Raw genomic sequence first — 57671 nt, forward strand, 5'->3', positions numbered from 1 at the left:
TATTGAACAACCTAAAGCTGAACTTGCTGATATTTTGGATATAGTTCAGGGACCTGATTACCCAACTGACGCTGAAATTATAACGCCAAAAGCGGATATTGAAAAAATTTATCAAACCGGTAAAGGCAGCATAAAAATGCGTGCGGTTTACGAAATATTGCATGGCGAAGTCGTAATCACCTCCTTACCACATCAAGCGTCCGGTGGCAAAATACTAGAACAAATTGCCAATCAAATGCAGGCGAAAAAGCTGCCTATGGTGGTCGATTTACGCGATGAGTCTGATCATGAAAACCCTATTCGTTTAGTCGTAGTGCCGCGTTCGAATCGTGTTGATATTGACCAGCTGATGCAGCATTTATTTGCCACCACAGACTTAGAAAAAAACTTCCGTGTTAACTTAAACATGATTGGTTTAGACAATAAGCCAGCAGTTAAAGACATTAAAACCATCTTAAGCGAATGGTTAGAATACCGACGCGAAACAGTCCGCCGTCGCTTACAGTATCGTTTGGATAAGGTTTTAGCGCGCCTACATATTTTAGATGGCTTATTGGTTGCCTATTTAAATATTGATGAAGTTATTGAAATTATTAGGACATTTGATAATCCGAAAGCGGAATTAATGTCACGTTTTGAGTTATCAGAGCGTCAAGCGGAATCAATACTTGAAATTAAACTTCGCCAACTTGCTAAGCTTGAAGAAATTAAAATTCGCGCCGAACAAGATGAGCTAAACAAAGAGCGTGAATATTTAGAAAAAACTCTTGGCTCTAAAGCGCGGATGAACACCTTATTGAAAAAAGAAATCCTCGAAGCAGCTGAAAAGTACGGTGATGAGCGCCGTTCAGTTTTAGTTGAGCGCAGTGAAGCGAAGGCGTTATCGGAAAAAGATTTAATGCCAAGTGAAGCTGTTACTGTGGTGGTTTCGGAAAAAGGTTGGGCTCGTTGTGCCAAGGGACATGATATTGACGCGAAAGCATTAAGTTATAAATCTGGCGATGAGTATTTATGCGCGGCTAAAGGACGAAGTAATCGCCCTGTGGTCTTTATTGATTCGGCGGGTAGGGCATATGCTACTGACGCCCACAGTTTGCCAACAGCACGTAGCCAAGGAGAGCCGTTAACCGGACGTTTTAATTTGGCCAGTGGCGAAAATTTTGAAAAAGTACTGATGGCGGAAGACAATCAACGATATTTACTGAGCAGTGATGCCGGTTATGGTTTTGTTGGTAGTTTTGCTGATATGGTCAGTCGCAATAAAAATGGTAAGGCGCTGTTGAGCCTATCGGTAGCAGCGAAAGTGATGACGCCAAAAGTGATTAGCGATTTGGATAATGAGTTAGTGCTTTCAGTGACGTCTGAAGGGCGGATGTTAGTATTTCCAATCAAAGACTTACCTATTTTGAGTAAAGGTAAAGGTAATAAGATTATTAATATTCCGTCTGCACGGGCTAAGGCACGAGAGGAATATGTTACCTTGCTGGAAGTGTTGTCGCCTGATAGCGCGGTTACCCTGCATGCAGGTAAGCGAAAGTTAACCCTTAAAGCTAGCGATATAGAACATTATCGTGGTGAACGTGGTCGTCGTGGTAACAAGCTACCAAGAGGCCTGCAACGTGTTGACCGAATTGTTGTCGAGCATGTTACTCCTATAGAATCTGATAGTAGCGAATCCTAACGTTATTTTTCGCCTTAATATGTTATTCATATTAAGGCGAGCTTTGCTTCTTTTAGTCCTCTAGTACTCTGTTTTTTATAATGAATTTAATGTTTTAAAATACACTTAATGTCATAAAACTGTCATAAAACTTGCCTAGAATCGTTCTTAATTAGGAGAGTTATGTGATAGCAAATATAAAACAAATTATTCAAGAAAAAGCGGTTAATACGGTATTTCAACCGATATTTAATATTGAACAACAAAGTATTACCGGTTATGAGGCGTTAACCCGCGGCCCTAAAAATAGCCCTTTGTACACTCCTGATAAATTATTTCAGCAGGCAACACAGGCTGATTTATTGTCAGAGCTTGAAATCCTTTGTCGAGATAAAGCGATAAAACGTTTTGCTGAACTTAAGTTAACCGGGAAGTTATTCCTTAATATTAGCCCGCTTGTGCTGCTTAATAAAAACCACCCGCAAGGTGAAACGATAAAGTTTGTTGAGCAAGCAGGGTTAAACTGTCAGCAAATTGTCATTGAGTTGAGTGAAAAATACCCTTTACCCAATAACGAAATGTTAAGTCATGCCTTAGCCAAGTATCGCCAATTTGGCTTTAATGTTGCCATTGACGATTTAGGGGCCGGTTATTCAGGTTTAAAGCTTTGGAGTCAATTGCTGCCGAATATTGTTAAAGTCGATCGTTACTTCGTTGAGAACTGCCATCGCGATTGTTTTAAACAAAAATTTCTCCAAGCCATTTTTGACCTTGCCACCGCAGCTGAAGCTGAGGTCGTGGTTGAGGGCATTGAGTGTCAGCAGGAGTTTGAATTACTTCAAAGCCTAGGCATGGTTCATGCGCAAGGATTTTACCTTGCCAAGCCTAAAATTGAGCCGATAAGGGCTTATCCAGAGCACTTAATCACTCAACGTCAGCATCAGATGGCTGTTCGTTAGATAACCCTCTATCGTGACTTACACGAAGAATAAGAGCAGCAAGCTGAGTGATTTTTATATTCGATAGTTGCCGATAATCAAAATAGGGACAGATGATTAGCTTTTCTTTAAAATTCACTGCAAAGTCATTATTTAGCCAGCTACATTGTTCTAATAAGTTAAGTTGTTGTGCATAGCCTTTACCCAGCACGATATGTATTTTATTTTTTTCTTGACTTGTTATGACCGGCTCACTGAATAACAGGCAATGTTGGTTGGCTTGGAGCAGCTGCCCATCTCGCAAAGTTTGCCAGCTCAAAAAATTCTCAGGGCGTAATTCAAACATTAGTTTTGCGTAAACATTAAATATTTTTCGCCAATGGTTCCCTGTCTCATTAGCAATATAAGCAATCTCACCTGATGTCAGTGTTTTTAGCGTAGATAGATTTTGATAGGTATTAATAGGTGGTCGATTTTTAATATAAAAATATAAGCTTGCTTGTTTATTGCCTAAGCCTACTAGCTTTTCATTCATGATCTTTTTCCAATAAAAAACCCGGTAATTCCGGGTTTCTAGTCGTTTTGCTTAGCGCTAAGCTAGTTAAAACTCTTCCAACATATATTCTAAAGAATCATCGAATGCTTTGAGATCTTTTTCTAGTTGGAATTTTTCTTTCAGTTGTTCAATTTCACGCCATTTTCTTTTTTTATTATTACTAGAACTTGATTTAGGTTGTCCTGTTAAAGAGTCCAACACTTTTTGAAGTTTTGCCATGGTATGCTCCTTTTTTCTACAACTGCAGCTTTTTAATACCATAATTATTCGAAAAATAGAAACATTATTTTGCATTTTTGTTACAAAACTATAAATTTTAGCAAGTTCAATTTTAATAAAATGTTAACTGGGCCTTAAAGCATGGCAAGTAATTGTTGCTCTAATTTTGCTTGGTCGATGGCAAAGTTACGAATACCTTCAGCAAGCTTTTCTGTCGCCATAGCGTCTTGGTTCATTTGCCATCTAAACTGAGTTTCTGTTAATGGCGCTTCATCGGCGATAGCGGGTTGTTCAGCAAATAGTTTTTGTTTTACCACTTGGTTTGAATTAGCTAATTCATCCATTAGGTTAGGGCTAATGGTTAGTCGGTCACAGCCGGCCAATTCTAGTATTTCGCCAGTGTTACGGAAACTTGCCCCCATAACCACGGTTTTATAACCTTTCGCTTTGTAATAATTATAAATGCTAGATACCGAAATTACGCCAGGATCTTCTGCCGCTAAATATTCGCTTTTACCACTGTCTTTTTTGTGCCAGTCAAGGATACGGCCAACAAATGGTGAAATAAGGTAAATATTTGCTTCAGCACAAGCTTGTGCTTGAGCAAAGTTAAATAACAAGGTTAAGTTACAGTTGATGCCTTCTTGCTCTAGTTGCTCAGCAGCTTTAATACCTTCCCAAGTAGACGCCACTTTAATTAGAATACGGTCATTACTAATACCGGCTTCATTGTACATAGCGATCAATTTTTTACCTTTGGCAATCGAGGCTTGGCTATCAAAAGATAAACGTGCATCAACTTCGGTGGAAATTCTACCCGGGACTATTTTTAATATTTCTAGGCCAATCAATACCGAGAGTTTATCGGCAGCGTCAATCACTTGTTGCTCTGTATTGTTTGATTGCGATTTTGCCCACTCGACAGCAGCCGCTAGTAAATGCTGGTAATTTGATAACGAGGCGGCTTTTAATAATAATGATGGGTTCGTTGTCGCATCTTGTGGTTGAAACTTGGCAATGGCTTCAATATCGCCGGTATCGGCAACAACAGTGGTCATTGCTTTTAATTGAGAAAGTTGATCTGTCATAACATGTCCCTTGAATTTAATAATGGAATCAAATGAGTTATTGAGTACGTTTTGGTGAAATATTACAACGTTTTTCGAGCAAAATAGATGAAATTGCTAGGTATCTGTCTTATTCATCTATATTTGTATCAAATTTTCATAAATTAGCAAGTGAGTTTATGGAATAACTTAGAGGAAATCAGATATATTTTTCTTAGTTATGCTTTCTTGTATTAATAAACTCCTGTTAAGGCGATTATATTCATTTTTGCTTATGTTATAGTGGCAAAAAATCATTTTAATTTAGAGAGTAGATCAGCCATGTTACTTGTTGTTTCTCCCGCGAAAAACCTTGATTATGATTCCCCGTTAGTGACTAAGCAGTTTTCTCAACCAGAGTTGCTTGAGCATAGTAAAGTGCTGATAAAGCAATGCAAAAAGCTAACCCCCGCTGATATTAGTTCATTAATGGGCATAAGTGATAAGTTAGCAGGCCTTAATGCCGCGCGTTTTGGCCAATGGTCAACTCCTTTTACTGTTGATAATGCCCGACAAGCAATTTTAGCTTTTAATGGTGATGTTTATACCGGCTTAGATGCGAAAACTTTTAATGAAGATAATTTTGCCTTTGCACAGCAACATATGCGAATTTTATCCGGTTTGTACGGATTGCTAAAACCTTTAGATTTGATGCAAGCCTATCGTTTAGAAATGGGCAAAAAGCTGGAAAATGAACGTGGCAGCAATTTATATCAATTTTGGGGCGATATCATTACTGAGCACTTAAATACCGCAATTGCTGCGCAAGGTGATGACATATTAATTAACTTAGCGTCAAATGAATACTTTAAATCGGTGAAGAAAAAATCATTACAAGCTCAGGTGATCACTCCGGCGTTTAAAGATTGGAAAAATGGTCAATATAAAATGATCAGTTTCTTTGCTAAAAAAGCCCGTGGCTTAATGGCACGTTATATTATTGAAAATGAAATTACTGAACTTGAGCAATTAAAAGCGTTCGATCTTGCTGGCTATCAATATTCAAGTGAATTTAGTCAAGGCAATGATTGGGTATTTACCCGCAAAAAAATGTAAATTAAGCGGTTGTTTTATCAATAAGCAAACTAACCTATTAGGCCTTATAAGACCTAATGTTATCTAGTTAGGTAACATTAGGTCAACACCATAGTTATTACTCTTCAGTTACCATTAGCCCTTGAAGTAAAAGTACTGCCCGCGTAAATACTGTGAACTAAACCAATATTGGGATTTGGGAGGTTTGGGGATATATATATCCTCTGCTAAGCTTCAACTAATTGATGTCGCAATAGGTTTTACCATTATGTCTAAAATGTCACTGTTTCCCGCTATTTTCTTGTTAGTTATCTCCCTGGCTATCTCTGCTTGTGCAACGATGGGAAATGGTACTAAAGCTGAAAAACAGGCCAATATTTTGCAAATGAAAGAGGCGGTGCTAACTCAGCTTTTTACCGAAAAGCCTGATACACGGCAACAATTAAATTCAGCACCCGGTTATGCGGTGTTTTCAAATGCTAATATTAATTTGATTTTTATGGCAGCCGGCACTGGTTATGGCGTGGTAAAAGATATGCGCAGCAAAAGGCATACCTACATGAATATGGCGGAAGGAGGTGTAGGGCTTGGTTTAGGCGTTAAAGATTATCGAATTGTCATGGTATTTCATACTCGAAAAGCAATGACGAATTTTATTAACAGTGGTTGGACGTTTGGCGGTAATGCCGATGCTTCAGCAAAAGCAGGCAATAAAGGTGGCTCAGTAGAAGGTGAAGCATATTATGGTGATGTTACTGTTTATACCTTTACTGAAAGTGGTTTAGCACTGCAAGCTACGATTAAAGGCACAAAGTTTTGGCGTGCCGATGGCTTAAATTAACCGGAGCTCGGGATAAGCAAAATGCTACAGTAGCGTTATTAAAGCCTATTTTTACGTTGTTCAAGTTGCCGATAACCGGTTATTGGCCACACTTAAACGCCTTGAACTAGACATAAATACCACTATTTTAGATTGAGTGTTGATAATGTTTTGAAATAGCTATGTTTTTCATTCTCATTATCCCAAGTTCAGGGTAAATTAATAACATAATTTATGGTTAAAAGTTGATCGCTACACCAGTATAAAAATAGGTGCCGTTGTAACCAAAAGGTGCTGAGCGACGTGAATATTGGAATACACCGTCGCTATCGACAATGCTATTTCCAGCATCATCAATAATACTTCCTGCTCTTGAATTACCTATGGTATTTTTATCAGGGTAAACGTTAAATAGGTTATTGCTACCAAAGTAAAGTTCAATGCTATCGGTGATTTGATGTTCAATACGAAGGTCGGTTAGTAATTTTGCACCGTAAGTTTGCTGCTCTCCATCGATAACACTGTACTTGCCAAAATGGTTTAAGGTGAGATTAAAGCGCCATTGTTGCAGCTGATAATTAATATTAAAATTAATTCTGCTTTCGGGTTGCCAATCTTCAATAATGGCAATGTCGTGCTGCGAGAATACATTGTCAACAGGTAAGCTATTTAAGGTACTGGTTGATGGTGTAAATAATCGCTGTACCTCTGTTTTAGTGTAATTTACTGCCAGTGTTAAATCGAGTTGCCCTTGAGCAAATGGTGTTTGCCATGTGGCAATAATATCAATGCCTTGAGTTTTGCTGTCGACACCATTTAAAAATACTTGTGCTTTGTCAACGTTTTCAGCCAAAAGTAATTGGTCTAAAGTCTCATTAAGGCCAGTACATATGCCGCTACTTAGCACTATTCGATCTTTTATCGATATATGATAATAATCAAAAGTCAGCGTTAGGTCATTGTCAAAACTTGCAATAGCACCCAAGCTTAAGTTTGTTGAAGTTTCTTCTTTTAATTCAGGAATTCCTATCGCGCTCGCTAACTGACTGTCATTACGAAATGTGGCGACTTTTTGGCTGATAAGTTGCTCGTTATCGTTAACTAAAAATTGCGTGCTGGTATTGTTGAAGTAAAGCTGTTGCATAGACGGAGCGCGAAAGCCGGTGTTAATAGCTGCTCGATAGGTTAGCCAGTCACGGCTTTGCCAATGGCCAGCAAGCTTTATATTTGATGAAGAGCCAAATCCGTCGTAGTGATCAAACCTTGCCGCCGTATTGACAAAGAGATCTGATAACAGTTGTTGTTCAACTTCCAAATATAATGAGCGAACGTGGCGCTTTTCATCAACGGCAGAGCTAGGAGCAATGCCCGGAAAGCCTTGAATACCCGCGATCGCATCATTGGCGAATAATGAGTTATTCGCCAGGGTGTCATAGTCGAAGTAGCTATATTTTTCTCCGGCTTTAACTTGATAATGATCCTGCCTAAGTTCTAATCCTAAGGCGAGTGTCGCCCAATCAAGATCTTTTCTAATATCTACATTCAACGTTTGTAGCGATAAGGCAAGGTCGTAGGCATGAGCACTTTGTGGAATGTTTTCTCGAATTTGTTGCGCTGACCAGTTTTCTTGAAAGCGTAGAAAATTTGCATAGGAAGCATTAATAGCATGCTCCGTCTGGTAGCTTATTTTATTTTTGCCATAAGTGTATGAGGTGTCAACGGAAACACCATTATCGAACTCGAGGTTATAGCCAAAATTAAAAGAATGATCGGCAATATTTGAAGCTATTCTCGGCAAGTATCCATCGGTTAATGTTGCTTGATTATCTTGCAATATTGGGTTTGTTTGTTGGTCTTTTGCGGTTCTAAAAAATGCCGCCGAGCTATTGTCTCTTGTTGAATAGGTCGCAAAACCATATAGTTCGCCAATATTCGTGCTATAGCCAGCATTGAGCGCCCATGCTTGTTGTAGATATTCCGGCTTACCAATTTCAAAGTTTGTTCGAGCAGCATTTATTTCATTTGGGTTGGAAGTTTGATATTGATCCGGCCCCAGTTGTACACAGCCTCTATAGATACATGAGCCGTGTTGGCCAGCCCGATTTGTTGCCTGGTGATCTGCTAGGCTAGCTGAAACGTTAGCGTAGCCTTGTTCAAAGAGTGGCATACTGCTCGAAAATTCAATTTGTTGGCTTATGCCATCCCCTTGCGCATGTTTGCCATAAGAAGCTTCAGCATAATTAGCTGAGGTGTCATCTTTAAGGACAATATTGATAACGCCAGCAATAGCATCTGAGCCATACTGTGCCGCTGCGCCGTCTCGTAATATCTCTATACGCTTTATCGCGGCAATGGGGAGCGCATTTAAGTCGGTGCCTGCGGTGCCACGTCCTACGGAGTTGTTGATGTGTATTAAGCTTGCTTGGTGCCGGCGTTTACCATTAATTAATACTAAGGTTTGGTCTGGACCTAGTCCTCTCAACGTAGCCGGTTGCAAAACATCGCTGCCGTCACTAATCGCAGATTTTGAAAAGTTAAATGACGGGGCAATCGCTTGCAACATATCGCCAACATTGGTTTGTCCAGACTGTTTTAATCGACTAAAAGGGAGAATATCTACCGGAACCGGTAAATCAGTTATAGAGCGACGGGCCGTGCGACTACCAACAATGGCGATTTTCTCAATGGCGACAGCATCAGGTGTTTTATTTTCTTGCGCAGGTATAGCGCTAGCTGCTGATACTGCATTTTTTTCAACGTCAATAGCGGCAATTGCGATAACTTGCTCGTCATTCTTAACAACTTTCAGTCCAGAATCGCGAAGTAATTTATTAATGGCAAAATCAACGGTGTAATAACCCTTAATCTTTTTAGTTTGTAGGCTTTTTGTTAATTCAAATGAAAATAAAATGGTTTGTTGGCTTTGTTGTCCAAACAAAATTAGTGCTTGGTTAGCGTTTTGTTGTTCAATATCGAAGTAAATGAGTTCGGCAGATTTAGCAATATACGGGTATAGCAAACATAAAAATGTTGCACAGATTAACAACTTTTTGCGTCTTTGGTGGCTACGTTTTACTGTATTTAGCCAAGCGAATTGAAAAATAGATGCTATCAATGCTTAATTTCCGTTAAAGCTTGTTATTATTTTTTCTACCAAGGCAAATTCAAAGGAATTTACTTCGTAATAGTTTTACTCATTTTACACTATCTTTCGATTTAGCTAAGCTCGATTTAGTGAAATAGTATTGTTATTAAGCTTTTGATGGTTTATGGCAAAGTTATAGTTTAATGACTGTAATAAGCCATTAATATCGTTAGTTTTAAAATAACCGGAGACTTTAAGTTTTGCAATGTCATCAGTGATAGGCATAAATTTAACCGCATTGTATCTTTGAACTTCAGACAACACTTGCGCCAATGACTCGCCATCAAAAATTAACATATCTTGCTGCCACGCTAATTCTTTTTCAATGTCAGGTATCGACAGTGCTTGTTTAGTGGTTGTTCTATCGTCAACAATGGCCAGTTTTTCACCGGCACTCACCATATTATTCGAATTTACTGTTGCCGCTGTTTGAGAGTTTCTAATTGCTGCTAGTAGTGCTGTTCTGGGAGTATTTGCTTTACTGACTAAAACCCTTCCTTCTTTTACCAGTAACTCCATGTTAAGGCTGTTATCACGCTGAACGTTATAAATTGTTCCTAATGCGGTGAAGGAGTTTTGGCCTGATATCACGGTAAACGGGCGATTTCTATCTTTGGCAACATCGAATTTTGCTTCGCCACGCAGTAAGGTAATTTTTCGTTGTAGATCACTATAAGCAACTTCAATAACGGTATTGGTATTTAGTATTACCGAACTTCCATCTGTTAGGGTGATTTGCTTTTGTTGGCCAAATTGAGTGCTAAATGTTTGATACGCCAATTGCTGTGCACTGGAAGGAGTTGGCGTTTGCCACAATTTATTGACGTCATTGAATAAGTTGGCTGTTAGCAAGGCAACGGAAAAAATACTGGCGGCTAAACAGCTTTTCATCAGGTAATCAGTTGTCGGTTTTTTATCTTGTTTGGTATCAAACAAGCCATTTAATTCATGTTGGGTGCTAATATTTCCCCACAATGACGACATTCTACGCAAGGCAGAATAATGACTTTTATCTTGATTAATCCAAGCAACTAATTGTTGCTTTTCAACGCTAGACAATCCTTTATCAAGGCGTGTTATCCAAAGATTTGCTTGTTCTTGGACCGATTTATTATCGTTTGACGTCTTGGTTTTCATGTGTTTTATTTTCTACTGCACTGATTACATAATGAAACAATTTCTTGCCCTACTGTAAACGAATTTTTAAAAGTGTGCTATGTAAATTTATTTAAAAATTAAGCAGGGGGGTAGTTAGTGCAGCAATCTTAATTTACCGTAAAGTGATAAAGGAAATTCATTACAATTTTTATACATTAGTGAACACTTAAACAACGGTTAAAAAATATCTTCCAAGTACAATATCTCCATCAATTATAGGAGATATTTAACATGCTAAATGGCAATAAAATAAAATCGATTACGCTAACTAGCTCATTTTTTGCTTTGCTAAGTTTACCACAGTTAGCGCAGGCTGATGAGTGGAAAATTACCACTGGGGTTGGTGTTAATACCAAGCATGAAGCGTGGAAAGGTACTGATGCCAAACAAGGTTTAGTGCCGCTAATTTCAGCGGAATATGGCCATTGGTTAATTGGTAAAGATGGCATAGTTTCATATAGCTTGCTAAGTGAGGAAGATTTTGGCTTAAGTATGGGGGTAAATTATCGTAATGACGGTTACGATACGGACAAGTTGATGAGTTCAGAGAAGTCAACCGATGTAGTTTTTAATGGCTATGACTCGCCGGAGGGGGATTTCACTTTCAAGGTGGATAGTTATTGGAAATTCGTTAACTTAAGCGTAGAGCAAGATATTTCTGGCCATTCAAAGGGCTTAACTGCTGATTTAGGGATTGAAGTCCCAATTTTTAATATCGGTAGAGAATTTATGGTGCAGGCTCATGCGACAATGCATTGGCAAAGTAGTGATTATGCAAATTATATTTATGGTGTGTCAGCTAAACAGGTTGATGAAACTGTAGGTAGAACCGCCTACACGGTGGGCTCTGTAACCAACTATAGCTTTGGTTTATCTGCTTTTTATCAAATCAACAATAACTGGAATTTGATTGCTTCAGCGCAGTATACCAAACTTGATGATGCGATAACGGATAGTCCATTGATTGGCGACGATAAAGTAACTGGTGCATTTATTGGCGCAAGCTACACTTTTTAGAGTGAAATATTCTAGAATACTGGTATTTGTAATAGCGTTAAAATGAAAAACCTAAACCTTTGAGTTGCTTCTTGGTTTAGGTTTTATTCGTAATGACTATTTAATTATTTCAATAAAGAAATGAATAGCTATTTTTTATTACGCTTGGCTTGTTTCTTCGCTTTTGCCTTTTTCTGAGCGACGGTTTTTTTCACTTTTGCTTTTTTAATTGCAACGCGCGCTTCTTTATTTTTCGGTCTTAATTCTTCAATAACACGACGAGGTAAACGTTCGTCAACATAACGTTCTATCTTGCCGATAACCGCCATATCATGTGCTTCAACTAACGAAATTGCCGTGCCTTTGTTGCCAGCACGCCCTGTACGACCAATGCGATGCAAGTAAATATCAGCGGTGCGCGGCATATCAAAATTAATCACATGAGTAATGTCATCGATATCTAAACCACGAGCAGCAACGTCGGTAGCCACTAATACATTTACCGTACCATTGCGTAAGCGTTCAACCGAGGTGTTGCGTTTGTCTTGTAGCATTTTACCTTCGAGCCAAACACACGGAATATCGTCGCCATAAAGCTTGCCAGAGAGATATTGTACAGTTTCTCGTTTATTAGCAAAAACCACAACGCGAGCTAACTCTTCTTGTTTCAATAAGTTAATTAATAGCGCAACTTTATGCTCTTTATTATCTGCAAGGTGCAACCATTGATGAATTTTTGCTTTTTCTTTGCGTGAAGGATTAGACTCTAAAAATACCGGTTCATTAAGCAGTTCACGTGAAAACCTTACCACTGCGGAACCTTCTAATGTTGCTGAAAACAACATGGTTTGCTTGCGCCAGCGGGCTTCCGCAACGATACGATTAATAATTTCAGCAAAACCCATATCGAGCATGCGATCAGCTTCGTCTAAAATTAAAATCTCTACTTCGCGAGTATCAAATTGCTCGGTCTCAATGTATTCCATTAAGCGACCCGGTGTTGCGACTAAGATATCGGTATTAGTCGTAAGGATCTCTTTATGGCTGCCGTAATTTACGCCGCCAGTAATAACACCTGATTTAATTTTGGTTAGTGCCGTTAGCTTTTCACATTGTTCGTGAGTCTGTAATGCCAACTCACGTGTTGGCGAAAGTATTAATACTCGAGGAAATCCTGGCTTACTACGTGGGTAATCTAATAAATGTTGCGCTGCGGGCAAAATAAATGCGGCGGTTTTTCCTGTTCCCGTTGGGGCAGAGGCGAGTACGTCTTTACCTGTCATTGCGACGGGTAAAACTAATTCTTGAATCGACGTAGGCTTTTTAAAACCGGCATTTTCAATACCGCCCAATAACGCGGAATCTAGGTCAAACTGATTAAACATGTAATAATTTTCTTCAAAGGTTTATAGCTGCGGATTATAATGGCAAAATCAGATTTATCCTAAAGATCTTGCCAAAATTGTCTATTTATTATGATATTTAACTTAATCAGTTAAGATATCATTAATTTCTTGCTTGATTTGTTGGCACCAGGTCGTAATACGTTCGTCACTCAAGTTGTATTGATTGTCTTCATCAAGCGCTAAACCAACAAATTGTTGCTGATCAGCTGTTAATGCTTTAGAGGCCGCAAACTCATAGCCTTGGTTAGGCCAATAACCGATAACATAGCCGCCTTGTGCAATAACTTGTTCGTGCAACATGCCTAGTGCGTCTTGAAACCATTCGGTATAGCCAATTTGGTCGCCCATGCCGTACAGTGCAACTATTTTGCCCTCTAAGTCGATGTTGTTGATTTCAGGCCAATGTCCTTCCCAATCTTCTTGAATTTCACCATAGTCCCATGTGGAGATGCCTAAGATAAGAATATCGTGCGCAGCCATTTCAGCTAGTGCGGTATCTTTAATATTGAATAAGGTAACGATTTCCGCCCCTAGTTCTGCTTGAATCTTCTCTGCTGCCATTTCGGTGTAGCAAGTGGTTGAGCCGTAAAATAATGCTATATTCATTGATAATGATTACCGAGGTTTGTGTAGCCTAAACATAAGGTGACGGGAACTAATTTGCGCGATTTTAGCAAATAAGCCAGCATTAATGCCAGTCTAAATGATGATATGAGAAAATAAATGGCACTTGACGCCGCTGGCTGTTATTGCAATTAGCACATTTTCACTGTAATTTTAGCCCACTATAAGCGGTCTTTGTCATTAATGTTAAATTTACACGCTATTATCCGCTATCAAATTAATGGAAATTTTTATGTCTAAGAAGTATTTATTCGCGGCACTATTCAGTGTTTTTAGTTATTCAAATGTGGTTTTAGCTGATCCCGCAACACCTGCTAATAATAGCGTTATGCTACCAAGTCCTCAGTCAGCTGAATTAAACGGTGTCAAGGCTAAATTGAGTAATATGTTGGGCTTCAATATTGCCAGTATTAAACCGTCGCCTATGGCTGGTGTTGTTGAGGTGATCACCGACCAAGGGTTATTTTATGCCAGTGCCGATGGCAATTTCTTATTGCATGGCAAAATGTATGGTTTAGGTGAAAACGTAAGTAATTTAACGGAAGAGAGTTTAGCGCAAGTTCGTGTTGATGGTATGGCAAAATTCTCTGATGCCATGATCGTGTTTCCAGCGAAAAATGAGAAACACGTTGTGACTGTATTTACCGACATTACTTGTGGCTATTGCCGTAAAATGCACGAGCAAATTGAAGATTATAACGATAAAGGTATTACGATACGCTATTTAGCATATCCTCGTTCTGGTGTGAAAGATCGTGCGGGAAGATACTCTCAGGGCTTTAAAGACTTACGTTCAATCTGGTGTCATGAAGATCCACAAGATGCATTAACCAAAGCGAAAAGTGGCTCAAATGTCGCCGCGCGTATTTGTGATAAACCGATCGAAGGTGAGTTTAACTTTGGTCGCCAAGTAGGTGTAACTGGTACTCCTGCTATTATGTTAGCTAATGGTATGATGGTGCCAGGCTATCAAGACCCAAGTAAATTATTTACTTTATTGGAAACAGCCCAATAAAACGGTTGATATATACCTAACCTGAGCTCGGGATAAGCAAAATGCTACAGCAGCGCTATTAAAGCCTATTTCTAGGTTGTTCAAGTTGCCAATAACTCGTTATTGGGCACACTTAAACGCCTTGAACTAGAGATAAATACCACGACTGTAGATTGAGTGTTGATAATGCTTTGAAATAGTTATGTTTTTCATTCTCATTATCCCAAGTTCAGGTTATCTAGTTTATTTAAACAAATGGCAAGTGGTTTACTTGCCATTTTTGTATCTATTGTTAAACGATTTAGTACAACTTAAAAAGACCTTATTCAATGCATAAAGAGATAATTCGCCGACATCAAGTTAATGATGAGCACCTGCCTAAAACACTACACCCGATTATTCGACAAATTTATGCTCGCCGTTGTGTGACGAGTGAGCAGCAGCTTGAGCTAACCGTGGCAAATTTGTGTGCGGTTGACTCATTAAAAGGCCTGCCAGAAGCATGTGCATTGCTACACACCGCATTACAAGAAAAGAAAAATATTACCATCATCGGGGATTTTGACGCCGATGGCGCTACTAGCACCGCGTTAATGATGGAAGCATTAGCCATGCTCGGCTCGAATAATCACCATTTTTTAGTGCCTAATCGCTTTAAATATGGCTATGGTTTAACGCCAGAAATTGTTGAAATTGCTGCCTCACAAGGTGCGCAAGTATTAGTGACTGTTGATAATGGTATTAGCTGTATCGCCGGTGTTAATCGAGCGAAAGCATTGGGCTTACAAGTTGTGGTAACTGATCATCACTTGCCGGGAGCTCAATTACCGCCAGCCGATGCCATCGTTAATCCAAATCAAGTCGGTTGTGGCTTTGCTAGTAAGTCGTTAGCGGGTGTTGGTGTCGCGTTTTATTTTATGTTGGCGCTAAGAAAGTATTTACGAGAACAGCACTGGTTTGAACAACAAAACATCAGCGAACCTAATATTGCGCAACTACTTGATTTAGTTGCTTTAGGCACAGTGGCTGACGTGGTTTCCCTTGATGCTAACAATCGTATCTTAGTCGAACAAGGTTTGAAAAGAATTCGAGCTGGGGCTACGCGCCCAGGCATTCAAGCACTCATTGAAATCGCAGGAAAAAACCAACAAAAGCTGGTGGCGAGCGACTTTGGTTTTGCGCTTGGCCCTCGTATTAATGCTGCTGGTCGCTTGGATGATATGGCCTTTGGCATTAATTGTTTATTGGCAAAAGACTTATCAACCGCAAGAGTGATGGCAGCCGATTTAGATGATTTAAATAAAGCCCGCCGTGAAATCGAACAAGGCATGCAAGTTGAAGCGGAGCAAGTGTTAGCAAGCTTAAAGTTTAGTGAAGAAAACCTTCCCCATGGCATTAGCTTATTTCATGGTGATTGGCATCAAGGGGTTATTGGTATCGTTGCTGGGCGATTAAAAGAAAAATACCATCGACCCAGTATTGTTTTTGCTAAAGCGAGTGATGATGTTGAAATTGATAGCGATGAAAATAGCCTTGATGAAATTAAAGGTTCGGCACGCTCGATCCCAGGATTACATATTCGCGATTTGCTTGAACACATTGACAGCCAACATCCTGATATTATTCTAAAGTTTGGCGGTCATGCCATGGCGGCAGGTTTATCAATTCATGCCGATAAATTTCAACAATTTTCTGATTTATTCGAACAATATGCTCAGCAATGGTTAAGCACAGAAGCATTAACCGGTGTGTTAGCTTCAGATGGTCAGCTAGCGTCAGAAGATATGACGCTTAATTTTGCCGAGCTTTTACGAGCTGCTGGGCCATGGGGGCAAAATTTTCCAGAGCCTTTATTTGATGACACTTTCACGCTTGTCCAACAACGTATTGTTGGTGAAAAACATTTAAAATTAGTGGTTGAGAAAGATCAACAAGTTTATGATGCCATTGCATTTAATGTTGATATCAAGCGTTGGCCAGATCATCAAGCAAAACAAGTACATTTAGCTTATCGCCTCGACATCAACGAATTTCGCGGTAAGCAATCGTTGCAATTAATGGTGGAACAATTAGGCTAAAGTTTCATAATCTTGTTACCTGAGAATTTGCTTAGATAATTAATAGCGTAAATGAGCGAGAAAAATATAATAAAATGATATTTCTCTCGCCGTACAAGCATTTATTTAACCGTATAATTAGGCTACAATGCGCGACTGTTTTTTGGTTATTTTTCCCTTTATTCTCCAATTTATTTATCAATGATGGCGTAACAGTTAAAAAAGTATGTTAGAAGTTAATCCAGTACTGAATAAAATTAAAGAAATCCGCGAACGTACTAATATGCTTCGGGGGTACCTTTGACTACGATCAAAAGTCAGAACGTTTGGTTGAAGTGGTTCGTGAATTAGAGTCCCCAGACGTTTGGAATGAACCTGAGCGCGCACAAGCGTTAGGTCGAGAGCGTTCGGCATTAGAAGCTGTGGTTGAAACCATAGATCAAATGGACTCGGGTTGTGAAGACATTGAAGGCTTAGTCGAACTTGCCGTTGAAGAAGACGATGAAGAAACTTTTAACGATGCTGGTGTTGAAACGCAAGCGTTAGAAGCTAGCTTGGAAAAATTAGAGTTTCGTCGGATGTTCTCCGGCGAACAAGACGCCAACAACTGCTATTTAGATATTCAATCAGGCTCAGGTGGCACAGAAGCGCAAGATTGGGCTGAAATGTTGATGCGCATGTATTTACGCTGGGGCGAAGCTAATGGCTATAAAACCGAAGCCATTGAAGTTACTGATGGCGATGTCGCAGGCATAAAAGGCTGTACCATTAAATATACCGGTGAATATGCTTTTGGTTGGTTACGCACAGAAACCGGTGTGCACCGCTTAGTGCGTAAGTCACCATTTGACTCAAGTGGCCGTCGTCACACCTCGTTTGCGTCAGCATTTATTTATCCTGAAATTGACGACAACATTGAAATTGATATTAACCCGGCTGATTTACGTATCGATACCTTTCGCGCCTCGGGTGCCGGTGGTCAGCATGTTAACAAAACTGATTCTGCTATTCGTATTACCCATGAGCCAACGGGCGCTGTAGTGGCTTGTCAGGCCGATCGTTCACAGCATAAAAACCGCGCGACGGCGATGAAATTGCTGAAAGCTAAATTGTATGAAATGGAAATGCAAAAGCAAAATGAAGGCAAGCAAGAATTAGAAGATGGTAAATCAGATATTGGTTGGGGCAGTCAAATACGCTCTTACGTATTAGACGACAGCCGCATCAAAGATTTGCGCACCGGAGTAGAAAATCGCAATACCCAAGCGGTATTAGACGGCGACTTAAACAAATTTTTAGAAGCTAGTTTAAAATCTGGCCTATAGACTCATTAATTTAAATAGCATATTACGTTAAACACGAGAAATAAAATGACTGATCAAGCAAACCAAGACGAAAATAAATTGATTGCCGAGCGTCGTGGCAAATTAGTAAAAATTCGAGAAAACTGTCCGGCCAACGGCCACCCAAATAAGTTTGACCGAAAACACTATGCTGCTGATTTACAAGCTGAACACGGTGAGAAAGATAAAGAAACGCTTGAAGCTGAAACAGGCATTTACAGCATTGCTGGTCGTGTTATGGCGAAACGTGGTCCATTCTTAGTATTACAAGATATGACGGGGCGCATTCAGGCTTACGCACACAAAACTGTGCAAAAAGACATTAAAGAGCGTTGGGGCACGTTAGACATTGGCGATATTATCGGTGTAACCGGTACTATGCATATGTCGGGCAAAGGTGACTTATACGTTAACATGGATAAGTACGAGCTATTAACTAAGTCGCTGCGTCCATTACCAGAAAAATTCCACGGCTTATCAGATGTTGAAACGAAATATCGCCAACGTTACGTTGATTTAATTATCAACGAAGACACCCGTAATACTTTTAAAGTTCGCTCAAAAATTGTTGACGGTATTCGCAAGTTTTTAACTGACCGTGATTTCATGGAAGTTGAAACACCAATGCTTCAAACTATTCCTGGTGGCGCAACAGCTAAGCCTTTTGAAACTTTCCATAATGCCTTAGATATTCAAATGTACATGCGTATCGCGCCTGAGCTTTACTTAAAGCGTTTGGTTGTCGGTGGTTTTGAAAAGGTTTTCGAAATTAACCGTAACTTCCGTAATGAAGGTTTATCAACGCGTCATAACCCAGAATTCACTATGATTGAGTTCTACCAGGCCTATGCTGATTACAACGACCTAATGAACTTAACCGAAGATATGTTACGTACTTTAGCTGAAGATGTGATGGGTACATCTGTGATTCGCAATACTGTGAAAAATGCTGAAGGCGAAGTTGTTGAAGAGAAGTTCTATGACTTTGGCCAGCCGTTTGTTCGTTTATCTATGGTTGATGCAATCTTGAAATATGGCAACGATCTTGATGAAGCAGTATTACGCAATCCAGAAGAAAACTTTGATGCACTAAAAGCAATGGCAAAAGCGGTTGGCGTAAAAGAAACTGATGCCTCTAAAGTTTGGGGCGCAGGTAAGTATATTTGTGAAATTTTTGAAGAAGTTGCTGAGCATATGCTTGACCAACCGACTTTTATCACAGAATACCCGTGGGAAGTTTCACCATTAGCTCGTCGTAATGATGAAAACCCATTTATTACTGACCGTTTTGAATTCTTTGTTGGTGGTCGTGAGCTAGCGAATGGTTTCTCTGAGCTAAATGATGCAGAAGACCAAGCCGCACGTTTCCAAAACCAAGTAGAAGGTAAAGATGCAGGTGATGATGAAGCCATGCACTTTGATGCGGACTACATTCAAGCACTTGAGTACGGTTTACCGCCAACAGCGGGTGAAGGTATTGGTATTGATCGATTAGTGATGTTATTCACTGATTCACCAACTATTAAAGACGTTATTTTATTCCCTCATATGCGTCCATTAGCTGAATAACATTTGTTAGGTTAGTGAAACATAGATGAAAAATAAGCACCTTAGGGTGCTTTTTTTATGTTCACGAAGAATGGTATATCGCGATCACATGGATGTGAAAGAGCGATGATGTTCAGGCATCTAACAAATATCCCATCTATGCAGTTTCAAACGGGTTAAGGGCTTTTGCTAGTTTCTTTGAGATAATTGGTAGCCGCTAAATTTCTGCTAAGCCCCAAATGAAGGCAGCAGCGGCGGTTACGGCAATTAAATTCATATAAATCATGCCAATAACTGAAAACTTTATAAAGCTAAGTATATAACCCTGTTTATACACTCGTTTTTGCATTAAGAACAAATAGCATGGCATCCATGTAAGAAGTATGGTTGCGGCATAGCCAAACCAATTGGCTAACGTTGGCATTGTTGCGGCTAAATGCTCTTGGCTGTTATCGAGTATGTTGACTAGTAGAATAATTAAGAAAATGAAACTGTGGCTGTGCAGTGCTACGGTTAGGTGCTCAAGATATAAACGTTTTGAAAATACATAAAATATCTTCAGAATGAGGGCAAATAACGGCAAAAGTATAAACATTAATTGCGGTAATTTGCTAATTGATTGCTGAATTAATGGCCGAGCGTCAGAATTAAAAGCTTGTTGCCCTTTTTTCTCTAGCGCTTTTATCTTAGTACTTAAACGTTTATTGTTCTCATCAGATAAAAAATCGAAGGTTAGGGTACCGTCCTCATTATTGGCAATCGTGAAAACATCGGTGTTAGCCGATGTTACTTTACCTGATTTTATTGCTGCCAGTTGCTCTTTCAGCTTTGTTAATTTTTCGCTATCTTTTTCTGACAGCGACTCAGAACTATTAGCTAGGCTTAATTCATACTCAACAATTTTCTGCGTCAACTCTGATGCTTTTGATGCGGTAATCGCAGATAAATCTACTTGATACTGCTTAAATTGACGAATTTTTTCTAATTGCTTATTTTGTTGCGCACTGGGTAAATCACCGACTGTGCTTTCTAGTTGTTTAATATGTTGGCTTATTTGCTTTATCGGCTCAGCCATTCGTTGTTCATGAGTAAGCAAGTCAGTGCCATCAAAGGCGAAAAACTTAAGCGAAATAAAAAAGATAATACTAACAAATAGGTAAAGTCTTAATGGCGGCACGTAGTGTATTCGTCGGCCTTGAATATACTCATTGGTTAAGAATGCGGGTTTAAATAGCAAAGGCCATAAGGTTCTAGATGCGCGCGAATCGAAACTAAAAATATCATCGAGCAAATGCAGAACGACATTCCAGAAGTATTTCAGTGTGGATTCAACTGATTGCCCACATTGACCACAGAACGAGCCACTAACGTTTGCATGACAGTTTTCACAAATGACATTATCAGTTTTGTTATCTGTTGTTGCCATTTCTGAGTCGATGATTTTGCTATTGTCAGACATAATATTTGCAGTAAATAAAACAGTTACTTAGCATATTAACATTGAATTTTTCTCAAGCAAATGTGATTGCAAATACTATTTTTACGAAGGATTTCGTTTCACAAAGCGGCGAGCTGGGCGAAGAATCACTAAAAACGGTATTTATTTACAATAAATGGTTAAAATTTTGTAGTTCTTTAGTGCTGTATTGTCAATGTTCTGTTAAATTTAAGGGGTTACTGTTCAAAGCAAGCCAAATAGTAGGAGAATTATAATGGCATTTGAAGTTACCTTCGAGTTGAAAGAGTCAGATTTAGACCATTTTCGTGATGTGATGAGACAAGCTAAATCAGGTGCAAAAAGTTTAAGCGAAGTAGAAATTTTAGAGAATGCAAAAAACTTAAGCCAAGATGTCAAAGGCGATGTTCCGGCATTTGTTAGCGAAAGAATTCAAAAGCTAGAAACTTTAGTCGCTATGATTGAAGACTCTGAATGGAAAATACCAGAAGAAGAGCGCGCTGACGTATTAAGTGCTTTAGCTTACTTTAGTGATCCAGAAGATCTCGTTCCTGATCATATTCCGGTATTAGGCTTTTTAGATGATGCTATTATGATTGAGCTTGTTGCAGAAGAACTTAAAGATGATATTGAAGCATTTTTAGAGTTTTGTAATTACCGTACTCGCGAAGAAGGCCGTAGTGGCGATGCTACCATCACTCGCGATGAATGGTTAGACTCTAAACGAAGAGAACTACACAGCCGCATGAGAAATCGTCGCTCAAGCCGCCGCAGTGGCCGTTCAGGTTTTCGTTCAATTTTTTAGTTGAGTAAGATGTTAGTTAGCAATGCTAATTATTAAAATTTAAAAAGCCGCATTAAGCGGCTTTTTTGCTATTTATGTCACTGAAATGATCAATTGGTAATAAATAGCATCAAAACAAAAAAGGCGATAATAATACCGTTAAAGGCAAAAATATAAGCAAAACCTTTCAAGCCTTGCTTAATGGTGTAGTTGTTGTGCTGTAAATACCAATACCAAATAGCGCACATCAATAACGGTATTAAAAAAAAGAGTCGGATCATATTTACACTATCTCCTGTTGTTTTTGTTGGATTGGCTGTTCTCGCCACGGAGCGACTTTAAATAGCATTAACATTCCAGGTATCGCCAGTGCCGTGCACATAAAGTAAAAATTTGTCCAACCTATTTGTTCGACAATAACCCCTGTAGTGGCATTAGCAAATGTTCTTGGAAGAGCCGTCAATGCGGTAAATAGAGCAAATTGAGTTGCAGCAAATGCTGGATTAGTTGTCCTAGCAATGAATGCCGTAAAAGCTGCAGTACCTAAACCAACACCAAGATATTCAAAACCCATTGCCATAGCTAAAGCGTAGGTATTATGGCCAATTTCTGCAAGTGCCGCAAAGCCTAATATACTGATTATCTGAACAAAACCAAATAACCATAAGGCGCGATTAATACTAAGTTTAATCATCACGATACCACCAACAGCTAAGCCAATCGTCATTGCAATCAAAGATGCCGTTTTTGCGACAACACCAATCTCTGTTTTACTAAAGCCTAGGTCGATAAAAAATGGAGTTTGTAGGGCTGTGGCCATACTATCTCCCAGTTTGTATAGGAATAAAAATACTAAAATTTGTAGCGCAGACTTAATACCTTTTCGATTGATGAAGTCTTTGAAGGGCAATACGACCGCTTGTTGCAATGTTCTTGGCGCTTGCTCTGCGTTGTTCAGCTCTTTTATTGAAATACTTAAAACAATGCCAATTAACATAAAGGCCGCAACAATAATAAAAACCGCTTGCCAACTTATATGATCAGCCAATATAAAGGCTAATGAACCAGGTACTAGTCCTGAAAGTCGATAGGCTTGCACATGAATTGAATTACCTAAGCCGAGTTCATGTTCGGGTAGTAATTCTCGACGATAAGCATCGAGAACAATGTCTTGGCTAGCACTAAAAAAGGCCACGGCGGCTGCTAAATAAGCAACACTCCAAATATTCATTACCGGGTCAACAAAGCCAAATGCGGCAATTGAGAACAGTAACAATATTTGAGTAAGCAACATCCAGCTGCGTCTTCGTCCTAAAACAGGTAAAGAGTATCTGTCCATTAATGGCGACCAGATAAATTTCCATACATAAGGGATACCGATCAAGGAGAATAAGCCGATTTCTGTCAGGCTTACTCCTTCTGAGCGTAACCAGCCAGGCACAAGTTGATAGAGGATAAATAATGGTAAGCCAGAGCTAAAACCAGTGAAAATACAAATCAGCATACGCCGATTAAAGATGGCCTGTTTAAAGGTAGGAGATTGCATTGCTGATAATGCCTAATGAATGCTATAAAACGATGCAACTAGGCTATCAAAATGTATTAGCAAACAGAAGTTTAATCTTATCGAGTGGAAAAATAGATTGTAAGATTCTTAGTCGTTGGCAATAAATTACTTTGTTTTAACTTCTAAGTTATGTGTTTTACGGAATTGGTCGCCAACCAACGCAGTCAATCGGGTAGCTGCCAGTGCCTGAAAAAAAATCTATGCAGGTCGATATTTCACTTTTAAAATAAAGATTACTCTCAAGTGTATTGGCGCTATGTAAACTTAATTCATGCATAATATGCCAAAATACCCGTTCTCTGGCATTACTTGGTGTTTCATCAATTACATCTAATAGCGTCCACTCAGCCATAGTGTTTTCTACAAATCGATCTAACTCGGTATAGTGGAGAGAATGATTTAAGACTGCGGTTATATAAACCCCAATTTGTGTGATTTTTTCATTGATAAACTGCTCAATTATCATGACTTTCCTTGCTCATTTTTACATGATTCTGATTTGATTTTTTTATTTAATAACTTATCGCGTAACGCCTGTAGCTACTGGTCGGCTTTCCTTAGTTATCGTTGATAATAGTTAAATTGTCAAAATTAAACTTGTGCAAAATTGTAATCAAATTGTAACTTGCGCTGCTATTAATGTTGGTCGATAACTGAAAATGATATTTTATTTTATCGATTGGTGTGGATTGCGATTTACATTATTAGATTGGTGTTTTTGTAACAAGATAATCAATGTTTTTTCGGTGAGATGCCTCTAAGTTGTTATTCAAATCAAAGCATAAAGGCATGGTTGAGAAATTAAAGGGCTAGGGTGGTTAAATGGAGTTTATTTAGTTATTGAGAGTTTGCGTGTATTTCATTTAACATGAAAATGGTGTGCATAAGCAATAACCGATAGTGATCTGTGTTATTTTATATCGCTGGTAATAAACTTGCTTTGATCAACATGACAGGCTCAACAGGCACATCTTCCCATGACATTTCATCATTGTAATCGGTTTTGACAAGCGCCATGGCATCAACCACTTCTTGTCCTTCAATGACGGCACCGAAAACCGCATAACCCCAACGGCGGCCAGGATCTAAGCTGCTATTGTCAGCAACATTAAAAAAGAATTGTCGGTTGGCGGTATGAGGGCGATTTTCTTTTGCCATCGCGATAGTGCCTATTTCGTTTTTTAAGCCATTACCTGATTCATTAATAATGTTGCCGTTGACTTTTTTTAGTTCGAAATCTTTGTTATAGCCGCCACCTTGCACGATAAACTCCGGCATGACGCGATGAAAAATTGTTTTGTCATACTCGCCAGAGACTACATAAGTTAAAAAATTATCGACGGTAATAGGCGCTCGTACACGATCCAATTCAACAATGATGACTCCCATTGACGTTTCCAATTTTACTTGTGGAAACAAATTATCAGGATCTATCGTTAAGTCTTTTGCATAACTGCCAAGTGATAGTACGAGTAATAAAACTGAAAAAATTCTCATATTCTTTATCCAATAAAATAATAATTAACCAAAAGTTAAGCAACTAGTTGAGAAACGCTTGTAACTCTTTGTTATTGGTAATTTGGGTTAAAAGCTTAGCAAGTTGCTGATTAAAGTCTCGCTCTAAAACTGCAATGTCAGCGCTAAAAGGTCCATTACTATTCCCTGAAATTTTAAAAGTTTTGGTTAGGGTTTTTTGACCGTTGTTGGCTATAACACGCACACTAATGGCGTTGTGGGCTTGGTATTTAACTAACTCTTGTTGCACACTTATTAAGGCATTATCAACAATAACTTCGATTTGATTTGCTGCCAATGGTTGCAGTTGTAAACCATTTTTCTTAAGACCTGCAGATAAGGATGTTTTGATGATGTCTATTAGCGGCTGTTGCGGTGAATATAACTCAGCAGCGGCATTGGCTCGTAATATTTGCACAATATGATTAGCGCGGCGCAAATCAGTAAAGCTAATTTGCGCTTGTTTTTGCTGGTAGGCATTACTGCTACCCGTCAATAATTCTGGGTTAACGATTACGTGTTTTACGCCGGAGCTACAGGCGAATAATAACGCTGTTAACGTTATGATAAATCCTTTCAATATTAGTGATTGCATTGTTATACCTATAAAAGCCAAGTGAAAATGTTAACGTTTTATCGCTGAAATAGTAACGAATTTCTCATTACTGGCAATAAGCTTTTCATTACCGAAAATTCTTTTTAATTTAATATGATAAGCTAACTGTCGATTACCAATTATGCGTAGCTCGCCGCCTTTTTTTAGCACGCGATGGCTATCTTTAAACATTTGCCAAGCTATGTGATCGGTAGTTGCTGTTTGTTGATGGAAAGGCGGGTTACACAAAATTAAATCAACACTGCCACCTTCTACGCTGGTCAGGCAATCATTTACTTGGAATTGACATTGTTCGATAACCGCAGGTAAATTTGCCCTGATATTGCTTTTTGCCGAAGCTATGGCCATAAAAGACTCGTCAATAAAGTGCACATTAGCTTCGGGCTGCTCTGCTAAAACGCTTAGCCCGATGACACCGTTACCACAGCCTAAGTCAATGACTTTGCTCTTCACGACAACCTTAGGTAAGTTTTGCATAAAGTAACGCGCACCAATATCGAGCTTTTCTCTTGCATAAACATTGGCATGGTTGCTAATAGTGAACTCGGTATTCTCCAATGGCCAGCTCGTCGGGAATGTTGCGGTACTGGCATTGTTATTATCAAGTTGGCTAAACACTAAACGAGCTTTTTTTACTGCTAAAGAGGTTTTAGTGGTGCCTAAGTAATTTTCAAATACTTTTAATGTTGAACTATGAATTTCTTTGGCACGATCTGCGGCAATAAAAATAACGTCATTAGCTAACTGCTGTTTAATTTGGCTTAACTGGTAACTCAGTAAACCTTTGCTTTTAGGTATCTTAAATAACACGATATCTATATCTGTCGGTAGTTCATCTAAGCTAGTTAACAAGGTTAAATTGTCATTTGATAGGCCATTTTGCTCTAAATTAAGAGCTATACCTTGCTGACTTAAATAGGAGTCATTAACGCAATACACTTGGTGTTGCGACAAGTTGCAGCTTAAAGCACCAAAGTTGTCATTAAAAATAAGTATGTTTTTTTTAGTCGTGCTTAACTGCTCTTGTTGCAGGTAGTTGATAAGATATTCGTCAGCGGCATCCCAAGCTTGCAAACTTCGGTTAACTTGGCCGGTTGGAAACCTATCGAGAAAAAGATTTTTGTCGTTGACAATAAAAGGGCTGATCATGGCAGTTTAAATCTGGTTGGCGTGGCTGATATTGTGACAAAGTTTAGCGTTGTGAGCTAGTTTAAAGGTGAATTTAAAGTAATAATAATGTCTAACAATGCATTAATGCTCGTTAAGAGACTTTACTAAGTGAAAGTTAAACTACCAGATGCTGATATTGACTATATCGAAAACTTTTATTCGCCAGCCGAATCTGAGATGCTTTTTCATGAATTAACGCAGAACATAGCATGGCGTCATGATGATATAACTATGTTTGGTAAAACCATGAAAATACCGCGATTACAAGCTTGGTATAGTGACGATGACTTAAGTTATCGATACTCTGATATGACACTAACTTCAAAACCTTTTACGTCACCCTTGGCAAAAATTAAAGAACAGGTTAGTGATTATTGCCAAGATGAATTTAACGCGGTTTTAGCTAACTTGTACCGCAATCAAAGAGATAGTGTTGGTTGGCATAGTGATGATGAAACTGAATTAGGCACTAATCCTGTGATTGCTTCATTGTCCTTTGGTGCTGCGCGTGATTTTCAACTTAAACATATTAATACTAATGAAAAACTTTCCCTGCGTCTGGCATCAGGGAGTTTACTTATTATGCGTGGTAAAACTCAGCACTTTTGGCAACATTGCATTCCAAAAAGAAGTAAAGAAATTACAGCTAGAGTTAACCTGACCTTTCGGAAAATTCTCTTTTAATATTTAGTTGCTTGCAGAGATTAAAAAAATAAATATCTAAAATTTATGCAGTCAGCCTTCTAGATAGATGGCATAATTGCCGACAATGACTAAAATTAAAAGTGATCTATCAAGCGATCAAACTCAGGGAAAATAATATGACAATAGAAGCTGTAATCGAAGAAAAATTACTTTCTGCTTTTTCACCCATTCACCTAGATGTCATTAATGAAAGCCATCAGCATAATGTTGCGCCGGGCAGTGAATCTCACTTTAAAGTGATTATTGTCTCAGAAGATTTTGAAGGTGAGCGCTTAATTAAACGCCACCGTGCGATAAACTCAATACTTGCTGCAGAATTGGCTGAAAAAATTCATGCCTTGGCATTACATACTTATACCGAAAAAGAATGGCAAAATTATTACGCAGACAATACGCCTTTATCTCCAAACTGCTTAGGAGGCAGTAAACAAACGGGATAATTCTTTCATGTCACTCTCATAAAGTTATCGTTATTTTACTTAAACACCGTTAATGTTATGTTAGCGGTGTAATTTTATGTACAGGAAGTACGGTATATCGCGGGTGCATGGATGCACAGAAGCGAGTATGTACAGGAAGTATGGTCAGTTTTTATGTTCCAGACAAAAACTAAGTACCTACATCCGTGTAGGCAATATCGCGGGGCATGGATGCACAGGAGCGAGTATGTACAGGAAGTATGGTCAGTTTTTATGTTCCTGACAAAAACTAAGTACCTACATCCGTGTAGGCAATATCGCGGGGGCATGGATGCAAAGGAGCGTGTATTTACGCTACAATTTTCGACGATATAACGTTAATAAACTCAAATAATAATAAAAATAGATGGAATAGCTATGTTGTTAACTATGGCAAGTAAATTTGTGCATACCATAGATTCAGTTACTGAAAAGCTGGGTAAAGTGATCTCTTGGTTAACCTTGTTGATGGTTTTGCTGACCTTTGCCATTGTTGTATTGCGGTACGGCTTTAATCTTGGCTGGATAGCGATGCAAGAGTCGGTGCTGTATTTTCATGGTATTGTTTTTATGCTGGGAGCGGCATATACCTTAAAACACGACGGGCATGTGCGCGTCGACATCTTTTATCAACGCTTTTCTACAAGGCAAAAGGCTTGGGTCAATTTTATTGGCGGTTTAGTGCTATTGCTGCCGGTTTGTATCTTTATTTTCTTGATCAGCATAGATTATGTTTTAGCGGCATGGCAGATAATGGAGCGCTCTTCTGAAGCTGGCGGTTTGCCATTAGTGTATTTAAACAAAACGTTAATCCTTCTACTTGCCGTTACTTTGGTTTTTCAAGGGCTGGCGGAAATGTTACGTAATTTACTGACGCTAATGTCTCCGGCCGATACCATGAACACAGAGGCATAAATGATGGAGTATATCGCTTTATTAATGTTTGCCGCTGTTTGTGGTGTGTTGTTACTAGGTTATCCGGTAGCACTATCTTTAGCCGGCGTTGCGCTTATTTTTGCCGGTATTGGTATTAGTGTTGATGTTTTTGAAGTGGCGTTTTTACATGCCTTACCGAATCGTCTTTATGGTGTACTCAACAATCAAACCTTATTAGCCGTACCATTGTTTGTTTTTATGGGGGCTATGTTAGAGCGCTCGAAAATCGCAGAAAATTTATTAAATGCCATGGCATTATTGTTTGGTCGATTTAATGCTGGCTTGGCAATATCGGTGACATTAGTGGGAATGTTACTGGCGGCGAGCACCGGCATTGTTGGCGCAACTGTGGTCACTATGGGCTTGTTATCGTTACCAACCATGTTAAAGCGTGGTTATAGTCCGGCATTTTCTTCTGGCATTATTTGTGCGACCGGCACGCTTGGGCAAATAATACCTCCTTCTATTGCTTTGGTTTTATTGGGCGATGTGCTTTCCAGTGCTTACCAAAAAGCGCAGTTAACCATGGGAATATTTAACCCTAAAACGGTCTCGGTAGGAGATTTGTTCGCCGGTGCCGTTGTACCTGGGTTGATTCTTGTTTTGTTTTATATTTTATATTGCATTTTTGTTGCGATATTTCAGCCTGAAGCTATTCCTAAACGAACAGAACAAAGTGGTGATGATGCTAACGATAAACTTTCGTTATTAACTTTAGTATCGGCATTATTACCGCCGCTGCTATTAATGTTTGCGGTGCTAGGCTCAATATTGTTTGGCTATGCAACACCGACAGAAGCCGCAGGAGTAGGTGCAACTGGCTCATTACTTTTAGCATTATTTAATAAGCAATTATCAAAAGAAAATTTAACTGCGGTCATGCATACCACAGTGAAAATTACTTCGATGGTATTTTTGATCTTAATCGGTGCAAGCTTGTTTTCATTGGTTTTTAGAGGTTTTGGCGGTGAAGAATTAGTACATGGCTTATTCCAACAAATGCCGGGTGGGGTCGTTGGTGCAACGCTTATTGTGATGCTGGTAATATTTTTACTTGGTTTTATCTTAGATTTTATTGAAATTACCTTTGTTGTTGTACCGATTGTTGCGCCGGTATTGCTTGCCATGGGGCTTGACCCTATCTGGCTAGGCATTATGATTGCAGTGAATTTACAAACCTCATTTTTAACGCCGCCGTTTGGCTTTGCACTGTTTTACCTAAGAGGAGTTGCAGATAAGTCAATTCCAACTTCGGCAATATATAGAGGCGTTATTCCTTTTATTATTATACAGTTAGTATTATTGTGTACCTTAGCTTATTGGCCAAGTTTAGTGACTTGGTTACCCAATGTAATATACGGATAGCATTATGATAAAAAAACTAACACGCTCTTTTTCAGTCTTAGCCCTATCACTGTTTGCACTCAGTGGCTGTGGGGAAAGTAAAACCTCAGCAGATGCGGGCACTCAAGTACAAGCCGAGCAGGAAAAGTTTGTCTGGAAATTAGTGACTTCTTGGCCGAAGAACTTTCCCGGTTTAGGCATGGCACCAGAGAAATTTGCTAAACATGTTAATGCCATGAGTAATGGCCGGTTAACGGTTAAAGTATATGGCGCTGGTGAATTAGTACCAGGTTTTGAAGTATTTGATGCGGTGTCACAAGGCACTGTACAAATGGGCCATAGTGGTTCGTATTATTGGAAAGGAAAAATACCGGCTGCACCTATTTTTAGTGCCATACCTTTTGGTATGACGGCGACTGAATTTAATGCTTGGTTACATTACGGCGGCGGCATGGAGCTTTGGCAAGAGTTGTATCAACCCTTTGGCATTAAGCCATTACCCGGTGGTAACTCTGGCGCGCAATTTGGTGGTTGGTTTAAAAAAGAAATTAACTCAGTTGCTGATTTGCAAGGTTTGAAAATGCGCATTCCTGGCTTGGCAGGTGAAGTGTTAAAAAGTGCAGGTGCGATTCCAGTCACCTTAACTGGCGGCGAAATTTTCTCGGCACTGCAAAGTGGCGCTATTGATGCCACTGAATGGGTAGGGCCTTATAATGATTTGGCGTTTGGCTTTTACCAAGCCGCGGACTATTACTATTCTTCGGTTTGGCATGAACCAGGCACTGGGCTTGAGTTTTTAATTAATCAACAAGCGTTTGATGCTTTGCCTAAAGATTTACAAGCTATTGTTGAAGTTGCAGCAAATGCTGTGAATGAGTCAACCTTGGCTGAATACAATGCCCGTAATAATGCCGCGTTAAAAACCTTACTTGAAGAACATAAAGTGCAGTTACGCCAATTCCCGACAGAAGTAATGCAAGCTTTACAGCAACATACAAATGCGCTGATTACTGAACAAGTTGCGGCAGATAAAGACTTTGCCCGTGTTTGGCAATCTTATAGCGAGTTTTTAAGTTCGATGCGTGAATTTAATAAATTGACCTTGCAGTCGTACTATGAAAATCGTTAGTTTTTCATAAATTTTATCAATTTTCCGACTGGTCGCACCTCTTAAGACGTAAAGCAAGAGTAAACTAGTCGGCAATTTCATTTTCAAAATCAATTTTTTCACTAAACAAGCCGAAATTCGATGGCAAGATTATATGCTTTCAAAAGTGGCTGTTAGGGTGATGTTAAGAAGGTATCGTTATGGTTATTAAACCAAAAATTCGTGGTTTTATTTGTACTAATGCTCACCCAGCAGGTTGTGCTGCTCACGTTAATGAGCAAATTGCTTATGTAAAAAGTCAAACTCAAGCAAATGCTAAACCTAAAAATGTTTTGGTTATTGGTGCATCAACGGGCTATGGCCTTGCATCACGTATTACCGCTGCTTTTGGTAACAATGCTAAAACCTTAGGTATTTTCTTTGAAAAACCACCAACGGAAAAGAAAACCGCTTCTGCGGGTTGGTATAATACCGCAGCATTTCAAGCCGCGGCTGATGAAGCGGGCATTTGGTCGAAAAGCATTAATGGTGATGCTTTTTCTCATGAGATTAAAGCAAAAGCAATTGAAACCATTAAAGCAGAGTTAGGCGAAATCGATTTAGTGATCTACAGCTTGGCATCACCTCGTCGTACTGATCCTGATACTGGTGAAGTGTATTCTTCGACGCTTAAGCCTATTGGCCAAAGTGTTACCACAAAGAACTTAAATACCTCCAAGCGTATTATTGATTCAGTTTCTGTTGAAGCGGCGACTGAAGCTGACATTCAAGGTACTATTGATGTTATGGGCGGCGCTGATTGGGAACTTTGGATCAAAGCGCTACAAGAAGCTGGCGTATTGACTAACGGTTTTAAAACCACTTCTTACACTTACATTGGTAAAAAGTTAACTTGGCCAATTTATGGTCATGCAACGATAGGTCGTGCAAAAGAAGACTTAGACAGAGCTGCAGTAGCGATTAAAGAAAGTACCAAAGCATTATCGGGTGAAGCTTATGTTACCTCATTAAATGCCGTTGTTACCCAAGCAAGTTCTGCGATTCCAATTATGCCATTGTATATTTCTGCGATGTTCAAAGTGATGAAGTCTGACGGCACGTACCAAGGTTGTATTGAGCAAATTCAAGATTTATTCCGTGAAAACTTATACGGTGAATCACCACGTTTAGATGACAGTGGTCGCTTATTCCAAAACTACAAAGAATTAGAAGACAGCGTGCAAGACCGCGTTACTGAAATTTGGAATACGGTAGATACGGATACCATTGACGAGTTAACAGATTACGTAAGCTATCACGGCGAATTTTTGAAACTGTTTGGTTTTAATGTGGACGGCGTGGATTATGAAGCCGACGTTAGCCCTGAGTTAGCGATAAATAATTTGCTATAAGTTAACGTTATGCGAGTTAGCTAGTCATTTAGCTAGCCAAGATTAAAAACCGACAAGTAAGTCGGTTTTTTTGTGTCTGCTTAGGCTACTTTTTTGCAAATTAATTAAAAAAATTACCATTTATTATTTCTGGTCAATAGGCAAATATTGGATAGCAATTATACTAAATTGTTGAATATTTCGGCCAATACAAGAAGTTTTTGTTCGATAATTACGCGAATTATAGATAATTCGTCTAAATTGTTATTTATTGTCGTGCTTAACATAGAATAAAAAGGTGATTTTGTGCTAGAATCGCGCCAGAAATTTTAACTAGAGCCAGTAATGCTTAATTTGCTAATAACAAATTAAGATTTTTGCTGAAATACACTGAAATCGATCATTTATGTTACTTAACTGCTTTAAGTCGTCTTAACTCGAGAGAGTTTTGCAATTATTGAGCGCAGTTAAGTAAATAAATAATTGATTTTGATACTCCCATCAAAAGTAGTGCAAGTGTTTATGATTACAATAAAAAAAGGTCTGGACGTTCCTGTAGTAGGTGCCCCCCAGCAGGTAATCCATGATGGTCCGTCCATCAAAACCGTTGCAACATTAGGTGAAGAGTTTGTGGGTATGCGCCCAACCATGTTTATTAAGGTTGGAGATAGCGTAAAAAAAGGTCAGGTACTTTTTGAAGATAAAAAGAACCCTGGCGTTAAATTCACAGCTCAAGCTTCAGGTGTTGTTAAAGAAATTAACCGTGGTGAAAAGCGTGTTTTGCAATCCGTTGTTATCGAAATCGGTGGCGACGAGCAAGAAACGTTTACCAGCTTTTCTGCAAACGAACTAAACTCAATTGCTCGTGAAAATGTGGTTGCAAACCTTGTAAATTCAGGTTTGTGGACGGCATTACGTACACGTCCATTTAGTAAAGTTCCAGCCGTAGATGCATCGCCAATTGCTATCTTTGTTAGCGCCATGGATACCAATCCATTAGCTGCTGATCCTGCGGTAATTATTGCCGAGCAAAGTGAAGCATTTGTTAACGGCCTAACCGTACTTTCTCGTTTAACTGAAGGCGAAGTATTTGTCAGTAAAGCTCCAGGAGCTGATATTGCCGTAACTTCAACCGCACAAGTTAATGAGTTTGCTGGTAAGCATCCTGCTGGTTTAGTAGGTACTCACATGCATTTCTTGAAGCCAGTAAGTGCTGAGAAAGTTGCATGGCATGCCGGTTATCAAGATGTAATTGCTATTGGTAAGTTGTTCACCACAGGTGAACTTGATAACAGTCGTGTTATTTCTTTAGCTGGTCCTGCTGCTAAGAACCCGCGCTTAGTTCGTACAACATTAGGGGCAAGCGCCGCTGAGTTAACGGCTAATGAAAGCGTTGAAGGTGAGTTACGTGTTGTTTCTGGTTCATTGTTATTAGGCTCTGTTGCCTCTGGTGTACATGGCTATTTAGGCCGTTACCACACTCAATTATCTCTTATCTTAGAAGGTAGAGAGAAAGAGTTTATCGGCTACATGTATCCTGGCCCTAATAAATTCTCAGTGACTCGTGCCTATATGTCTCACTTCTTCCCGAAGAAGTTATTCAATATGACAACAACAACCAATGGTAGTTCTCGTGCAATGGTGCCAATTGGTAACTTTGAACGTGTTATGCCACTAGATATTTTACCAACCATGTTGTTGCGTGATTTATGTGCTGGTGATACCGATGGTGCACAGCAGTTAGGTGCCTTAGAGCTGGATGAAGAAGATTTAGCATTATGTACGTTTGTTTGCCCAGGCAAAACAGATTACGGTGTGATCCTTCGTGATTGCCTAACCACAATTGAGAAGGAAGGTTAGTCATGGGCTTGAAAAAGTTTTTTGAAGATATCGAACCGCAATTTGAAAAAGGCGGTAAGTTTGAAGCTTGGTACGCGCTTTACGAAGCAGTAGCAACTGGTTTATTCACACCAGGCCAAGTAAACAAAGGTCAAACACACGTTCGTGATAGTATTGATCTTAAACGTATTATGATCACAGTATGGTTAGCGGTTTTCCCTGCCATGTTCTTTGGTATGTACAATATTGGTTTCCAAGCGACTGAAGCGTTAGTTGCCGGTTACTCTTTACCTGAAACTTGGCAAGTAGGCTTATTTGAATTTGTTGGTGGCAGTTTAACGGCTGACTCTGGCTGGTTTAGTATGATGCTATACGGTGCCATGTTCTTTTTACCTATTTATGCAACGGTATTTATTGTTGGTGGTTTTTGGGAAGTGTTGTTTGCGAGCGTTCGTAAACATGAAGTAAACGAAGGTTTCTTCGTTAGTTCAATTCTTTTCGCATTAATCCTACCGGCAACGATTCCTTTATGGCAAGCCGCTATCGGTATTACGTTTGGTATTGTTGTTGCCAAAGAAGTATTCGGTGGTACAGGTAAAAACTTCTTGAACCCTGCTTTAGCGGGTCGTGCGTTCTTATTCTTTGCTTACCCAAGTGAGATTTCAGGCGATGCGGTATGGGTTGCTGCTGATGGCTTCTCTGGTGCAACTGCATTAAGTGCGGCTAACCAAGGTTTAATTGAATATTCAATGAACGCTGATTGGTGGAATGCATTCTGGGGCTTAATTCCTGGCTCTGTGGGTGAAGTATCAACAGCGATGATCTTTATTGGTGGTGCTTACATTCTTTATAAAGGTATTGCTTCATGGCGTATCGTATTGGGTGTGTTTGCTGGTATGGTGTTAACTTCACTGCTGTTCAATAGTATAGGTAGTGATACGAATGCTATGTTTGCTATGCCTTGGTACTGGCACTTAGTTACTGGTGGTTTTGCCTTTGGTATGATGTTCATGGCAACAGATCCTGTTTCAGCGTCATTCACTAATACGGGTAAATACTGGTTTGGTGCTTTAATCGGTATCATGGTTGTACTGGTTCGTGTGGTAAACCCTGCGTTCCCAGAAGGTATGATGCTTGCCATTTTATTCGCAAACTTATTCGCACCATTGTTTGACTACTTTGTAGTAAAAGCAAATGTTAAACGGAGGCTTGCTCGCAATGTCTAGTAATAAAGAAACATTTGGCAAAACGGTTGGTTTTGTAGTTGCAGTATGTCTAGTTTGTGCGGCATTAGTGTCAATTTCTGCAGTGCAATTGAAACCACTACAAGTAGAAAACAAGCTACTTGACCAACAAACAAAAATTTTAGAAGCTGCAGGCTTACTACCAGAAACTGACGGTACTAAAGCTAGCGTGCAAGCGACTTTTAAAAAGTTTGTTGAAGCGAAAATGATTGATCTTAATTCAGGTGAATTCATTGAAGGTGACCCTGAGCTATTTGACGAACGTCGTAATTCTCGTGATGCGAGTAAATCTGATAAGCCTAAAAATGATATGGCAGGTATTAATCGCCGCTCTCATGATGCGGTTATTTACTTAGTACGCAATGATGCAGGTAAAGTAAATACTGTTGTATTACCTATCATAGGTTCAGGTTTATGGGACTTAATGTATGGCTATGTTGGTCTTGAGTCAGACTTAAACACTATACGTAGTGTTGTTTATTCTGATCATAAGGAAACTCCAGGATTAGGTGCAGAAGTGATGAACCCTAACTGGAAAGCTTTATGGCCAGGTAAGAAAATTTACGATAATAATGGCGTTGCTAAAGTGAACCTTGTAAAAGGTGGCGCAAAAGCTAATGACATTCATGGCGTAGATGCATTGTCTGGTGCAACACTAACCAGTAACGGTGTTACCCGTACATTACAATTTTGGTTTGGTGAGGAAGGCTATGGTCCTTTCGTTACTAAATATCGTGCAGGAGGTGTTAACTAATGTCTTCAGAAGCTAAAAAAGTATTAACGAAACCTATCGTTGATAATAACCCGATTGCTTTACAAGTATTAGGTATTTGTTCTGCATTAGCTGTTACCAGCTCAATGACCAATGCATTGGTTATGACATTAGCGGTAACGTTAGTAACAGCATTTTCTAACTTGTTTATTTCGATTATTCGTAATCAAATACCATCAAGTGTGCGAATCATTGTACAAATGGCGATTATTGCGTCATTAGTAATTGTTGTTGACCAAGTATTAAAAGCGTTTTCGTATCAATTATCGAAAGAGCTTTCTGTTTACATTGGCTTAATTATTACTAACTGTATTGTAATGGGCCGTGCTGAAGCTTTTGCTATGAAGGAAAAGCCAGGTGTAAGTTTTTGGGATGGTATCGGTAACGGCTTAGGCTACGGTGCAATCTTAATTGCTGTAGCATTTTTCCGCGAACTATTAGGTTTTGGTACTTTATTCGGTATTGAAATTTTACCTTTGATTCAAAATGGTGGCTGGTATCAAGCGAACGGCTTATTAGTATTACCGTTTAGTTCATTCTTTTTAATTGGTTTGATCATTTGGGCTATTCGCCAATGGAAACCAGAACAAGTTGAGAAGGATTAATTCTAATGGAACATTATTTAAGTTTATTAGTTAAAACTATTTTCATCGAAAACATCGCACTAACTTTCTTTTTAGGTATGTGTACTTTCCTAGCCGTATCAAAGAAGGTTGATACAGCAATAGGTTTAGGTGTTGCAGTAATTGTGGTACTAGGTATTGCGGTTCCAGCTAACCAAGTTATCTACCAAGCTGTTTTAGCACCCGGTGCTTTAGATAGCGTGTTAGGTATTACTGACCCGAAAGAATCGATTGATTTGAGCTTTTTGTCTTTCATAACCTTTATCGGTGTGATTGCAGCATTAGTTCAAATTCTTGAAATGGTATTAGATAAATATTTCCCAGCCCTTTATCAAGCGCTTGGTATTTTCTTACCATTGATCACAGTTAACTGTGCGATTTTTGGTGCGGTATCATTTATGGTTGCTCGTAACTATACGTTAGGTGAGTCAGTTGTTTATGGTATTGGTTCTGGTATCGGTTGGGCATTGGCTATTGTTTTACTAGCTGGTCTACGCGAAAAGATGAAATATTCTGACGTTCCAGATGGCCTTAAAGGTTTGGGTATTACGTTTATTACTGCAGGATTGATGGCGTTTGGCTTTCTTTCTTTCGGTGGTATTTCGTTATAATAAGATTAACACAGAGAGTAATAATTTTATTGCTCTCTAGAGATAAGTGCTAAGGAAAAGTCGATGGAAATAGTTCTCGGCGTATCGATGTTTACAGCAATTGTTGTTGCACTTGTTTTGGTAATTTTATTTGCCAAATCTAAGTTAGTTTCATCAGGTGATGTAAAAATCTCAATAAACGGTGACCCTGAAAAATCGGTTACTACAGCAGCTGGCGGTAAGTTATTAGGCGCGCTAGCAGACCAAGGTATTTTCGTGCCATCAGCATGTGGTGGTGGTGGTACATGTGGTCAGTGTCGTGTTGACGTGCATTCAGGTGGTGGCGATATTTTACCTACTGAATTAGGTCATATTACTAAGCGTGAAGCGAAAGATGGTTGTCGCTTAGCGTGTCAAGTGGCAGTTAAACAAGACATGGACATTGTACTTGAAGATGAAATCTTCGGTGTTCAACAATGGGAATGTGAAGTTATCTCTAACGATAACAAAGCAACGTTCATTAAGGAACTTAAGCTTAAAATTCCTAATGGCGAATCAGTACCTTTCCGTGCCGGTGGTTATATTCAAATTGAAGCACCAGCTCACCATGTTAAGTACAGCGATTTTGATATCGATGAACAGTACCGTGGCGACTGGAATCATTTTGGTTTCTTCGACGTAGAATCAAAAGTTGATACTGACACATTACGTGCATACTCAATGGCAAACTACCCAGAAGAAGAAGGCATTATTATGCTGAACGTGCGTATTGCTACGCCGCCTCCTGGACGTTTACATTTACCGGCTGGTAAAATGTCATCTTATATCTTCAGTTTAAAAGCTGGTGATAAAGTGACTATTTCTGGTCCATTTGGTGAGTTCTTCGCAAAAGAAACTGACAATGAAATGGTCTTTATCGGTGGTGGTGCTGGTATGGCGCCAATGCGTTCACACATTTTTGACCAATTAAAACGTCTTAAATCTAAACGTAAAATGTCATTCTGGTACGGTGCTCGCTCTAAGCGTGAAATGTTCTATGAAGATGATTACAACGGCTTAGCCGCTGATAATGATAACTTCGAATGGCATGTGGCGTTGTCAGACCCTCAACCAGAAGATAACTGGGATGGTTTAACTGGCTTTATTCACAACGTTCTGCACGAGCAGTACTTGAAAGACCATGAAGCACCGGAAGATTGTGAGTACTACATGTGTGGTCCTCCAATGATGAATGCTGCTGTTATTCATATGTTGAAAGATCTTGGTGTTGAAGATGAGAACATCATGCTTGATGATTTCGGCGGCTAATATAGGGTAACTTTTATCTCTTTGCTATTTCCTTAATAGCGGCATTGAAGGTGCTCATTGACTAACGTCAACTCCGCGCCTTCGCTTTGCTCTAAAGTGAACTAGCCTCGAGCTGAAAAGCTACCTGAGCTTGTCAATTGTTAAGCTAAAATAAAAGGCGACTTCGGTCGCCTTTATAATTTTTGTACGGATAATTCAGGGAATTAACACTATTTAACTTAGCTAAAGTTATTGTGCCTCCTACGGAGGAGCCAGTTGTTTTAGCTAAATTAAATTTATAAAGGATATTGTTATGCAATATAGAATTAGACTGGCTTTAGCAACATTTGTTGTACTGATAATGAGTGGTTGCTTCCCTAGTAATGATCTTGCTCGTCAGGAATATCATTTGCAAGGTAATACCATGGGGACGACTTATAATATTAAAGTCGTTGGTGAGAACCTTGATGTAGAGAAATTACAACAAGGCATTGACCAAGAGTTAAAACAGCTGAATCAGGAAATGTCGACCTATATTACTGATTCTGAATTATCAAAATTTAATCAGTCAACGTCTTTAGATGGTCTTGAAATTTCTGCTGGCCTATCGCGCGTGGTTAAAGAAGCGATTCGTTTAGGTAAGTTAAGCGACGGCGCGCTTGATGTAACTGTAGGACCATTAGTTAACTTATGGGGCTTTGGCCCAGAATACCGCCCAGAAACTGTACCAAGTGATGAACTGCTAGCTACGACTAAAGCGCGTGTCGGTTTAGATAAGTTAGTTTTTGAAGATGGCAAATTAGGTAAAACTATTCCAAACCTTTATGTTGACTTATCAACCATTGCTAAAGGCTATGGTGTTGACCTTGTCGCTGAGTTTATTGAAGCCAATGGTATTAGCAACTACTTAATTGAAATAGGCGGAGAAATGCGTCTTAAAGGCTTTAAGCACACAGGTGAGCTTTGGCATGTAGCAATTGAGAAACCACTAAGTACTGAACGTGCGGTTCATCAAATTATCATCCCAAAAGACAATGCTGTCGCAACATCGGGCGATTATCGAATTTATTTTGAAGCTGATGGCCAAAGATTTTCGCATATCATAGACCCAGAAACAGGAAAGCCAATTAACCATAAGTTGGTCTCTGTAACTGTTATTCACCCATCTTCTATGACGGCAGACGGCTTGTCGACGGCGATGATGGTGATGGGAGAAAAGAAAGCATTAGCTTTTGCAGAGGAAAATGATCTTGCTGTATACATTATTGCTAAGACAGAGCATGGCTTTGTTGAGCAAAGCACGGTAAAATTCATGCAATACCTCAAGTAGGTTTGCACTTTTTAGATAATTTATGAAAACGTGATTTTAATAGCACGTTTTGAAAAGTAATAAATAGGTTTGTATACATTATGGCTATGTTTTTAATTACCTTAGGTTTTTTTCTCGTTATTGTTATCGCAATGGCAGTAGGGTACATTTTTCAAAAGAAAACTCTTGCTGGTAGCTGTGGTGGCTTAGCTAGTGTTGGTATTGAAAAAGCGTGTGATTGCGATAACCCATGTGAAAAGCGTCAAGAACGTGAGCGTAAAGCTAAGCTAGACGTTGGCGATATTAGTGTAAAAAACATTTAGATTATTTATGGTAATAGCGTTTGGCTATAATCATAAAGTAATAAGGAAAAGGTGAGCTATGCTCACCTTTTTTTATATTCAGGATGAATGGTATGTCGCGGTCACATGGATGTGAAAGAGCGAGCATATTCAGGCCACTCTTAGCCATCTGTGGTTCCACAGTATTAAAATATCGATATAGTTTGGATTATAACACTCGCTCAATTAACCAATACGCTGCCATAATGGCAATTGCTATATTGAGTGCTTTTACCAACCTTGCATGATACCAAGGCTTTTTCATTACCGGCGCTAAACAGATAAAAGCAATCAAAATTACGCTGAGTTGTCCTAACTCAACACCAAGGTTAAATGATATTAAGCTTAAAACATATTGGCTTTTTGGCAGGCCAACATCACTTAATACTGAGGCAAAACCTAATCCATGCAATAAACCAAAGGCAAATATCACCGGCATGCGCATATGACTTTTAGTGTTAGATTTAGCACGATAGCAATTTTCTAAGGCGATGTACAAAATAGACAGGGCTATTAGTGGTTCAACAATTGAACTTGGCAGTTGCACTAGGCCATAAATACCTAATGCTAAGGTAATAGTGTGAGCTAGTGTAAACGCGGAAACTTGCCAAAGTAGGTTTGAAAAGGTTTTGGCAAATAAAAATAATGCGACCACAAAGAGGATATGGTCAAGACCGCGCGGTAGAATATGAATAAAACCTTGCACGATATAATCTTTTATCACTTTAAAAGACTGCGCAAAATGGCTTATTGGCTCGTTAGTAAGATCGCTAATTTGAAAGCTACACTGGATTTGTTTTTTGATACTAACTGATGTTGCGGTCTGACAACGGTTAAATGTACTTCTGAGAGCAGAGCAGGGAAGCGAACACTCTCTGAGGTCATGCCTTGAGGAATCTGGCCGCTGGTAGCTATTTCAGCTTGTGTGTTGATGGTTTTATCATCAGTAGAGAGAATTTGTTTTAATTGACTTAGTGATAAGCCAGTAAAATCGTTAATGTGCTGTTCTTCATTCTGCTTTGCATTAGAAAAATGCATTAAAGTTTGTTGAGATAACTCTTTATGGAGTTTATCCAAAAGCTGTTTTTGTTGACGAAAAGACAGCTGCTTTAAAGCCTTAATGACATCACTATCATCTCCCTTAATATCAAGGTATTTCTTTAAGAGGTGTAATATATCTACGGTTACTGTCAGTTGGATGTCTTACATAAAGGTTGGCATCCAATTTTCATATCAATATCTCTTTAACTTTTCTCCAATAAAACCGATTACTTTGGATCAAAATTTAATTAGCTCAGTAAAATAAATTACACTGAATATCATAATAGCGTTGCTATTTGGCTGCGAACTTGTGCCTAACAAAAAAAATGATATACTGTTTTTATATACAGCTTTTGTTTTGAAGGTATAAAATAGTGGCACTGGCAGCTAATAAGGTGAGAAAAATTATTCATGTTGATATGGATTGTTTTTATGCTGCCGTTGAAATGCGTGACAACCCAGCGTTACGTGATATTCCAATAGCTGTTGGCGGCAATAGTGCCCGCGGTGTATTGTGTACTTGCAACTATAAAGCACGCGAGTTTGGTGTTCGCTCTGCTATGCCTAATAGTCGAGCCAAAGCCTTGTGTCCTGACTTAATTATTATCGATGGCCGCATGTCGGTTTACCAGCAAGTCTCTCAACAAATTAGAGCTATATTTCTGCGTTATACCGATATTATTGAGCCACTATCTTTAGATGAAGCTTTTCTTGATGTGACAGACTCTGAACATTGTGCTGGCAGTGCGACGTTAATTGCTGAAAAAATTCGTGCTGAGATATTTCAGGAATTAGGTATCACGGCTTCTGCAGGGGTTGCACCAAACAAGTTTTTAGCAAAAATTGCCAGCGATGAAAACAAACCTAACGGGCAATGTGTTATTCCCCCTGATCAAGTCGATAATTTTGTTGCTGAATTGCCACTGAGAAAAATTCCAGGAATTGGCCCTAAAACCGGTGAAAAGCTGTTAGCGGCGGGGTTTGAAACTTGTGCAGATGTTAGGGCGAGTTCAGTGGCAAAGCTACATACTATTGTTGGTAAGTTTGCTAATTCATTATATATGCGAAGTTTTGGCATAGACCAAAGGGCGCTTGAAACAGAAAGAGTGCGAAAATCATTAGCCATTGAGACCACGCTTGCAGAGGATATTGACTCAATTGCGCAATGTCGCCAAATACTCAATAACTTATTTAGCAAACTGCTACTGCGCTTAGAAAAACATTCTGATCGCAGTATTGCCAAGCAAACCGTGAAAATTAAGTTTGCTGACTTTCAACAAACCACGGTTGATGTGCAGTCTAGCGAATGTCGAGAAGATGTTTTTATTGAATTGTTGCAACGAGCTATGACCCGTTCTGACAATAGAAAAGTGCGCTTAATCGGGCTTTCTTTAGGTTTTTCAAACAAAGACTGTAATGAGCAACAAAGCCAATTGCCACTGTTTTGATTCGAAGGGAAGAGGTAAGTATTTGAGTGATTTTGGATTCGTAAAACTTGTAAAATTCAGTAATGGTAAAAAGTTGCGGTAACTTTTTATATAATCACTAATACTTATTATGCTAGGCAACGACTAGCTGCGCTGGTATTGAAATGATTCACCAGACGGCCATCAATTCGCATTTGCTCTAATATGAGATTAAATTGCAGAACAAACTCGGGTGAAATATTTTTCTTATTAAAAATAAAGTGAATTGGAGTGTCATATAGAATCTGAGGATGAATTGCCATACCGTTGAAAATTGAGCGCTCTAATTCGTGACAAAGTACAATTTCATCATCTATTACGATGTCAACGCGCTCGTAATATAGCATTTTTAATCGTTTAGTTATGCTGTCGCTAAAAATGAAGTTATTGTAATCAGCTTTTGCTCTTTCTATATCGTAACCGTACCAACCTGCGAGGTTTATAGCGATAATTTTTTCTAATTTGATAATATCTTGAAGGCTACTAGTTTCTGCTATATCACTATTGTTAATACGATAGGCAAAGCGGTTAACTTCATGGCGGTAAGCATTAGAGTAATGATGTTGTTTTAAGCGCTCCTTATTTTTACTAGCTCCTAAACCAATATCGAAACGCCCTTGGCTTATTTCGAATAATGAGCGTCGCTCTGGATATTGTGCTACAACGACATCACACCCCATCTCTTTTAAAATATCTCTTAATAGCTGAAGATCAACACCTTTATACTCTTGACCATCAGCTTTATAAATATAAGGGAACCAATTTGATGTTGTTGAGAGAACTAGGCTTTTTTTACATTCAGGTACAGCAGCAAAAGAAGTAGACGCTTGTCCGCAAGTAATTAACATTACTATAAATATAAAATTGCGGGTAGGTAATGAAGTACCTTTTTTAGTCATTTAATCTCACTAATAAGTTTAAGCAAACAGTTACATACTAGTATGATAGTGTCTTTTAAAGCAAAAATAACTCTCACGACTTTGTAACTCTTAAGTGTTACGACGGTCTTTTCTTTTGTACACTTAAAGTGTTCGCTTAATAAAACTAAAAAATACCATGAGGGAAGTTATGTTTAAAAAATCATTAATGGCGTTGACCATGATGCTGAGCATAAATGCTAATGCTCAAACAATGGCAGACGCAGACATTACCGTGCAACCAGCGGCGGGTGATGTTTATATGTTAAAAGGTCCAGGTGGAAATATTGGTGTATTAGCAACTGATAAAGGTTTATTGCTAGTCGATGATAAGTTTGCACCTCTAGCAAAAAAAATTGAAGCGGCCATGAAGGGCATTGAAGATAAATCGCTTAAATATGTTATCAATACTCATTATCATGGCGATCATACTGGCGGTAATAAATTTTTCTCGCATAAAGCACCAATTTTTGCTCATGAGAATGTACGTAGTCGATTAAGCAGTAAAGCAGAGCATCATGTCGAAAGCTTACCCGTTGTCACTTATAAAGATGGTATTACCATTCATTTAGACAATGAAGAAGTACAATTGACACATTTGCCATTCGGACATACAGACGGTGATACTTTTGTTTATTTTAAAAAAGCGAATGTGCTACATACCGGCGATTTATATTTTGAAGTTGGTTTTCCTTATGTAGATTTAAAAGCTGGAGGCAGTGTTAAAGGCTACTTAGCCAATGTTCGATATATGCTGAATAACACACCCGATGATGTGATTATCATTCCAGGGCACGGTAAGTTAACCAATAAAAAAAGTTTGGCAGAATTTGCTGAGATGATGGCGTTTAGTATTGATAAAATAACTAAAGCGCTCGCAGCGGGAATGTCAGAAAGTGAAATTGTTGCGGCCGGTATTGGTGAAAAATATCAGCATTTGTCTTGGGCATTTATTACCGAAGAAAAGTGGTTAAAGACCTTAGTGGCTGATTTAAAGTAGCACACGAATATGATAAATAAAAAAACCGCATTGTTGCGGTTTTTTTTATTTGCAAAAGTATTTACTTATTATTGATGTGAGCGCAGTTGCAAGCTTGATGATGCGGCGTCATAAATTAACACTCTTTGATAAGCTGGCATTAAATAACTTTCAGTGATCAAACCTGGAATAACATCTGACCAAAGTTCTACTTGCGAGTCATTGTATTTGCTATAAGTAATACCTGTTGCAGATATTGCTGGATCATAGCGATACCAGTAACTATTGTCACTGGTATCAGTCGTTGTGTTAAAGCTTTGCACGTTGGCGTTACCTTGAAGTAAACCATTGTCACTAAAAGTGCTGCCATCAAAGCTTGCCCACTCACTGGTATCATTTGCGCTGTAGACAGTATTACCGTCATTGCTTAACGCAACATTGGTCAGGGAAGTAAATGCGCTATTAATATAGGTAGCAGCACTTGTCGCACTAACCATTTCGCTGGCATAAGCATTATAACTTAATGCTAATTGTTGTAATGATGTTGCTGCTTGCTGATAAGCCATTATGGTGTCGACACTATTCGCTTGCACAATAGTCGTTGTTGGCGAGGTGTTTTCTTGATCCCAATATTGGCGTACTAAATTTAAGTTCGCATACTCTAATCCTTGCGTGACGACAACAGGGGCTCCTGCAACCATTTTTATCATAGAAGGGCGGTATACAATGGTGATGTCATCAGGGTTAATTTGGCTAAATTGATAACTAGTTAAGTCAAATAGGTAGTGGTTAATACGGTTTTGTGGCTCTTCATTTTCATCCAAATAATCTTCACTATTAGAGGCTAATAGTATTGAACCGTCAGGGTGGATAACTAAGTTTGTTAAATCAACGTCCACTAACGGTGATGTTGTTGTGTTAACCAAAGCACCTGAAATAATGTTGTAAGTTTTCAGTTTATCGCCATCAGCGATATAAGCATAAGGGCGCATCGGATCGAGGGCAATGCCTGAGGTATTAATATTGACACTACTAATATCAACATCCGCTGCATCTGTGTTGCCTTTATTTAGCGTAACATTGATAGTGCCTGACAATGCACTATCTGCTGTGGTTGGTGACAAGGTAATAACAGCATCATGAATACCGTCAGCTGTCGCATTTGCCGGTATCGCGGTAATTGTTAGCCTATTATTCGTAGTGTCTGCTGATAGTGATAACCAACTCACGTCAGTTGCGGCTTGCCATGCAATGGCGTTTTCACTATTGGCAAGTACATCAATGGTATGTACTAAAGTTGCTTGAGTGGCCAAACTGTTAAATGCAAGCGAAGGGTAGTTGCTAGCTAATCTTATCGCATCAACGGCTAGTTCAATGGTAATAACTTTTGTGGTACCACTTGCGGGGTCATAAATAGCAATGTTTGCACTCATCAGCCCCCAGCCAGTAATTAAACTGCGATCAATATCGACTAATATCTTATCGCCATTTTCGTCGCTTTGCTGCGTTATTAATAACCACGGGGCACTAGCTGTTGCTTGCCAGTCAGAACCTATGTTGGATAATGTTATTTCTTGCTGAGCAATAGCCGAGTCCCCTAAGTTGGTCTTAAAGGCTAAGTTGTCACTTGTGCTATCGAACTGAGTTAAATTAATAACATTTACCGTGCTAGTCGCTGTAGACGGAAGTACGGCTCTGCTATCGCCATTGGCAATTATCAAGCGGTCGGGTTGGTTTAAACTTAACGGAATGCTATTGGAGATGACTTGTTGCTCGTTGTAGACATCAATTTTAAAGCCGACGTTAGTTTCAAATCTGGCGTAATGAGGGCGGTCATTTGCACTGTGAGCTAGGGCTAAATCAGTAATAGCCTCATCAGAATTTAACACGCCGTTGTCCGTAAAGCTTGTACCGTCAAAACTAATCCATTCACTGGTCGGGCTGATGGCGTAAATATTTTTTTCATCTGCGGTAACATAGAAGTCAGTAATTTGCTCGTCTTCACCAAGCAATTCAGGTCGATAGCTATGAGTGACTTCAGTGCTAATTGGCGTACGGCCAAAGTCATTGATTTTGGCGCTAAGTCTTTTAATTGACATTAACTCATCTGCTGTGCTGATATCTAAGGCAAAAATGCTTTGATTTTGCTCAGCGACATTGAAGGCGCGCGCAAAAAAGGCATTGGCAGCATCAAAGCCAACGCGCATTAGGTTTTCATCGGCAAACTCTAAAATTGACGTAGCAACAAAATAGCGTCCGTCAAGACGAACAAATTTTGCCGGTTCGTTAGCAATGTCAGCATCAGTTAATTCCACAACACTCATATCACTAAGTTTTATTTGATACCTATGAGTTGTTGTTTCACTAGTGTTCTCATCAATAATCGTTGTTTCGTCTGCTTTTGCTAGCATTATGCTGGCATCCGGATGGATCACTAACTGCTCCAACAGCGTATCGACCGGTGAGATAACTGTGGTAGATAATAATTCATTGGTATATAAGTGATAGCTGCGTAATTCATTACTGGTGGCAACATAGTATTGGGGTAATAACGGGTCGGTTACTACGCCATTGCTATTAGCAACAATATCTAAGGAGTTGTTTTCGGTGATGGCGTCACTTTTATAAAAACTCACTTGAATAGTATCGGCAATGGCAGTGGTTTGTTCATTACCACTAAGGGTTATTGCTGCCGTCGTTGTGGCGTTATTCGTTAAGGTACTGGCGTCGGCAGTAATGGTTAATTGGTTGGTGTCTGCATTTGCGGTTAAGTTTAACCAAGTAGCGTCAGTTGCCGCTTGCCATCCCCAAGGCAAAACACTATTGGAGTTAATGTTTAGTGTGACTTGGCTATTGCTGATATTTGCCGTTTCAACAAGTGCAACCGTTGCTTTATCAGCAAAGAGGTGAATATTATCTAAACTTAATTCTACTGGATATTTTGTGGTGCCTAACGGGCTGGTAATATCAATAGTCCCGGTATAAAAGCCTGCTTCTGTTAACGAGCTAACATCAGGTGTTGCGGTAATAGTAGTAACGCCATCAAGAAATGATTTTTCAACATTAAGCCATGGCTCTGATGTGGTTAATGTTAAGTTATCGGCGCTAGAGCTTACAGCAAGAGTTTTTGCCTCTATATTTGAAACACCGTATGTATCGTCGAAGGTAAGAGCCTGCCAAACTAGTAACGAAACATTAATGTCTTTATGGGCAAGGTTCGTTGTTGATGTATCACCGCTACTCAATCTTAATGTTGTGCCATAAAGATCAGCATTCATTAAATTGGCATTCACGACATCAATATGAATAGTCGCAGAAGTTGCTGTGACGTTTTCAGTCCGGTAATTTAACCAAGCAACTGGCGTTGTATCTGGCGCAAATCCAAGGAGTAAACCATCACCGTCAAAAGTCACATTGATTGAAATAGTATGGCTTTCTTCCTGTAAAAATTCATTGGTAAAAGCAACTGAAGAAACGTCGCTACTGACAGAAAATGTCGGTGTGTTATCACTTGAACCGCCACATGCTTGTAACAATAGTGAGCTAAATAAAATAACCAATGCTAAACGCATGTTCTTAAATTGTCCCTTCATACAGGTCCCTGTTTTTATTAATAGCTAGAACTTAGCTTTTATTTATGACTGTAAGCTAAGTTCATTTTGCGCGATTATTAACATAATGTAAATAATACAATCTTTTTAGCTCTATGCCGGGTTAAAGAGATAAGTTCTATTATTTATCAACTTTTTACGGAGACAATAATAACCAATATAATCTGGTTAATTATTTGCCCTTAAATAGCGCCATATTAAATACTGCAGTTGATTTATTGTCACGCAGTGGACTTCGCGTAAAGAGCTTAAGTAAAAGTTAAGCTGCATGATTATGAGAGCGAGAGTATAGAAGTAACTTGAGCTTATTGCATGGCAGAAAATTACTTAAGTGAAGCGCGTTTGCTGATAGTGGTATAAGAAGTCGAGTTGGCAACGAGGATGGTTGGTGATAGATAAAATGAACGGGCATAAAGGGGTTGCTGATGAAATTGTGCAAAAATTGTTAAGAAACCACGAAATAGATTGGTATCTTCAAGCAGAGCTTGCGTATAATAAGCGTTTTGGTGCGTCCCTAATAAAAGATCAAAACGATAAAGCAAAAAGAATGCGCTTTATGCAACCGCGTGGTTTCTCAACAGATGAGATCATGACACTATTAAACGCGTAAACAGATTTAATTTTTCGAAGAGTTGGAAATTCACATGATTGAAACTAGTGCCCAATTGCGTCAGGCATTTTTAGATTTTTTTGCTTCTAAGCAGCACCAAATTGTTGCTAGTAGTTCGTTAGTTCCGGGTAATGATGCAACCTTGCTATTTACTAATGCCGGTATGGTGCCATTTAAAGATGTATTTCTTGGTGGCGATGTTCGCAGTTATACGCGTGCAACCTCTTCACAGCGCTGTGTGCGAGCGGGTGGTAAACATAATGATTTAGAAAATGTTGGTTACACTGCGCGTCATCATACCTTTTTCGAAATGCTAGGTAATTTTAGTTTTGGTGATTACTTTAAAAAAGATGCTATTCACTATGCGTGGGAATTTTTAACTTCAGTTTTAGCCTTACCAAAAGAAAAGCTGTTAGTGACGGTTTATGAAAGTGACGATGAAGCCTATAACTTCTGGCTAAATGATATTGGCGTACCAGCGGAAAAAATTATTCGTATTGGTGATAAATCACCAGAGAAAAAATACGAATCAGACAACTTTTGGTCAATGGGTGATACCGGACCATGTGGCCCATGTTCTGAAATATTCTATGATCACGGTGAAGAAATTTTTGGTGGTCCTCCAGGCTCACCAGATGAAGACGGTGATCGCTTTATCGAAATTTGGAATTTAGTCTTTATGCAATACAACCGTCACGCTGACGGTACTATGGAAGCTTTGCCTAAACCGTCAGTTGATACTGGTATGGGCTTAGAGCGTATAGCGGCAATTATGCAAGGCGTACATAGCAACTATGAAATTGACATTTTTCAAGGCTTGATTTGTGATACTGCCTCATTACTTCAGTGCAACGATCTAGAGCACAAATCTTTACGCGTTATTGCCGATCACATTCGCTCATGTAGCTTTTTAATTACCGACGGTGTGATGCCGTCGAATGAAGGACGTGGTTATGTACTTCGCCGCATTATTCGTCGTGCTATTCGTCATGGTCACAAATTAGAAGCGAAATCATTCTTCTTCCATAAGTTGGTTGCGTCTTTAGCTAAGCAAATGGGCGAAGCATACCCTGAGTTAGTGCAACAGCAAGCGGTAATTGAAAAAATATTACGTATTGAAGAAGAGCAGTTTGGTCGCACACTTGATCGCGGTATGGCACTTTTAGAAGATATTTTATCAGAATTAAAAGGCGATATTATTGCTGGCGATGATGTTTTTAAACTTTATGATACTTATGGCTTCCCAGCAGATTTAACCGCAGATATTGCGCGCGAGCGTCAATTACGCATAGATCACGATGGCTTTGATGCCGCTATGACACAACAACGTGTGCGAGCTCAAAAAGCCAGCCAGTTTGGTACTGACTATAACGAAACCATTAAATCGGACCATCGTACTGAGTTTAAAGGCTATACCCGCAGTGAAATGTCTTCAACGGTTATTGAGCTATTTGATAGTGAATCATCAGTTGCTGAATTAAGTGCTGGCGAAGCGGGCATTGTGGTACTTGATAAAACACCTTTCTATGCTGAGTCAGGTGGTCAAGTGGGTGATTCTGGCGTACTTCATATTGATGATGGCGTTTTTGAGGTTACAGATACTTTTAAATTAGGTCATGCCTTTGCTCATAAAGGTATTGCACGTCACAACATAGGTTTGAATCGTCGCGTTAAAGCAGAAATTAATACCAAGCGTAGAGCCGCTATTATTAAAAACCATACCGCAACGCACATTTTACACGCTAGCCTTCGTAAAGTACTTGGCGAACATGTTACGCAAAAAGGATCGTTGTGTGATGCTGAAAAGCTTCGTTTTGACTTTTCCCATTTTGAAGGGGTAACCCGAGAAGAGCTAAATAAAGTTGAGCGCATGGTCAATGAGCAAATTCGTAGCAACTTATCGCGCGAAACTGATTTGATGCAAATTGATGAAGCTAAAGCTAAAGGTGCTATGGCGCTATTTGGTGAGAAGTATGACGATGAAGTACGTGTTGTTACCTTAGGTGAATTCTCGACCGAGCTTTGTGGTGGTGTTCATGTTGACCGCACCGGTGATATTGGTTTACTTAAAATCGTGTCAGAATCAGGTATTGCTGCCGGTGTTCGTCGTATTGAAGCGGTAACCGGCGAAACAGCCTTAAACTACTTTGAAGCGCAAGAGCAAACATTAAATAACATTGCTGCGATGGTAAAAGCCGATGCCGTGAATGTTTCAAGCAAAGTAGAGCAAGTTATTCAACGTAACAAGCAACTTGAAAAAGAAATTGAGCAATTTAAGCAGCAATTAGCTAGTCAAGCCGGTGCTGACTTAGTTAATCAAGCAATCGATTTTAATGGCGTAAAAGCCTTGATTGCTAACTTAGACGGCGTTGAAGCTAAATCTTTACGTGGCATGGTCGACGACCTTAAAAATAAAATGGGCTCAGGCATTATTTTATTAGCAACGGCTAATGACAATAAAGTCAGTTTAATTGCCGGTGTAACGAAAGATCTTATCGGGCAAGTGAAATCTGGTGAGCTAGTAAATGTAGCCGCACAAGAAGTTGGTGGTAAAGGTGGTGGCCGTCCTGATATGGCACAAGCCGGTGGTAGTCAACCAGAGAACATTGATGCAGCGTTAAAAGCGGCGAAAAACTGGTTAACTGAAAAATTAGCTTAGATAATATTATAGATATTGATAAGTTGAACAAAGGGGCTGTTAGCCCCTTTTTTTATAGCACTAATTTAATAGCACTAATTTAGTCATAGAAGCTGCGGTAAATAATGTAACAACATTTTTTCGGGTTTATAAGGTCATATACTAGAAGCTTAGGGAGTTTTGTTGGCTAATATCAAGGTTTGTTGTTAACAATATGTAAATTAGGATGTGATTTTAATATAATGTGATAAAAAGTTGCCTTAAATTACAAAAAATTACCATTCTAGTGTTTATTGTTTCATCAAGGTTGTTAAAATAACCATTAATGTGCGCAAATACGGCTTACTCTGGCTTTTACCAGTTTTCTGTTAAGCACTTGAAGTTCGGCATTGTCTTAGGAATATTCAATGTTTAATAAGTATTTTAGATACTTATTGTGATCTTTAGTGCACTTTTGCAAAAATTATACTAAATTTAATTTGTTACTAGCTTATATATATTTAGTGGATCTCGTTTTTAAACATAAAGGAAATTAGGATGTTAATATTAACTCGTCGAGTTGGTGAAACGTTGATGATCGGAGACGACGTCACAGTGACAGTATTAGGAGTCAAAGGTAACCAAGTACGTATTGGTGTGAATGCTCCAAAGGAAGTGTCAGTTCATCGTGAAGAAATCTATATGAGAATACAATCGGAAAAAGGTGAGGGCGAATCCTCAGGGAATAAATTCTAATAACTTCTCATAATTAAAGCCGACTCTTGTCGGCTTTTTTGATCCGGTAATCAAATTATTTCTGATGTTTTATTGGCTTTTTCACTAGATAATGTTGGAAAAATGAGCGTGTTGTTTGAATTCTCGTCAAACAGTTAAAAAAGCTAAATAAAAGCTGAAAAAAAGTTTGACTTATTTTTTTAATCCCTTATTATTCGCACCCATTGGAGAGGTGGCCGAGTGGCCGAAGGCGCTCCCCTGCTAAGGGAGTATCTGGTTTATCCCGGATCGAGGGTTCGAATCCCTCCCTCTCCGCCATTCTTTTAGATTGGCATCGTTTGAACTTCGATATTGAAATTGTTCGTTGCGAATGTACGTAGTACTTACTAGGTTGTCTACCTAAGTTAGTAGTATTTAGTTCGTTATCTCTTAAACTAGAGATACAAATAAACGGTTTATAATGGACGCGTAGCTCAGCTGGATAGAGTACCTGGCTACGAACCAGGCGGTCGCAGGTTCGACTCCTGCCGCGTCCGCCACTTTTCTTTAAGTGGTTAAATAAAAAAGAGTAGCTAATATTAAGCTAGTTAAAATAAATATATCTATAATCAAGATATAAAATAATGATTGACCGCGGACGCGTAGCTCAGCTGGATAGAGTACCTGGCTACGAACCAGGCGGTCGCAGGTTCGACTCCTGCCGCGTCCGCCACATATAAAAAACCAGCCTCACGGCTGGTTTTTTTACTTTAGCGTTTTAGCTTTATGATTAAAGTGATAAAGCGTATGCGAGTAAGACTCGCTATCTCTTAAACTTGAGATACTAAAAAACAGTTTACCGCGGACGCGTAGGTCAGTTGGATAGGTTATCTAACTATGCTGGCTACGAACTATGTTCGCTATCTCTTAAACTTGAGATATTAAAAACAGTTTACCGCGGACGCGTAGCTCAGCTGGATAGAGTACCTGGCTACGAACCAGGCGGTCGCAGGTTCGACTCCTGCCGCGTCCGCCACACAGAGAAAACCAGCCAATCGGCTGGTTTTTTTTCGCCTGTAAAACAGCAATTAGATTGCTTTAATCTGCTTCGAAATAATTTCACTATTAATTCTGATATTTTTGTTTTTAACTTAGTTAATGCTAAGGTTAGATGTCTATATAGTGCATGGGGTGATTATTTACAGTTTGCTACTTTATTACATGGTGGCGTGGTAATTTTCCCTTCTTTATTTGCATTATTCTGTGTTCGATGTGGCTAATATGTCGATTTATCATACGAACATAATTGACTATCTGGTTAAGTTATTAAATATTGGATATTGTATATTTTTTGTTGTTTTCGTTTTCTAATACCCGTTATTCATGACTTTGATATTGTATACAATGTTGTTGATATACTCTTTTGCATGGAATAATTTCTAAATAGCATTAAATTTAGCTGTTTTTTCGTACGATTTGATCTTGACATTACTTTTTTTAATCAATTTGTAAAATTTTGTTTGCTTTTTACATATTGGAGTGATTATTCTAATTATATAAAAATTGCTTGAGAGTAAAAAAATGGAAAATCTTCAACAGTTATTTATTGAAGCGGGTACCTTGATGTTAGCCGGAATGGTTTTTGTCTTTGCCTTTTTAGGTTTGCTGATCATATTTATCAATATGGTTTTAGTAAGGTTAGCAAAAAAATATCCCGATGCCGTTGTTGAAAATAAAACTCAAAGTAAAAAGAACAATAAAAAACAAGACGGTAAAGGCGTTTCACCGGCCGTTGTCGCAGCAATATCTTCAGCTGTTACTCAATATCGTCAACAACACTCTGTACAGAAATAGGACATGATCATGACCAAGCCCCTAGGAATTACCGAAGTCGTATTACGCGACGGCCATCAATCATTGCTCGCCACACGTTTGCGTTTGGAGGACATGTTACCCATTGCAGCAAAGATGGATGATATCGGCTATTGGTCAATTGAATCTTGGGGTGGGGCAACATTTGATTCTTGTATTCGCTATTTAGGTGAAGATCCTTGGGAACGTATTCGTGCCCTTAAAAAAGCCATGCCTAAAACCAAGCAACAAATGTTATTCCGTGGTCAAAATATTTTAGGTTACCGTCATTATGCTGATGATGTGGTAGAAAAATTTGTTGAGCGTGCTCATGTTAATGGTATTGATGTTTTTAGAATTTTTGATGCCATGAATGATGTTCGTAATTTACAAACATCAATTAAAGCGGCGGTTAAAGTTGGTGCACATGCTCAAGGAACCTTAAGTTATACCGAAAGCCCAGTGCATACCCTTGAGGGTTGGTTAACTATGGCTAAGCAACTTGAAGACATGGGGGCGCATTCTTTATGTATAAAAGATATGGCCGGTTTGCTAAAGCCTTACGATGCTGCAGAATTGGTGAGCCGTTTGAAAGAGACAGTGGCATTGCCGATTGCAATGCATTGTCATGCCACCACTGGCTTAAGCGTTGCAACACATATGAAAGCCATTGATGCCGATATTGACGTTATTGATACCGCTATTTCTTCAATGAGTATGACTTACGGTCATTCTCCGACTGAAACCATAGTTTCTATTGTTGAAGGTACCCAACGTGACACTGGCTTAGATATGGTTAAGTTGGCGGAAGTTGCCGCTTATTTTAGAGGTGTTCGTGAAAAATATGCTCAGTTTGAAGGTAGCTTACGTGGTATTGATGCACGTATTTTATTAGCACAAGTACCTGGTGGCATGTTAACTAACATGGAAAGCCAGCTTAAAGAGCAATGTGCAGCGGATAAGCTTGATGAAGTACTAAAAGAAATTCCAAAAGTAAGAAAAGATCTTGGTTATATTCCATTAGTGACACCTACTTCGCAAATTGTCGGTACGCAGGCCGTACTCAATGTATTAACGGGGGAGCGCTATAAATCAATAACGAAAGAAACTGCAGGTGTATTGAAAGGCGAATATGGCACGACCGCTGATGCGGTGAATCCTGAATTACAAGCTCGTGTGCTAGACGGTACTGAAGCAATTACTTGTCGACCCGCAGACATGCTAGATCCAGAAATGGATAAGCTTTTAGTTGAATTGCAACAGCTCGCCGATGACAAAAATATCATGTTGGCAGAAGACACCATTGATGACGTATTAACTTATGCGTTGTTCCCACAAATAGGGTTGAAATTTTTAGAAAATCGTAATAATCCTGATGCTTTTGAACCTGCTCCGACTAAAGCGTCTGCCAGCAGCTCGGTTGCCAATGCTCCTGTTGTCAGTTCATCAAATACCGGCCCTGAAAGTTATGCGGTAAGTGTTGACGGTAAAGTTTACGATGTTGTTGTCGCGCCAGGTGGCTCAATAGAAAATATTCAAGTAGCTGCTAATGCACCTGCAGCCGCTAGTTCATCAAGCGGGGAGCCTTTAAAAGCACCTCTGGCAGGTAATATTTTTAAAGTGCTAGTGAATGAAGGCGACCTAGTTGAAGAGGGAGACGTTGTGATCATTATGGAAGCAATGAAAATGGAAACTGAAATTCGCGCATCAAAAGCCGGTGAAATAGCGGTTATTCACACCAGAGAGGGCGATTCAGTTGCTGTTGGTGATAGCTTGTTGGACTTAGCGTAGGATAACCCATGGAATCATTAAACGTATTATGGATGTCGACAGGCTTAGCAAACTTTGAGTTAGGCCAAGTCATCATGATGTTAGTGGGTTGTGGCTTGTTGTATTTAGCTATTGCTCGAAACTTTGAGCCTTTATTGTTAGTCCCTATGGGTTTTGGTGCTATTTTAACCAATATCCCTGTTGCAGGGTTTTCAGAGGTAGGTGGCTTACTTCATTATATTTATTATGCTGGTATCGATACGGGGATATTCCCACTATTGATCTTTATGGGTGTTGGCGCCATGACGGATTTTGGCGCTTTGATCGCCAATCCAAAAACCTTGTTATTAGGTGCTGCCGCACAGTTTGGCATCTTCGCAACCTTGTTTGGTGCAATAGCGTTAAACTATGTTGGCCTAGATTTTTCTATGAAGGATGCTTCTGCTATCGCTATTATTGGCGGTGCAGATGGCCCAACGGCGATATTCTTAGCATCTAAACTCGCACCAGATCTACTTGGCGCAATAGCGGTTGCTGCATATTCTTATATGGCACTCGTGCCAATTATTCAACCGCCAATTATGCGCGCTTTAACAACTGAAGATGAACGCAAAATTGAAATGGCGCAATTACGTCATGTCACGCGTGTTGAGAAAATTATATTCCCATTAGGGGTGTTACTAATGACGATATTCTTTTTACCCGCGGCAACACCGTTAGTTGGTATGTTCTGTTTAGGTAATTTGATGCGTGAATGTGGCGTGGTTGACCGTTTAAGCTCTACCGCACAAAACGAGTTGATTAATATTGTTACTATCTTCCTTGGCTTAGGTGTTGGCTCTAAGCTAAGTGCAGAACAATTTTTAAATACGAAAACCCTAGGGATTTTGGCATTAGGTGCCGTGGCATTCTCTATTGGTACGGCAGCAGGCGTGTTAATGGCAAAATTAATGAATAAACTTTCGAAAGAACAAGTTAACCCGTTAATTGGTGCCGCAGGTGTCTCCGCAGTACCTATGGCAGCGCGCGTTGCCAATAAGGTTGGCTTAGAGGCAAATCCGCATAACTTCCTTTTGATGCATGCCATGGGGCCAAATGTCGCGGGTGTATTAGGCTCAGCGGTTGCTGCTGGTATTTTACTAGCGTTAGTGGGCTAACTTTAGCGGATAGATGCTATTATGCAATCATAAAATAAAGGGAGCAATTGCTCCCTTTATTTTTTACTTATCACGAAAGCGCTACTCTGCAATATTAACAATGCCGGTGTTTGGCAGGTTACGATGGTGATTTATCTGTGGGTTATTTAAGTCGATACTGACTTTGCGTAATAGTTCATCAAGCTGAAGTTTTAACGTTAGGCCCTTAGCACTGTTTGCCACCGCCATACTGGCAGGAATTACGCCAAATTTTTGATAGCGTATATTGCTTACTTGCAGGCGTTTAATGGTGCTCATCA

Annotated in this window: 51 protein-coding genes and 4 tRNA genes (2 of these 55 cut by a window edge); 36 read left to right on the plus strand and 19 right to left on the minus strand. The window is 39.3% G+C overall.

The genetic code is table 11. The features are described from left to right. On the plus strand, positions 1–1681 hold the 3' portion of the coding sequence (gene parC, locus AC27JP_RS13855; RefSeq protein ID WP_487116074.1) for a DNA topoisomerase IV subunit A. Its footprint begins 605 nt before the window's first position; only the last 1681 of its 2286 coding nucleotides appear in the window; its start codon lies beyond the left edge, outside the window; its stop codon occupies positions 1679–1681. Positions 1682–1845: 164 nt separating this feature from the next. Next, entirely contained in the window at positions 1846–2619 is a 774-nt protein-coding gene (locus tag AC27JP_RS13860) for an EAL domain-containing protein (protein ID WP_487116076.1), read from the plus strand. Here AC27JP_RS13860 and AC27JP_RS13865 read toward each other — a convergent pair. From AC27JP_RS13865 to tal, 3 genes are all read right to left on the minus strand, one after another. Continuing rightward, the gene (locus AC27JP_RS13865; RefSeq protein WP_487116078.1) at positions 2585–3133 is read right to left on the minus strand and encodes a DUF6942 family protein; all 549 of its coding nucleotides are present in this window, start codon (positions 3131–3133) and stop codon (positions 2585–2587) included. The two genes, AC27JP_RS13860 and AC27JP_RS13865, sit on opposite strands and share 35 nt — an antisense overlap. 66 nt (positions 3134–3199) lie before the next feature. Beyond that, a complete protein-coding gene (locus tag AC27JP_RS13870) occupies positions 3200–3373 on the minus strand; it encodes a DUF3545 family protein (RefSeq protein ID WP_487116080.1) in 174 nt (57 codons plus the stop codon). Between the two features lie 134 nt (positions 3374–3507). After that, positions 3508–4461, minus strand: a complete 954-nt coding sequence (tal, locus tag AC27JP_RS13875; protein WP_487116082.1) for a transaldolase — start codon at positions 4459–4461, stop codon at positions 3508–3510. Between the two features lie 300 nt (positions 4462–4761). Here tal and yaaA point away from each other — a divergent pair, with 300 nt between their 5' ends. Together yaaA and AC27JP_RS13885 are read left to right on the plus strand one after the other, a co-directional pair. After that, positions 4762–5535, plus strand: a complete 774-nt coding sequence (gene yaaA, locus AC27JP_RS13880) for a peroxide stress protein YaaA (protein ID WP_487116084.1) — start codon at positions 4762–4764, stop codon at positions 5533–5535. A gap of 256 nt (positions 5536–5791) precedes the next feature. Then, the gene (locus AC27JP_RS13885; protein ID WP_487116529.1) at positions 5792–6355 is read left to right on the plus strand and encodes a lipid-binding SYLF domain-containing protein; all 564 of its coding nucleotides are present in this window, start codon (positions 5792–5794) and stop codon (positions 6353–6355) included. A gap of 217 nt (positions 6356–6572) precedes the next feature. On the opposite strand, the gene AC27JP_RS13890 is transcribed toward AC27JP_RS13885, so the two are convergent. Next, positions 6573–9449, minus strand: a complete 2877-nt coding sequence (locus AC27JP_RS13890; RefSeq protein ID WP_487116086.1) for a TonB-dependent receptor plug domain-containing protein — start codon at positions 9447–9449, stop codon at positions 6573–6575. Positions 9450–9554: 105 nt separating this feature from the next. Beyond that, positions 9555–10616: a FecR family protein gene (locus AC27JP_RS13895; RefSeq protein WP_487116088.1), complete on the minus strand. Its 1062-nt coding sequence runs from the start codon at positions 10614–10616 to the stop codon at positions 9555–9557. Positions 10617–10868: 252 nt separating this feature from the next. Here AC27JP_RS13895 and AC27JP_RS13900 point away from each other — a divergent pair, with 252 nt between their 5' ends. Next, positions 10869–11654, plus strand: a complete 786-nt coding sequence (locus tag AC27JP_RS13900; RefSeq protein ID WP_487116090.1) for a MipA/OmpV family protein — start codon at positions 10869–10871, stop codon at positions 11652–11654. 128 nt (positions 11655–11782) lie between these two features. On the opposite strand, the gene srmB is transcribed toward AC27JP_RS13900, so the two are convergent. Further along, positions 11783–13018 (minus strand): ATP-dependent RNA helicase SrmB, encoded by a 1236-nt coding sequence (srmB, locus tag AC27JP_RS13905; protein WP_487116092.1) that lies wholly within the window; start codon positions 13016–13018, stop codon positions 11783–11785. A gap of 102 nt (positions 13019–13120) precedes the next feature. Beyond that, positions 13121–13645, minus strand: coding sequence for a flavodoxin FldB (gene fldB, locus AC27JP_RS13910; RefSeq protein WP_487116094.1), 525 nt, complete (start codon positions 13643–13645; stop codon positions 13121–13123). 250 nt (positions 13646–13895) lie between these two features. On the opposite strand from fldB, the gene dsbC reads away from it, so the two are divergent. The 4 genes from dsbC (at position 13896) to lysS (ending at position 19626) form a co-directional block, all read left to right on the plus strand. Then, positions 13896–14678 (plus strand): bifunctional protein-disulfide isomerase/oxidoreductase DsbC, encoded by a 783-nt coding sequence (dsbC, locus tag AC27JP_RS13915; RefSeq protein ID WP_487116096.1) that lies wholly within the window; start codon positions 13896–13898, stop codon positions 14676–14678. A gap of 308 nt (positions 14679–14986) precedes the next feature. Continuing rightward, positions 14987–16735 carry a single-stranded-DNA-specific exonuclease RecJ gene (gene recJ / locus AC27JP_RS13920; protein WP_487116098.1) on the plus strand — a complete coding sequence of 583 codons (1749 nt, stop codon included), beginning with the start codon at positions 14987–14989 and terminating at the stop codon, positions 16733–16735. A 205-nt stretch (positions 16736–16940) separates the two neighbouring features. Continuing rightward, positions 16941–18039, plus strand: a protein-coding gene (gene prfB / locus AC27JP_RS13925; RefSeq protein ID WP_487116100.1) for a peptide chain release factor 2 whose coding sequence is annotated in 2 segments (ribosomal slippage) — positions 16941–17015 and positions 17017–18039 — 1098 coding nt in all. Because the reading frame shifts where the segments join, the coding sequence is not laid out codon by codon here. Positions 18040–18084: 45 nt separating this feature from the next. Then, entirely contained in the window at positions 18085–19626 is a 1542-nt protein-coding gene (gene lysS, locus AC27JP_RS13930; protein ID WP_487116101.1) for a lysine--tRNA ligase, read from the plus strand. A 196-nt stretch (positions 19627–19822) separates the two neighbouring features. Here lysS and AC27JP_RS13935 read toward each other — a convergent pair whose 3' ends face one another. Further along, entirely contained in the window at positions 19823–21064 is a 1242-nt protein-coding gene (locus tag AC27JP_RS13935; RefSeq protein ID WP_487116103.1) for a DUF3667 domain-containing protein, read from the minus strand. Positions 21065–21317: 253 nt separating this feature from the next. Between AC27JP_RS13935 and AC27JP_RS13940 the strand changes: the two genes are divergently transcribed. Further along, positions 21318–21866, plus strand: a complete 549-nt coding sequence (locus AC27JP_RS13940) for a YkvA family protein (RefSeq protein ID WP_487116105.1) — start codon at positions 21318–21320, stop codon at positions 21864–21866. Between the two features lie 89 nt (positions 21867–21955). On the opposite strand, the gene AC27JP_RS13945 is transcribed toward AC27JP_RS13940, so the two are convergent. The 6 genes from AC27JP_RS13945 to AC27JP_RS13970 form a co-directional block, all read right to left on the minus strand. After that, complete coding sequence (locus AC27JP_RS13945; RefSeq protein ID WP_487116107.1) at positions 21956–22126, minus strand: hypothetical protein; 171 nt, start codon at positions 22124–22126, stop codon at positions 21956–21958. 2 nt (positions 22127–22128) lie between these two features. Further along, positions 22129–23391, minus strand: a complete 1263-nt coding sequence (locus AC27JP_RS13950) for an AmpG family muropeptide MFS transporter (RefSeq protein WP_487116109.1) — start codon at positions 23389–23391, stop codon at positions 22129–22131. A 157-nt stretch (positions 23392–23548) separates the two neighbouring features. After that, a complete protein-coding gene (locus AC27JP_RS13955; protein WP_487116111.1) occupies positions 23549–23878 on the minus strand; it encodes a hypothetical protein in 330 nt (109 codons plus the stop codon). A gap of 449 nt (positions 23879–24327) precedes the next feature. Next, entirely contained in the window at positions 24328–24909 is a 582-nt protein-coding gene (locus AC27JP_RS13960) for a peptidylprolyl isomerase (RefSeq protein WP_487116113.1), read from the minus strand. A gap of 43 nt (positions 24910–24952) precedes the next feature. Next, positions 24953–25522, minus strand: a complete 570-nt coding sequence (locus tag AC27JP_RS13965) for a YajG family lipoprotein (RefSeq protein WP_487116115.1) — start codon at positions 25520–25522, stop codon at positions 24953–24955. Positions 25523–25552: 30 nt separating this feature from the next. Then, positions 25553–26692, minus strand: a complete 1140-nt coding sequence (locus tag AC27JP_RS13970; protein WP_487116116.1) for a methyltransferase — start codon at positions 26690–26692, stop codon at positions 25553–25555. 129 nt (positions 26693–26821) lie between these two features. Between AC27JP_RS13970 and AC27JP_RS13975 the strand changes: the two genes are divergently transcribed. The 14 genes from AC27JP_RS13975 (at position 26822) to nqrM (ending at position 40621) form a co-directional block, all read left to right on the plus strand. Next, positions 26822–27397 carry an alpha-ketoglutarate-dependent dioxygenase AlkB family protein gene (locus tag AC27JP_RS13975; protein ID WP_487116118.1) on the plus strand — a complete coding sequence of 192 codons (576 nt, stop codon included), beginning with the start codon at positions 26822–26824 and terminating at the stop codon, positions 27395–27397. Positions 27398–27534: 137 nt separating this feature from the next. Continuing rightward, positions 27535–27858, plus strand: coding sequence for a transcriptional regulator BolA (bolA, locus tag AC27JP_RS13980; protein ID WP_487116120.1), 324 nt, complete (start codon positions 27535–27537; stop codon positions 27856–27858). Between the two features lie 396 nt (positions 27859–28254). Further along, the gene (locus AC27JP_RS13985; RefSeq protein WP_487116122.1) at positions 28255–28791 is read left to right on the plus strand and encodes a TRAP transporter small permease subunit; all 537 of its coding nucleotides are present in this window, start codon (positions 28255–28257) and stop codon (positions 28789–28791) included. Between the two features lie 3 nt (positions 28792–28794). Next, the gene (locus AC27JP_RS13990; RefSeq protein ID WP_487116531.1) at positions 28795–30177 is read left to right on the plus strand and encodes a TRAP transporter large permease; all 1383 of its coding nucleotides are present in this window, start codon (positions 28795–28797) and stop codon (positions 30175–30177) included. 4 nt (positions 30178–30181) lie between these two features. Beyond that, the gene (locus AC27JP_RS13995; protein ID WP_487116124.1) at positions 30182–31285 is read left to right on the plus strand and encodes a TRAP transporter substrate-binding protein; all 1104 of its coding nucleotides are present in this window, start codon (positions 30182–30184) and stop codon (positions 31283–31285) included. Positions 31286–31464: 179 nt separating this feature from the next. Next, positions 31465–32655, plus strand: coding sequence for an enoyl-ACP reductase FabV (gene fabV, locus AC27JP_RS14000; protein WP_487116126.1), 1191 nt, complete (start codon positions 31465–31467; stop codon positions 32653–32655). A 501-nt stretch (positions 32656–33156) separates the two neighbouring features. Beyond that, the gene (locus tag AC27JP_RS14005) at positions 33157–34494 is read left to right on the plus strand and encodes a Na(+)-translocating NADH-quinone reductase subunit A (RefSeq protein ID WP_487116128.1); all 1338 of its coding nucleotides are present in this window, start codon (positions 33157–33159) and stop codon (positions 34492–34494) included. Between the two features lie 2 nt (positions 34495–34496). After that, positions 34497–35699 carry an NADH:ubiquinone reductase (Na(+)-transporting) subunit B gene (locus tag AC27JP_RS14010; RefSeq protein ID WP_487116130.1) on the plus strand — a complete coding sequence of 401 codons (1203 nt, stop codon included), beginning with the start codon at positions 34497–34499 and terminating at the stop codon, positions 35697–35699. Further along, a complete protein-coding gene (locus tag AC27JP_RS14015) occupies positions 35692–36471 on the plus strand; it encodes a Na(+)-translocating NADH-quinone reductase subunit C (RefSeq protein WP_487116132.1) in 780 nt (259 codons plus the stop codon). The genes AC27JP_RS14010 and AC27JP_RS14015 overlap by 8 nt, the downstream gene beginning before the upstream one ends. Then, positions 36471–37094, plus strand: coding sequence for an NADH:ubiquinone reductase (Na(+)-transporting) subunit D (locus AC27JP_RS14020; RefSeq protein ID WP_487080561.1), 624 nt, complete (start codon positions 36471–36473; stop codon positions 37092–37094). The genes AC27JP_RS14015 and AC27JP_RS14020 overlap by 1 nt, the downstream gene beginning before the upstream one ends. 5 nt (positions 37095–37099) lie before the next feature. Further along, complete coding sequence (nqrE, locus tag AC27JP_RS14025; RefSeq protein WP_487080562.1) at positions 37100–37723, plus strand: NADH:ubiquinone reductase (Na(+)-transporting) subunit E; 624 nt, start codon at positions 37100–37102, stop codon at positions 37721–37723. A 63-nt stretch (positions 37724–37786) separates the two neighbouring features. Further along, the gene (nqrF, locus tag AC27JP_RS14030; RefSeq protein ID WP_487116134.1) at positions 37787–39010 is read left to right on the plus strand and encodes an NADH:ubiquinone reductase (Na(+)-transporting) subunit F; all 1224 of its coding nucleotides are present in this window, start codon (positions 37787–37789) and stop codon (positions 39008–39010) included. Positions 39011–39302: 292 nt separating this feature from the next. Then, on the plus strand, positions 39303–40319 hold the full coding sequence (locus tag AC27JP_RS14035) for an FAD:protein FMN transferase (protein WP_487116136.1): 1017 nt from the start codon (positions 39303–39305) through the stop codon (positions 40317–40319). Positions 40320–40399: 80 nt separating this feature from the next. Further along, complete coding sequence (gene nqrM / locus AC27JP_RS14040; protein WP_487116138.1) at positions 40400–40621, plus strand: (Na+)-NQR maturation NqrM; 222 nt, start codon at positions 40400–40402, stop codon at positions 40619–40621. 187 nt (positions 40622–40808) lie between these two features. Here the strand turns inward: nqrM and AC27JP_RS14045 are convergent, their stop codons facing one another. Beyond that, positions 40809–41363, minus strand: coding sequence for a HupE/UreJ family protein (locus AC27JP_RS14045; protein WP_487116140.1), 555 nt, complete (start codon positions 41361–41363; stop codon positions 40809–40811). A 23-nt stretch (positions 41364–41386) separates the two neighbouring features. Continuing rightward, positions 41387–41716 (minus strand): hypothetical protein, encoded by a 330-nt coding sequence (locus tag AC27JP_RS14050; RefSeq protein ID WP_487116142.1) that lies wholly within the window; start codon positions 41714–41716, stop codon positions 41387–41389. A gap of 359 nt (positions 41717–42075) precedes the next feature. Between AC27JP_RS14050 and dinB the strand changes: the two genes are divergently transcribed. Beyond that, positions 42076–43128 (plus strand): DNA polymerase IV, encoded by a 1053-nt coding sequence (dinB, locus tag AC27JP_RS14055; protein WP_487116533.1) that lies wholly within the window; start codon positions 42076–42078, stop codon positions 43126–43128. A gap of 107 nt (positions 43129–43235) precedes the next feature. Here dinB and AC27JP_RS14060 read toward each other — a convergent pair whose 3' ends face one another. Then, positions 43236–44045 (minus strand): substrate-binding periplasmic protein, encoded by an 810-nt coding sequence (locus AC27JP_RS14060; protein ID WP_487116144.1) that lies wholly within the window; start codon positions 44043–44045, stop codon positions 43236–43238. A gap of 169 nt (positions 44046–44214) precedes the next feature. On the opposite strand from AC27JP_RS14060, the gene AC27JP_RS14065 reads away from it, so the two are divergent. After that, positions 44215–45063 carry an MBL fold metallo-hydrolase gene (locus tag AC27JP_RS14065; RefSeq protein WP_487116146.1) on the plus strand — a complete coding sequence of 283 codons (849 nt, stop codon included), beginning with the start codon at positions 44215–44217 and terminating at the stop codon, positions 45061–45063. A 68-nt stretch (positions 45064–45131) separates the two neighbouring features. On the opposite strand, the gene AC27JP_RS14070 is transcribed toward AC27JP_RS14065, so the two are convergent. Then, positions 45132–48635 (minus strand): hypothetical protein, encoded by a 3504-nt coding sequence (locus AC27JP_RS14070; RefSeq protein ID WP_487116148.1) that lies wholly within the window; start codon positions 48633–48635, stop codon positions 45132–45134. 406 nt (positions 48636–49041) lie between these two features. Here AC27JP_RS14070 and AC27JP_RS14075 point away from each other — a divergent pair, with 406 nt between their 5' ends. The 10 genes from AC27JP_RS14075 to AC27JP_RS14120 all read left to right on the plus strand — a co-directional run bounded on the left by AC27JP_RS14075 (position 49042) and on the right by AC27JP_RS14120 (position 57372). Further along, positions 49042–49263: a regulatory protein RecX gene (locus tag AC27JP_RS14075; RefSeq protein ID WP_487116150.1), complete on the plus strand. Its 222-nt coding sequence runs from the start codon at positions 49042–49044 to the stop codon at positions 49261–49263. A 34-nt stretch (positions 49264–49297) separates the two neighbouring features. After that, positions 49298–51922, plus strand: coding sequence for an alanine--tRNA ligase (gene alaS, locus AC27JP_RS14080; protein WP_487116152.1), 2625 nt, complete (start codon positions 49298–49300; stop codon positions 51920–51922). Between the two features lie 516 nt (positions 51923–52438). Then, entirely contained in the window at positions 52439–52636 is a 198-nt protein-coding gene (gene csrA / locus AC27JP_RS14085) for a carbon storage regulator CsrA (protein WP_077285603.1), read from the plus strand. A 205-nt stretch (positions 52637–52841) separates the two neighbouring features. Further along, a tRNA-Ser gene (locus tag AC27JP_RS14090) sits at positions 52842–52933 on the plus strand. A 144-nt stretch (positions 52934–53077) separates the two neighbouring features. After that, positions 53078–53154 (plus strand) — tRNA-Arg (locus AC27JP_RS14095). A 96-nt stretch (positions 53155–53250) separates the two neighbouring features. Continuing rightward, positions 53251–53327: transfer RNA gene (locus tag AC27JP_RS14100), tRNA-Arg, on the plus strand. Positions 53328–53553: 226 nt separating this feature from the next. Then, a tRNA-Arg gene (locus AC27JP_RS14105) sits at positions 53554–53630 on the plus strand. 545 nt (positions 53631–54175) lie between these two features. After that, positions 54176–54448: an OadG family transporter subunit gene (locus tag AC27JP_RS14110; protein WP_487116155.1), complete on the plus strand. Its 273-nt coding sequence runs from the start codon at positions 54176–54178 to the stop codon at positions 54446–54448. Between the two features lie 9 nt (positions 54449–54457). After that, positions 54458–56236 (plus strand): sodium-extruding oxaloacetate decarboxylase subunit alpha, encoded by a 1779-nt coding sequence (gene oadA / locus AC27JP_RS14115; protein WP_487116157.1) that lies wholly within the window; start codon positions 54458–54460, stop codon positions 56234–56236. A gap of 8 nt (positions 56237–56244) precedes the next feature. Beyond that, positions 56245–57372: a sodium ion-translocating decarboxylase subunit beta gene (locus tag AC27JP_RS14120; protein WP_487116159.1), complete on the plus strand. Its 1128-nt coding sequence runs from the start codon at positions 56245–56247 to the stop codon at positions 57370–57372. An 81-nt stretch (positions 57373–57453) separates the two neighbouring features. Here the strand turns inward: AC27JP_RS14120 and AC27JP_RS14125 are convergent, their stop codons facing one another. After that, on the minus strand, positions 57454–57671 hold the final stretch of the coding sequence (locus AC27JP_RS14125) for a substrate-binding periplasmic protein (RefSeq protein ID WP_487116160.1). It continues 523 nt past the right edge of the window; the window shows 218 of its 741 coding nt (coding positions 524–741); its start codon lies off the right edge, out of view; it ends in the stop codon at positions 57454–57456.

It is taken from the genome of Colwellia sp. SU-HH01172 (assembly GCF_057553355.1).

Coding starts and splice junctions, on each gene's coding strand:
- AC27JP_RS13990 (WP_487116531.1), top strand. CDS start 28,795: ATGGAGTATATCGCTTTATTAATGTTTGCCGCTGTTTGTGGTGTGTTG.
- AC27JP_RS13940 (WP_487116105.1), top strand. CDS start 21,318: ATGGCATTTGAAGTTACCTTCGAGTTGAAAGAGTCAGATTTAGACCAT.
- AC27JP_RS13985 (WP_487116122.1), top strand. CDS start 28,255: ATGTTGTTAACTATGGCAAGTAAATTTGTGCATACCATAGATTCAGTT.
- AC27JP_RS14065 (WP_487116146.1), top strand. CDS start 44,215: ATGTTTAAAAAATCATTAATGGCGTTGACCATGATGCTGAGCATAAAT.
- AC27JP_RS13970 (WP_487116116.1), bottom strand. CDS start 26,692: ATGATCAGCCCTTTTATTGTCAACGACAAAAATCTTTTTCTCGATAGG.
- AC27JP_RS13995 (WP_487116124.1), top strand. CDS start 30,182: ATGATAAAAAAACTAACACGCTCTTTTTCAGTCTTAGCCCTATCACTG.
- AC27JP_RS13965 (WP_487116115.1), bottom strand. CDS start 25,522: ATGCAATCACTAATATTGAAAGGATTTATCATAACGTTAACAGCGTTA.
- lysS (WP_487116101.1), top strand. CDS start 18,085: ATGACTGATCAAGCAAACCAAGACGAAAATAAATTGATTGCCGAGCGT.
- AC27JP_RS14020 (WP_487080561.1), top strand. CDS start 36,471: ATGTCTTCAGAAGCTAAAAAAGTATTAACGAAACCTATCGTTGATAAT.
- dsbC (WP_487116096.1), top strand. CDS start 13,896: ATGTCTAAGAAGTATTTATTCGCGGCACTATTCAGTGTTTTTAGTTAT.
- yaaA (WP_487116084.1), top strand. CDS start 4,762: ATGTTACTTGTTGTTTCTCCCGCGAAAAACCTTGATTATGATTCCCCG.
- nqrE (WP_487080562.1), top strand. CDS start 37,100: ATGGAACATTATTTAAGTTTATTAGTTAAAACTATTTTCATCGAAAAC.
- AC27JP_RS14010 (WP_487116130.1), top strand. CDS start 34,497: ATGGGCTTGAAAAAGTTTTTTGAAGATATCGAACCGCAATTTGAAAAA.
- AC27JP_RS14035 (WP_487116136.1), top strand. CDS start 39,303: ATGCAATATAGAATTAGACTGGCTTTAGCAACATTTGTTGTACTGATA.
- AC27JP_RS14110 (WP_487116155.1), top strand. CDS start 54,176: ATGGAAAATCTTCAACAGTTATTTATTGAAGCGGGTACCTTGATGTTA.
- AC27JP_RS13945 (WP_487116107.1), bottom strand. CDS start 22,126: ATGATCCGACTCTTTTTTTTAATACCGTTATTGATGTGCGCTATTTGG.
- AC27JP_RS14120 (WP_487116159.1), top strand. CDS start 56,245: ATGGAATCATTAAACGTATTATGGATGTCGACAGGCTTAGCAAACTTT.
- AC27JP_RS13955 (WP_487116111.1), bottom strand. CDS start 23,878: ATGATAATTGAGCAGTTTATCAATGAAAAAATCACACAAATTGGGGTT.
- bolA (WP_487116120.1), top strand. CDS start 27,535: ATGACAATAGAAGCTGTAATCGAAGAAAAATTACTTTCTGCTTTTTCA.
- AC27JP_RS14060 (WP_487116144.1), bottom strand. CDS start 44,045: ATGACTAAAAAAGGTACTTCATTACCTACCCGCAATTTTATATTTATA.
- AC27JP_RS13950 (WP_487116109.1), bottom strand. CDS start 23,391: ATGCAATCTCCTACCTTTAAACAGGCCATCTTTAATCGGCGTATGCTG.
- nqrM (WP_487116138.1), top strand. CDS start 40,400: ATGGCTATGTTTTTAATTACCTTAGGTTTTTTTCTCGTTATTGTTATC.
- AC27JP_RS13885 (WP_487116529.1), top strand. CDS start 5,792: ATGTCACTGTTTCCCGCTATTTTCTTGTTAGTTATCTCCCTGGCTATC.
- fabV (WP_487116126.1), top strand. CDS start 31,465: ATGGTTATTAAACCAAAAATTCGTGGTTTTATTTGTACTAATGCTCAC.
- AC27JP_RS14015 (WP_487116132.1), top strand. CDS start 35,692: ATGTCTAGTAATAAAGAAACATTTGGCAAAACGGTTGGTTTTGTAGTT.
- srmB (WP_487116092.1), bottom strand. CDS start 13,018: ATGTTTAATCAGTTTGACCTAGATTCCGCGTTATTGGGCGGTATTGAA.
- csrA (WP_077285603.1), top strand. CDS start 52,439: ATGTTAATATTAACTCGTCGAGTTGGTGAAACGTTGATGATCGGAGAC.
- fldB (WP_487116094.1), bottom strand. CDS start 13,645: ATGAATATAGCATTATTTTACGGCTCAACCACTTGCTACACCGAAATG.
- AC27JP_RS14070 (WP_487116148.1), bottom strand. CDS start 48,635: ATGAAGGGACAATTTAAGAACATGCGTTTAGCATTGGTTATTTTATTT.
- recJ (WP_487116098.1), top strand. CDS start 14,987: ATGCATAAAGAGATAATTCGCCGACATCAAGTTAATGATGAGCACCTG.
- alaS (WP_487116152.1), top strand. CDS start 49,298: ATGATTGAAACTAGTGCCCAATTGCGTCAGGCATTTTTAGATTTTTTT.
- nqrF (WP_487116134.1), top strand. CDS start 37,787: ATGGAAATAGTTCTCGGCGTATCGATGTTTACAGCAATTGTTGTTGCA.
- AC27JP_RS13900 (WP_487116090.1), top strand. CDS start 10,869: ATGCTAAATGGCAATAAAATAAAATCGATTACGCTAACTAGCTCATTT.
- AC27JP_RS13870 (WP_487116080.1), bottom strand. CDS start 3,373: ATGGCAAAACTTCAAAAAGTGTTGGACTCTTTAACAGGACAACCTAAA.
- AC27JP_RS13935 (WP_487116103.1), bottom strand. CDS start 21,064: ATGTCTGACAATAGCAAAATCATCGACTCAGAAATGGCAACAACAGAT.
- tal (WP_487116082.1), bottom strand. CDS start 4,461: ATGACAGATCAACTTTCTCAATTAAAAGCAATGACCACTGTTGTTGCC.
- AC27JP_RS14005 (WP_487116128.1), top strand. CDS start 33,157: ATGATTACAATAAAAAAAGGTCTGGACGTTCCTGTAGTAGGTGCCCCC.
- AC27JP_RS13865 (WP_487116078.1), bottom strand. CDS start 3,133: ATGAATGAAAAGCTAGTAGGCTTAGGCAATAAACAAGCAAGCTTATAT.
- AC27JP_RS13960 (WP_487116113.1), bottom strand. CDS start 24,909: ATGAGAATTTTTTCAGTTTTATTACTCGTACTATCACTTGGCAGTTAT.
- AC27JP_RS13895 (WP_487116088.1), bottom strand. CDS start 10,616: ATGAAAACCAAGACGTCAAACGATAATAAATCGGTCCAAGAACAAGCA.
- oadA (WP_487116157.1), top strand. CDS start 54,458: ATGACCAAGCCCCTAGGAATTACCGAAGTCGTATTACGCGACGGCCAT.